The organism is Paenibacillus sp. OSY-SE (assembly GCF_000283315.1).
Lineage (GTDB): Bacteria > Bacillota > Bacilli > Paenibacillales > Paenibacillaceae > Paenibacillus_B > Paenibacillus_B profundus.
Genome location: NZ_ALKF01000192.1, coordinates 57672 through 115342 on the forward strand (window position 1 = coordinate 57672; position 57671 = coordinate 115342).

The 57671-nt window shown below is 51.1% G+C and carries 53 protein-coding genes (2 of these 53 cut by a window edge); 34 read left to right on the forward strand and 19 right to left on the reverse strand.

Annotated features, from left to right (window positions below; genetic code table 11):
* From A372_RS0120405 to A372_RS0120415, 3 genes are all read left to right on the forward strand, one after another.
* Window positions 1–178, forward strand: the end of a protein-coding gene (locus A372_RS0120405; RefSeq protein WP_019422753.1) for a DUF445 family protein. The gene continues 1001 nt to the left of window position 1, outside the view; the window shows 178 of its 1179 coding nt (coding positions 1002–1179); the start codon falls outside the window, past its left edge; its stop codon occupies window positions 176–178.
* Between the two features lie 79 nt (window positions 179–257).
* On the forward strand, window positions 258–593 hold the full coding sequence (locus A372_RS0120410; protein ID WP_019422754.1) for a YlbF family regulator: 336 nt from the start codon (window positions 258–260) through the stop codon (window positions 591–593).
* A 102-nt stretch (window positions 594–695) separates the two neighbouring features.
* A complete protein-coding gene (locus A372_RS0120415) occupies window positions 696–1001 on the forward strand; it encodes a hypothetical protein (RefSeq protein ID WP_019422755.1) in 306 nt (101 codons plus the stop codon).
* A gap of 82 nt (window positions 1002–1083) precedes the next feature.
* Here the strand turns inward: A372_RS0120415 and deoD are convergent, their stop codons facing one another.
* Both deoD and A372_RS0120425 read right to left on the reverse strand, forming a co-directional pair.
* Entirely contained in the window at window positions 1084–1788 is a 705-nt protein-coding gene (gene deoD, locus A372_RS0120420; RefSeq protein WP_019422756.1) for a purine-nucleoside phosphorylase, read from the reverse strand.
* A 273-nt stretch (window positions 1789–2061) separates the two neighbouring features.
* Window positions 2062–2802, reverse strand: coding sequence for a Crp/Fnr family transcriptional regulator (locus A372_RS0120425; protein ID WP_019422757.1), 741 nt, complete (start codon window positions 2800–2802; stop codon window positions 2062–2064).
* A 163-nt stretch (window positions 2803–2965) separates the two neighbouring features.
* Here A372_RS0120425 and deoB point away from each other — a divergent pair, with 163 nt between their 5' ends.
* From deoB to A372_RS0120460, 7 genes are all read left to right on the forward strand, one after another.
* Window positions 2966–4147 carry a phosphopentomutase gene (gene deoB, locus A372_RS0120430; protein ID WP_019422758.1) on the forward strand — a complete coding sequence of 394 codons (1182 nt, stop codon included), beginning with the start codon at window positions 2966–2968 and terminating at the stop codon, window positions 4145–4147.
* Between the two features lie 137 nt (window positions 4148–4284).
* Window positions 4285–5319: a BMP family lipoprotein gene (locus tag A372_RS0120435; RefSeq protein ID WP_019422759.1), complete on the forward strand. Its 1035-nt coding sequence runs from the start codon at window positions 4285–4287 to the stop codon at window positions 5317–5319.
* 64 nt (window positions 5320–5383) lie between these two features.
* Window positions 5384–6916, forward strand: a complete 1533-nt coding sequence (locus A372_RS0120440; protein ID WP_019422760.1) for an ABC transporter ATP-binding protein — start codon at window positions 5384–5386, stop codon at window positions 6914–6916.
* Window positions 6913–7989: an ABC transporter permease gene (locus A372_RS0120445; RefSeq protein ID WP_019422761.1), complete on the forward strand. Its 1077-nt coding sequence runs from the start codon at window positions 6913–6915 to the stop codon at window positions 7987–7989. The genes A372_RS0120440 and A372_RS0120445 overlap by 4 nt, the downstream gene beginning before the upstream one ends.
* A 3-nt stretch (window positions 7990–7992) precedes the next feature.
* Window positions 7993–8946, forward strand: a complete 954-nt coding sequence (locus A372_RS0120450) for an ABC transporter permease (protein ID WP_019422762.1) — start codon at window positions 7993–7995, stop codon at window positions 8944–8946.
* A gap of 317 nt (window positions 8947–9263) precedes the next feature.
* On the forward strand, window positions 9264–11945 hold the full coding sequence (locus A372_RS0120455; protein WP_019422763.1) for a YhgE/Pip family protein: 2682 nt from the start codon (window positions 9264–9266) through the stop codon (window positions 11943–11945).
* Between the two features lie 140 nt (window positions 11946–12085).
* Entirely contained in the window at window positions 12086–13420 is a 1335-nt protein-coding gene (locus tag A372_RS0120460) for a DRTGG domain-containing protein (protein WP_019422764.1), read from the forward strand.
* Between the two features lie 54 nt (window positions 13421–13474).
* Here A372_RS0120460 and A372_RS0120465 read toward each other — a convergent pair whose 3' ends face one another.
* The 3 genes from A372_RS0120465 to A372_RS0120475 form a co-directional block, all read right to left on the reverse strand.
* Window positions 13475–13780, reverse strand: coding sequence for a YtpI family protein (locus tag A372_RS0120465; protein ID WP_019422765.1), 306 nt, complete (start codon window positions 13778–13780; stop codon window positions 13475–13477).
* A gap of 113 nt (window positions 13781–13893) precedes the next feature.
* Window positions 13894–14397, reverse strand: a complete 504-nt coding sequence (locus A372_RS0120470; protein ID WP_019422766.1) for a hypothetical protein — start codon at window positions 14395–14397, stop codon at window positions 13894–13896.
* 35 nt (window positions 14398–14432) lie between these two features.
* Window positions 14433–14759 carry a YtrH family sporulation protein gene (locus A372_RS0120475; protein WP_019422767.1) on the reverse strand — a complete coding sequence of 109 codons (327 nt, stop codon included), beginning with the start codon at window positions 14757–14759 and terminating at the stop codon, window positions 14433–14435.
* 151 nt (window positions 14760–14910) lie between these two features.
* Here A372_RS0120475 and A372_RS0120480 point away from each other — a divergent pair, with 151 nt between their 5' ends.
* The 10 genes from A372_RS0120480 (at window position 14911) to A372_RS0120525 (ending at window position 25148) form a co-directional block, all read left to right on the forward strand.
* The gene (locus tag A372_RS0120480; protein WP_019422768.1) at window positions 14911–18549 is read left to right on the forward strand and encodes a DNA polymerase III subunit alpha; all 3639 of its coding nucleotides are present in this window, start codon (window positions 14911–14913) and stop codon (window positions 18547–18549) included.
* Between the two features lie 102 nt (window positions 18550–18651).
* Entirely contained in the window at window positions 18652–19152 is a 501-nt protein-coding gene (locus A372_RS0120485; RefSeq protein WP_019422769.1) for a phosphatidylglycerophosphatase A family protein, read from the forward strand.
* Window positions 19153–19293: 141 nt separating this feature from the next.
* The gene (locus A372_RS0120490) at window positions 19294–19482 is read left to right on the forward strand and encodes a hypothetical protein (RefSeq protein WP_019422770.1); all 189 of its coding nucleotides are present in this window, start codon (window positions 19294–19296) and stop codon (window positions 19480–19482) included.
* Between the two features lie 131 nt (window positions 19483–19613).
* Window positions 19614–20495 carry an acetyl-CoA carboxylase, carboxyltransferase subunit beta gene (gene accD, locus A372_RS0120495; protein WP_019422771.1) on the forward strand — a complete coding sequence of 294 codons (882 nt, stop codon included), beginning with the start codon at window positions 19614–19616 and terminating at the stop codon, window positions 20493–20495.
* Window positions 20485–21450, forward strand: coding sequence for an acetyl-CoA carboxylase carboxyl transferase subunit alpha (accA, locus tag A372_RS0120500; protein ID WP_019422772.1), 966 nt, complete (start codon window positions 20485–20487; stop codon window positions 21448–21450). Before accD ends, accA begins: the two co-directional genes overlap by 11 nt.
* 161 nt (window positions 21451–21611) lie before the next feature.
* Window positions 21612–23042 carry a pyruvate kinase gene (gene pyk, locus A372_RS0120505; protein WP_019422773.1) on the forward strand — a complete coding sequence of 477 codons (1431 nt, stop codon included), beginning with the start codon at window positions 21612–21614 and terminating at the stop codon, window positions 23040–23042.
* 245 nt (window positions 23043–23287) lie between these two features.
* Window positions 23288–23785, forward strand: a complete 498-nt coding sequence (locus A372_RS0120510) for an acyl-CoA thioesterase (protein WP_019422774.1) — start codon at window positions 23288–23290, stop codon at window positions 23783–23785.
* 93 nt (window positions 23786–23878) lie between these two features.
* Window positions 23879–24280 (forward strand): FxsA family protein, encoded by a 402-nt coding sequence (locus tag A372_RS0120515; protein WP_019422775.1) that lies wholly within the window; start codon window positions 23879–23881, stop codon window positions 24278–24280.
* 79 nt (window positions 24281–24359) lie between these two features.
* Window positions 24360–24839: a YcxB family protein gene (locus tag A372_RS0120520; protein ID WP_019422776.1), complete on the forward strand. Its 480-nt coding sequence runs from the start codon at window positions 24360–24362 to the stop codon at window positions 24837–24839.
* A 126-nt stretch (window positions 24840–24965) separates the two neighbouring features.
* Window positions 24966–25148: a hypothetical protein gene (locus A372_RS0120525; protein ID WP_019422777.1), complete on the forward strand. Its 183-nt coding sequence runs from the start codon at window positions 24966–24968 to the stop codon at window positions 25146–25148.
* 110 nt (window positions 25149–25258) lie between these two features.
* Here the strand turns inward: A372_RS0120525 and odhB are convergent, their stop codons facing one another.
* The 5 genes from odhB to A372_RS0120555 all read right to left on the reverse strand — a co-directional run bounded on the left by odhB (window position 25259) and on the right by A372_RS0120555 (window position 33606).
* Window positions 25259–26593, reverse strand: a complete 1335-nt coding sequence (gene odhB / locus A372_RS0120530) for a 2-oxoglutarate dehydrogenase complex dihydrolipoyllysine-residue succinyltransferase (protein ID WP_019422778.1) — start codon at window positions 26591–26593, stop codon at window positions 25259–25261.
* A gap of 84 nt (window positions 26594–26677) precedes the next feature.
* Window positions 26678–29536 (reverse strand): 2-oxoglutarate dehydrogenase E1 component, encoded by a 2859-nt coding sequence (locus A372_RS0120535; RefSeq protein WP_019422779.1) that lies wholly within the window; start codon window positions 29534–29536, stop codon window positions 26678–26680.
* Window positions 29537–30298: 762 nt separating this feature from the next.
* Window positions 30299–31447, reverse strand: a complete 1149-nt coding sequence (locus A372_RS0120545) for an ABC transporter permease (protein WP_019422781.1) — start codon at window positions 31445–31447, stop codon at window positions 30299–30301.
* Complete coding sequence (locus A372_RS0120550; RefSeq protein ID WP_019422782.1) at window positions 31440–32645, reverse strand: ABC transporter permease; 1206 nt, start codon at window positions 32643–32645, stop codon at window positions 31440–31442. The genes A372_RS0120545 and A372_RS0120550 overlap by 8 nt, the downstream gene beginning before the upstream one ends.
* 13 nt (window positions 32646–32658) lie before the next feature.
* On the reverse strand, window positions 32659–33606 hold the full coding sequence (locus A372_RS0120555; RefSeq protein WP_019422783.1) for an ABC transporter ATP-binding protein: 948 nt from the start codon (window positions 33604–33606) through the stop codon (window positions 32659–32661).
* Window positions 33607–33812: 206 nt separating this feature from the next.
* Here A372_RS0120555 and A372_RS0120560 point away from each other — a divergent pair, with 206 nt between their 5' ends.
* On the forward strand, window positions 33813–34970 hold the full coding sequence (locus tag A372_RS0120560) for a sensor histidine kinase (RefSeq protein WP_019422784.1): 1158 nt from the start codon (window positions 33813–33815) through the stop codon (window positions 34968–34970).
* A gap of 65 nt (window positions 34971–35035) precedes the next feature.
* Window positions 35036–35677: a response regulator transcription factor gene (locus tag A372_RS0120565; protein ID WP_019422785.1), complete on the forward strand. Its 642-nt coding sequence runs from the start codon at window positions 35036–35038 to the stop codon at window positions 35675–35677.
* A 61-nt stretch (window positions 35678–35738) separates the two neighbouring features.
* Here the strand turns inward: A372_RS0120565 and ytvI (A372_RS0120570) are convergent, their stop codons facing one another.
* Complete coding sequence (gene ytvI / locus A372_RS0120570) at window positions 35739–36854, reverse strand: sporulation integral membrane protein YtvI (protein ID WP_019422786.1); 1116 nt, start codon at window positions 36852–36854, stop codon at window positions 35739–35741.
* 330 nt (window positions 36855–37184) lie between these two features.
* Between ytvI (A372_RS0120570) and citZ the strand changes: the two genes are divergently transcribed.
* The 4 genes from citZ to A372_RS0120590 all read left to right on the forward strand — a co-directional run bounded on the left by citZ (window position 37185) and on the right by A372_RS0120590 (window position 41504).
* On the forward strand, window positions 37185–38297 hold the full coding sequence (gene citZ, locus A372_RS0120575) for a citrate synthase (RefSeq protein WP_019422787.1): 1113 nt from the start codon (window positions 37185–37187) through the stop codon (window positions 38295–38297).
* Between the two features lie 370 nt (window positions 38298–38667).
* Complete coding sequence (gene icd / locus A372_RS0120580) at window positions 38668–39966, forward strand: NADP-dependent isocitrate dehydrogenase (RefSeq protein WP_019422788.1); 1299 nt, start codon at window positions 38668–38670, stop codon at window positions 39964–39966.
* Between the two features lie 15 nt (window positions 39967–39981).
* Window positions 39982–40923 carry a malate dehydrogenase gene (gene mdh / locus A372_RS0120585; protein WP_019422789.1) on the forward strand — a complete coding sequence of 314 codons (942 nt, stop codon included), beginning with the start codon at window positions 39982–39984 and terminating at the stop codon, window positions 40921–40923.
* Between the two features lie 191 nt (window positions 40924–41114).
* The gene (locus tag A372_RS0120590) at window positions 41115–41504 is read left to right on the forward strand and encodes a hypothetical protein (protein WP_019422790.1); all 390 of its coding nucleotides are present in this window, start codon (window positions 41115–41117) and stop codon (window positions 41502–41504) included.
* Window positions 41505–41573: 69 nt separating this feature from the next.
* On the opposite strand, the gene A372_RS37520 is transcribed toward A372_RS0120590, so the two are convergent.
* From A372_RS37520 to A372_RS39625, 5 genes are all read right to left on the reverse strand, one after another.
* On the reverse strand, window positions 41574–41738 hold the full coding sequence (locus A372_RS37520) for a hypothetical protein (RefSeq protein ID WP_019422791.1): 165 nt from the start codon (window positions 41736–41738) through the stop codon (window positions 41574–41576).
* A gap of 45 nt (window positions 41739–41783) precedes the next feature.
* A complete protein-coding gene (locus A372_RS0120600; protein WP_019422792.1) occupies window positions 41784–43190 on the reverse strand; it encodes an ABC transporter substrate-binding protein in 1407 nt (468 codons plus the stop codon).
* 284 nt (window positions 43191–43474) lie between these two features.
* A complete protein-coding gene (locus A372_RS0120605; protein ID WP_019422793.1) occupies window positions 43475–44887 on the reverse strand; it encodes an ABC transporter substrate-binding protein in 1413 nt (470 codons plus the stop codon).
* Between the two features lie 211 nt (window positions 44888–45098).
* Complete coding sequence (locus A372_RS0120610; protein WP_019422794.1) at window positions 45099–46520, reverse strand: ABC transporter substrate-binding protein; 1422 nt, start codon at window positions 46518–46520, stop codon at window positions 45099–45101.
* A gap of 87 nt (window positions 46521–46607) precedes the next feature.
* On the reverse strand, window positions 46608–47132 hold the full coding sequence (locus A372_RS39625; RefSeq protein ID WP_019422795.1) for a disulfide bond formation protein B: 525 nt from the start codon (window positions 47130–47132) through the stop codon (window positions 46608–46610).
* Window positions 47133–47387: 255 nt separating this feature from the next.
* On the opposite strand from A372_RS39625, the gene A372_RS34420 reads away from it, so the two are divergent.
* Window positions 47388–47924, forward strand: a complete 537-nt coding sequence (locus A372_RS34420; protein WP_083858902.1) for a LysR substrate-binding domain-containing protein — start codon at window positions 47388–47390, stop codon at window positions 47922–47924.
* Window positions 47925–48134: 210 nt separating this feature from the next.
* On the forward strand, window positions 48135–48539 hold the full coding sequence (locus A372_RS34425; RefSeq protein WP_019422798.1) for a hypothetical protein: 405 nt from the start codon (window positions 48135–48137) through the stop codon (window positions 48537–48539).
* A 66-nt stretch (window positions 48540–48605) separates the two neighbouring features.
* Here the strand turns inward: A372_RS34425 and ytvI (A372_RS0120635) are convergent, their stop codons facing one another.
* Window positions 48606–49724, reverse strand: coding sequence for a sporulation integral membrane protein YtvI (ytvI, locus tag A372_RS0120635; protein ID WP_019422799.1), 1119 nt, complete (start codon window positions 49722–49724; stop codon window positions 48606–48608).
* A gap of 130 nt (window positions 49725–49854) precedes the next feature.
* Entirely contained in the window at window positions 49855–50475 is a 621-nt protein-coding gene (gene yfbR, locus A372_RS0120640; protein WP_019422800.1) for a 5'-deoxynucleotidase, read from the reverse strand.
* A gap of 254 nt (window positions 50476–50729) precedes the next feature.
* On the opposite strand from yfbR, the gene A372_RS0120645 reads away from it, so the two are divergent.
* The 6 genes from A372_RS0120645 (at window position 50730) to A372_RS0120675 (ending at window position 57463) form a co-directional block, all read left to right on the forward strand.
* Entirely contained in the window at window positions 50730–52283 is a 1554-nt protein-coding gene (locus A372_RS0120645) for a fumarate hydratase (protein WP_019422801.1), read from the forward strand.
* Window positions 52280–52417 (forward strand): hypothetical protein, encoded by a 138-nt coding sequence (locus A372_RS37525; RefSeq protein ID WP_019422802.1) that lies wholly within the window; start codon window positions 52280–52282, stop codon window positions 52415–52417. The genes A372_RS0120645 and A372_RS37525 overlap by 4 nt, the downstream gene beginning before the upstream one ends.
* Window positions 52418–52612: 195 nt before the next feature.
* Window positions 52613–54433, forward strand: a complete 1821-nt coding sequence (gene pnpS, locus A372_RS0120655) for a two-component system histidine kinase PnpS (RefSeq protein ID WP_019422803.1) — start codon at window positions 52613–52615, stop codon at window positions 54431–54433.
* Between the two features lie 169 nt (window positions 54434–54602).
* The gene (locus A372_RS0120660; protein WP_019422804.1) at window positions 54603–55328 is read left to right on the forward strand and encodes a response regulator transcription factor; all 726 of its coding nucleotides are present in this window, start codon (window positions 54603–54605) and stop codon (window positions 55326–55328) included.
* A 549-nt stretch (window positions 55329–55877) separates the two neighbouring features.
* Window positions 55878–56870 carry a helix-turn-helix transcriptional regulator gene (locus A372_RS0120670; protein WP_019422806.1) on the forward strand — a complete coding sequence of 331 codons (993 nt, stop codon included), beginning with the start codon at window positions 55878–55880 and terminating at the stop codon, window positions 56868–56870.
* Between the two features lie 59 nt (window positions 56871–56929).
* Window positions 56930–57463 carry a DinB family protein gene (locus A372_RS0120675; RefSeq protein ID WP_019422807.1) on the forward strand — a complete coding sequence of 178 codons (534 nt, stop codon included), beginning with the start codon at window positions 56930–56932 and terminating at the stop codon, window positions 57461–57463.
* Window positions 57464–57574: 111 nt separating this feature from the next.
* Here A372_RS0120675 and cydS read toward each other — a convergent pair whose 3' ends face one another.
* Window positions 57575–57671 carry the 3' portion of a cytochrome bd oxidase small subunit CydS gene (gene cydS / locus A372_RS39630; RefSeq protein ID WP_019422808.1) on the reverse strand. 5 nt of this gene lie beyond the right edge of the window, so only the last 97 of its 102 coding nucleotides appear in the window; its start codon lies beyond the right edge, outside the window; it ends in the stop codon at window positions 57575–57577.

Genomic DNA, 57671 nt, shown 5'->3' on the forward strand with positions numbered 1-57671 from the left:
GGCGGCACGATTAGAGGAAGTCGTGCGCTCTCAGGTGGAGCAATTTCCGGTAGAACGGTTGGAGACGATTATTTTGAGCGTCTCAGGCAAAGAATTCCGGGCGATTACGTGGCTGGGGGCGTTATTGGGCGGAATTATCGGCCTGTTCCAGTCGTTTGTTCTGCTAGCTGTCGGATAAACGTCATAAATGGGAATGAAACGGTGAAATGAACTGTGTTATGCTGACTAATGTATTTTTTCCGAAAGGATGAGATGAAATGAATGTATATGACAAAGCTCATGATTTAGCACGCGCTCTGCAATCCTGCGAGGAGGCTCAATCCGTCGAAGAAGCGATGAAAGCAATTGAAGGAGATACAGATAGCAAACGCATGCTTGACGATTTCCGTGCACGCCAGATGGATATGCAGCAGAAGATGATGACTGGGGAAATGCCGGCACAAGAAGAGATGGAGAAGATGGAGAAGATGTTTGAGGTCATCAGCATGAATCCGGACATCGCCCGTCTGTTCGATGCAGAACGCCGTCTTGCGGTTATCATTCAAGACGTAAACAAGATTGTCTCTGAATCGCTAGGTCATCTGTATCAATAAGGACATCAGTCATCATTCATGAATGTCATGCATACGCTCTAGTATAGGACAAGAGCACGGCTGATTGCCTATGTCGCCGTGTCGAAAGCAAGGAGCGTAGCCATGATGAATAAAATCATGAATTCGGCCTCCGTCGGGCGCCGCAGGTGGAAGCATGTCGTGTATATTGCATTGGTCTTGGCCATGCTGCTTGTCGTGCTGCCCACCATTTCATTGAAGGAAGGCCTGACGCCGGCAGTCTGGTTCGGCATCGTGTGGGCAGCGTTCGCCCTGCTGGTCATCGCCGCCCATTTGCATCGCTTGCTCCGGGTGGATGAAGAGACGGAGCGACGGCTGAAGCACATTAAGCGGGAGAAGGTGCGCCGGTGGAAAGTACGGTTGACGCAGCGCACAGAGCGGATGAAGTAACATAACGAAGAGCCCTTGACTGCATTCACGCAGGAAAGGGCTCTTTTGAAAGGCTGATATCAGTACGAGATCAAAAGGGACATCAGGATATTGCGGTCTCCAAAGCGACTTCAATCATATCATTAAAGGTGGTCTGGCGTTCTTGAGACGACGTCTGTTCTCCGGTCAAAATATGATCGCTTACGGTCAGCAATGCGAGCGCTTGAATCTGGTGCTTCGCTGCCAGCGTGTAGAGCGCCGCCGCCTCCATTTCTACCGCAAGCACACCGTACCGTCCCAGCTTCATCGTCATTTCTTCATTGCCGCCATAGAAGAAATCAGAAGACAGAATATTGCCGACGCACAGGTTCAACCCTTTCGCAACACCGATATCATAAGCGCTCCGCAGCAGGTCGAAGCTGGCAATTGGCGAGTAATCATACCCAGGGAACGTATGCTGATTAAGGGAAGAGTCCGTGCATACGGCTTGTGCCAGCAGGACGTCGCGCAGCTTGACATCTTGTTGAATTGCACCGCATGTGCCTACGCGAATGAGCGTTTTGCAGCCGTAATCTTGAATGAGCTCCGTAGCGTAAATGGAGAATGAAGGAATCCCCATTCCTGAGCCCTGCACGGACACAGGCTGCCCTTTATACGTGCCGGTATACCCCAGCATGCCTCTGACTTGATTATAACAGACGGCTTCCGTTAGAAACGTCTCTGCAATATACTTCGCCCGCAGCGGATCTCCCGGCATCAAGACGATGGGGGCGATGTCTCCGGCTTTCGCTTCCAAGTGAACACTCATGTTGAATCCCTCCATGTTATCGTTAATAGTGAACCAAGCGCCTTCCATTTTAAACACTCACATATTTGAAAGCGGTTACTACCTAGTCTTAACGATACCATGAATCTCAATCCTGTTTCCGTGAAGCAGTCGCCCCAGATTCTGTGAACAATTTCACCAAAATTATGATTGGTATTTAACTGAAACGCTTACATTTTGGATTTATAATGAAGACAAGCCTCGTGACAAAGATAGCTTTAGGTGCGTATTAAAAGGTCGCTTTTGAACAATCCGTTAGCGTAATTTGGACGCCGAACCGCATTCTGAACGCCATTTGCGGGATGACGTAACGTCCTGCATGTCGTCGCACATGGATTGAAGCCGTTCCAAATCGGTAATGTAAATATACTTTTGCTGCATGACTAAGATGCCTTCTTCATGGAAGTCGCGCATCACTTTGGAAATGGATTCGCGTGTTACCCCAATCATGGTGGACAGCAGGTGATGCGTTAATTTACATTCAATTTTGAAAGCGGATTCATGAGGCTTTCCTAAATTGTAGTACAGATCCAGAATCAAGTTGGCTGCTTTCAGCCTAACGTCCAAATAGGACAAGTAGCGCACTTTATGATTCATTACGCGCAAATGGTCGAGTAAGCGTTGGTATGCGCGGCGCAATATTGCGGGATGCTCGTCCATCACACGCAGAAAGTCCGGTCGGCTGATGACCCAGAAGTGAGAAGGCTCCATCGTCTCGATCGAAGCGACGCGATGCTGATGGTCTGCAATCGCTTCCATTTCTCCGACGACATCGCCGGGAAACTGAAAGTTGAAAATAATTTCTTTATCTTGATGAAGGCGGTACACCTTGACCAAGCCTTCGCGAAGAATATATAAGTCTGTGCCTTGATCTTCTTCATAAATTAAAATCTGACTCTTCTTATAGCTGCGAGCTTTAAGCAAGGGGGCGATGTCTTCGCATTCTGCAGCAGTCAAATCTTGAAACATGAAGACATCGCGCAAATCATCAATCATGGGTGCCTCCTATCCCGACAGGATTGCCGGATGCAAGGACCTGTCGCAGAACTGTATTTATCTTCTATCCACATATTACATGACGGGGGCAAGTTAATCCAATAGAACGTCTTGGCAAGAACGGCGACACCAAGAAAAGGACATGAGACAGGAGTGGTTACAAATGTTCGAACGAGTATGTGTTATCGTCATGGACAGCGTAGGAATCGGGGAGATGCCTGATGCGGAAGCCTTCGGAGACCAAGGTGCGCACACGCTCGGCCATATTGCGGAGCGGGTGCCTTCCATGCGTTTGCCGAACTTGCAGGCGCTTGGGCTCGGCAATATAGCCCCGCTTCCGCATATGGAAGAGAGTCCTTCCCCATCAGCATTCTACGGCAAGATGGCGGAGACGTCGGTCGGCAAGGATACGATGACGGGACATTGGGAGCTGATGGGCTTGCATGTCGCGATCCCGTTTCAAGTGTATCCTTCTGGCTTTCCTGAACCGCTTATCCGCATCTTTGAAGAGCGGACAGGACGGAAGGTGATCTGCAACCGTCCGGCTTCCGGTACCGCTGTATTGGACGAATACGGGGAAGAGCAGATGCGCACAGGGGCATGGATTGTATACACCTCCGCGGACAGCGTATTTCAAATCGCGGCACATGAGGAAATCATTCCACTCGAAGAGCTGTATGCCGCCTGTCATGTTGCCCGAGAGCTGACGCTCGAAGCTCCATACGCCGTAGGACGGATTATAGCGAGACCTTACGTCGGAAGTCCAGGGCAGTTCATCCGGACCCCGAACCGGCACGATTACGCCCTTGCCCCGCCAGGGAAGACGCTGCTCAATCATCTGTCGGAGCACGGCTATGATGTGCTCTCTGTGGGCAAGATTAACGACATTTTCTCGGGCAGCGGCATTACGCAGTCCTATCCGACCAAGAGCAACGCTCATGGCATCGAGACAACGCTGGCGCAGTTGGATGCCCATTTTCGCGGCTTGTTGTTTACGAATTTAGTTGATTTTGATTCGCTATATGGTCACCGGCGCGATCCTATAGGCTATGCCAGCTGTCTGGAGGCGTTCGATCAGTCGCTGCCCGAGTTGATGCAGCGCATCGGGGAACGGGACCTGCTCATCATTACGGCGGATCACGGAAACGATCCGATTCATGCGGGAACTGATCATACACGTGAATACGTGCCGATTTTGCTATATAATCCGCGGTTCGCGCAGAGCGGCGCTTCCATCGGCATCCGCTCCACCTTTGCCGACTTGGCTGCCACGTTGGCTGATAACTTCGGCGTCCCGAGTACGGGTCATGGGACCAGCTTTCTTTCGTTGCTTGCGGTCCAGTGACGCGCTCAATCCTATACATTGAACTACCGAATTGGATGGTTTTAAGAGTGCGTGTTCGAAAAGGGACTTTTTGAATGGCCTCAAAAAGGGGTTATGTATTCAGAAAGATATTAATGACACTCAAGGGGGAAAAGGTCATGAAAAAATCAATGCTGCTCGTATTATCCGCTATTCTGTTGTTCTCGTTTGCGCTGGCAGGCTGTGGAAGCAAGCCTAGCGAATCGTCATCCAGCGGTTCAGCACCTGAAGAGAGCGGAGGCAAAAAGCTGAAGGTCGGCATGGTTACCGACATGGGAAGCGTCAATGACAAATCGTTCAACCAAAGCGCATGGGAAGGTCTGCAGAAGCTGAAGGAGGACTTCGGCTACGAAGTGAAATTTTTAGAGCCGAAGAACGACGCGGAAGTCATTCCAAGCTTGAACCAATTCGTGAAGAATAAATACGACTTGACATGGGCTACGGCCGAAACACTCGATGCGGCAGTGAAGCAGATCGCTTCCGAGAATCCAGATGCGAAGCTCGGTATCATTGACGCAGGGGTGGAAGTTCCAAACGTAGCTTCGGTCTTGTTCAAAGAAAATGAAGGAGCCTTCTTAGTAGGGGTTATTGCTGGATTAATGACAAAATCCAATAAAATCGGTTTTGTTGGCGGCATGGAAATCCCGGTCATCAAGCGCTTCGAGGCTGGATTCCGGGAAGGGATCAAGGCGGTAAATCCGGATGCGTCGTTCAAGCCGCTCTACACCGGGCAATTCGTCCGCGTAGATATGGGGAAATCAGCAGCTTCCACGCTGTATAACGAGGGCGTCGATATTATCTTCCACGCATCCGGCTTAACGGGCAACGGCGTGTTCAATGAAGCGAAAGAGCGCGTAGCCCGCGGTGAACGTGTCTGGGTCATCGGCGTCGACAAGGATCAGTCGCTTGAATTCGGAGATGAAATTACGCTGACGTCGATGATTAAGAAAGTGGATGAAGCGGTATATCAAATCTCGAAGGATTTGGCTGACGGGAATTTCCCTGACGGCAAAATCACTTATATGGGCTTAAAGGAAAAAGGGGTCGACGTGGCGCCGACTTCTAGCAAGAACGTGCCGCAAGACATTCTCGATAAGGTAGAACAATATCGTGAACAGATTATTGAAGGTAAAATCCAAGTGCCAACGACGTAATTAACCATTTTCGTTTCCCCGCCAGCAGTATGTGGCGGGGAAACTCGTTACGGAGGGGAACGCCATGCATAACGGAGACATCGTACTGGAGCTCAAAGGGATCACGAAGCGTTTTCCCGGAATTGTTGCTAACGATCAAATTAGCCTGCAGCTCAGAAAAGGAGAGATCCATGCTCTCCTTGGAGAGAACGGCGCGGGGAAATCGACGCTGATGAATATTGTATTCGGCTTGTACCAGCCAGATGAAGGGATTATCGAACTAAACGGACAGCCCATCGTGATGGATGGCCCGAATAAAGCGATCGAGTGCGGTATAGGCATGGTGCATCAGCATTTCAAGCTAGTTCCTCCGTTTACCGTGACGGAGAATATCATTCTTGGCATGGAACCAAAGCGCGGCTTCGGCACGGACTTGAAGGGCGCCGCCAGCCGGATTGCTGAGCTGTCTAAGCAATACGGGCTGAATGTTAATCCGGAGGCCAAGATTGAATCGATTTCGATAGGCATGCAGCAACGAGTTGAAATAATGAAGACACTGTACCGAGGGGCGGAGATCATTATCTTCGACGAGCCGACTGCGGTACTTACTCCGCAGGAAATCACCGAGCTGCTTCAAATCATGAAGAGACTCGTGGATGAAGGGAAATCGATTCTGCTCATCACGCACAAATTGAAGGAAATTATGGATGTCGCTGACCGCTGCACCATTATCCGCCGCGGGAAAATGATAGAAACCGTGACGGTAGCCGATACGAACCAGGAAACGCTGGCGGAGAAGATGGTTGGGCACCGCGTGCAGTTCAAGACCGACAAGAGGCCCGCGAATCCGCAAGATTCGCTGCTCGACATTGCCAATCTGGTCGTGACAGCCGAGAACGGGCAGCGGGCGGTCGACGGGATCTCTCTATCCATCCGTGCGGGGGAAGTTGTAGGTATCGCCGGCGTAGATGGCAATGGTCAAACGGAGCTGATCGAAGCCATTACCGGCATGCGGCCGATTGAGTCGGGCACCATTCGGCTTGAAGGCCGGGATGTCAAGCACGGTTCGCCGCGAACGGCGTCCGAAGCGGGTATTTCGTATATTCCACAGGATCGCCACAAGCACGGACTCGTTCTCGATTTCGACGTTAGCGAGAATGCGGTGCTGAAGTCATATTATGAGGAACGCTTCAATCACAAAGGTCTGCTGGATCGGCAGGCGATAGAGGAGGTTGCGGAGCGGCATGTCGAGCAATTCGACATCCGTACGCCAGGCATTCATACACCGGTGCGCTCCATGTCCGGCGGCAACCAGCAGAAGCTGATTATCGCTCGGGAAATCGCCAAGGAGCCGAAGCTGCTCATCGCGGCTCAGCCCACGCGAGGCCTCGATGTTGGGGCTATCGAGTTCGTGCATAAGCAGTTGATTGCCGAGCGTGATAAGGGGAAGGCGGTCCTGCTCGTGTCGTTCGAGCTGGATGAAATCATTAACGTCTCCGATCGGATTCTAGTTATGTTCAATGGCAGGTTCGTAGGCGAGACGACCCCGGAGACGACATCGGATCAAGAGCTCGGTCTGTTGATGGCAGGCAAGCATCAAGGAGGGGATCGGGGATGAACAAGCTTAAAGCGCTGTTTGCGGGAGAATCTGTTAAAATCTCGTTATTATCGATCGTCTTGGGCCTGCTTATCGGCGCTATCGTCATGATCGCCGGAGGCTATAATCCGCTGCTCGCCTATCAGTCCATGCTGGAGAAAATTTTCGGCAATGCCTACGATATGGGTGAGGCGCTGCGCGCGATTGTGCCGCTTATCTTCACTGGGCTTGCCGTCGCAATCGCATTTCGCGCCGGGATGTTCAACATTGGGGTAGACGGTCAAATTGTGATGGGCTCACTCGGCGCGCTCATGGTCGGCAATATGATTTCTATGCCGCCGATCATTCATGCGATTGTAGCTATCATTGCCGGAACACTGCTTGGCGGATTATGGGGTGCCTTGGTTGGAGTGTTGAAGACGAAGCGGGGCATTAATGAAGTCATATCCTGCATCATGCTGAACTGGACGGCATTGTACCTTAGCCATATGGTCATCAAAGCGTTCATGGCCGAAGAGGGGACATCACGCTCGCAGAGCATTCAGGAATCGGCCAGTATTCAAATTAATTGGTTGAGCGGACTGCTGGACGGAGCGCGCATTCATTGGGGCTTCGCGCTGGCGGTTGTTGCGCTGATCGCTTACCACTTCTATATGAACCGGACGAAGTGGGGATACGAGATTCGTGCGGTGGGGAACAACAATCATGCAGCCAAATATGCAGGGATGAACGTGTCGCAAGTCGTCATTCGCACGTTCTTCCTGTCGGGCATGCTGGGAGGTATGGTCGGGACGTTCGAGGTGCTCGGCGTCTTCAAATATATGGCGATCGCTTCAGCGACATCGGGACTTGGCTTCGACGGCATTGCGGTTGCGTTGCTCGGCATGAACGGGGCCTTAGGCATATTGCTGGCCGCGGCGCTGTTCGGTTCATTGATGTACGGCGCCCAAGGAATGAGCTTCGGTGCGAATGTTCCGGGGGAAGTAATTAAGATGGTCATTAGCATTATTATTTTCTTCGCTGCGGCTCCGGGCATGATCCGCTGGCTGCTCAATAAGACGAAGCGTTCCAAACAGGCGAATCGGGAGGGATAGCAGATGGAGATACTAGGGTTTTTGATAAACGGCACTCTCGTATTTGCAACGGCTCTTATTTTCGCTGCGCTGGGCGGCCTTATCGCCGAACGATCGGGTGTCATTAATTTGGGATTGGAAGGCTTTATGGTATCCGGCGCCTTTTCTTCCGCAGTTACTGCTTACTATGCGGAGCAAGCTGGACTCGGAGCGGCAGCGCCATGGCTCGGTTGCTTGGCCGCGCTGGTATTTACCGTCATCTTCTCCGGTATCCATGTCATCGCATCGGTCCGGTTCAAGGCCAATCAAGTTATTAGTGGTATCGTCGTCAATATGCTGGCTGCAAGCTCTACCTTCTTCATGGTGAAGCTGCTGTTTGACGGCGCGGCGGACACGCCGGTTATTACGAATGTATTCCATCGCATCCACATTCCGTGGCTGAGCGATATTCCGTTTCTTGGCAAAGCGCTGTTCCAGACGTATCCAACGACGTACATTGCTTTCATTCTAGTCATTATCGTCTATTACGTCATGTTCAAGACGCCGCTCGGGCTTCGCATGCGGGCGGTAGGGGAACATCCAGGCGCGGCGGACACAGCTGGGGTCAACGTGAACCGGCTGCGTGCATGGAGCGTTATGGTGGGCGGCTCGATTGCGGCGCTCGGTGGTGCTACGATCGCGCTGACGGCGAACAGCAGCTTTGCGTTCAATACGATTTCAGGGCAAGGATATATAGCGCTAGCCGCTGTTATATTCGGCCGTTGGCATCCGGTAGGGGCCATGGGCGCAGCTCTTTTCTTCGGCTTTGCTCAAGCACTGAAGGATCAGGTGCAGCTGTATGAATTCGCAAGGGCCATACCGACGGAAGTGTTCTATATGCTCCCCTATGTGCTGACGCTCATTGCGCTCATCTTTACGGTAGGCAAAGGCAGTTCCCCTGCCGCGTTGGGCCAGCCGTATGAACCAGGGAAACGGTAATCCCGACAGGACGGTACTGAATGTAGGATGCAATTGAATAGGAATCAGTTGAACCCGCTCTTTCTAGAATAAAGAGCGGGTTTTTCATGTTTTAAAAATATAAGAATTGCACTTTATTAAATGTTATGGATAATGGAATAAGTGTGCGTTTTGAGAACAATATTTCGAATTTTAATGTTTTTTTGGAAAATGTAGCTACAGCATTCCTTGAAAATGCTATTTGAAATTTTCAGAACGAAGGAGTATAATAACTTTCATCTGCTAATTCAGAACTCATTTAACAAATTGGTCATTTGGTCATTTAAGGAGGTGACAGTATGAAAACTCTTCGTTTTTTTTGGTCGGAATTGATGGCAATAGTTCGGTCCAAGGACGCCTTGATTCCGGTTCTTGGACTCCTGGTTATCCCCCTTATGTACAGTGGTGTATATTTGGTAGCTAACTGGGATCCATACAGCAATGTCAAAAACATACCTGTCGCTGTCGTCAATGAGGACCGGCCGGTTATGTTCGAAGGAAAGGAAATTGCCATCGGTCGCGAGCTTATTGAAAAGCTGCACGACAATGATGCGGTCCAATTTCACTTTGTAACGCGCCAAGAAGGGGAGCGCGGATTAAGCGAGAATAAATTTTACCTCTTAATTCGTATCCCAGAGGAGATGTCGCACAACGCGACGACGATTCTGGACACCAATCCCGAACCGATGAATCTCATTTATACAGAGAACAGCAGCTTTAACTTCTTGTCTGGGCAAATTTCAGATAAAGTGGTTCAAAACATCAAGTCGGAATTGTCGCAAAAAGTGACAGAGACGTATGTGGAGCAGATGTTCAATGCGATTGGGACAGTTGCGGAAGGGCTCGGTACGGCAAGTGACGGGGCAGGAATGATTGAGGATGGTCTGGGCCAATTAGGCGAAGGATTACAGAAATTCCGCGACGAGCTTAATTCTCAAGTGAATTCCAAAACTTCGGAAGCCGATTCGATGGTTCAGAAAATGATGGATGAGAACCGAGAGAAGCTGGATGAATTAATACATCAAGAGATTGATGAAGCGATGGATAAGAACAAGCCGAAGTTCGTTGATAAAATCCATCAGGAAATCGATACGGAAGCAAACAGATATACCGATATCGTGCATGACACCGTGCATGTCAAAATTGATGAGCTTGTCAATGAATATTCACTGCCAACGAAAGAGAAGCTGCATGAACAAATTGATAAGCAGTCAGTTAAATACGGAGATGAAATTCGCAAGAAATTACATGATGAAATTGATAATGCCTATGAGAAAAATATAAACAAGGTAATGTCAACAATCAGCCGGGAGCTCGACAAATCCATTAAAGATATGGAGCCGGTAGCTCGCACGAAGATGCATACCATCATTGATCGCGAATACGGCAAAATCGAAAGTTCTATCCAGAGCTCTATTCATAAATACATTGATGAGAAGGTCGACAAGCTGTTCGATGACGCGATTCAAAAGGGAAAAACGCAGCTCGAGCAAATTCAGGCCGATCTCGATCAATTGGAAGAGAAGCTGAAGCCTATCGGCGAGCAGTTGCCTCCGGATATGCAGCAGCAATGGGAAGATATGAAGAAGAAGCTGGAAGATGTCCGTGCCAAGATAGAAACGAGTCTGACTCCGGATAATCTGGAACAGCTGAAAAAGAAAGTCAAACAAGATTTGACTAACATGGTTGACAATGAATTGAACAAGGTTGGCAAGAAGCTTGTCAGCAAGCTGCATCACACAGCCGATACGAAATTTGACGAGATCTATCCGAAGGTTCGCTCGATGGCTCAGCAGGTCGCGATGTCCAAAACAAATGAACTCGCGCCGGCGTTGCTTGCCAAGGCGCACACGTTCGCGGAAGATACGTATCAGGAGAAATCGAAGCTGTTGACCGACAAATTGCATAAGCTCGTTGACGATAAATGGACGGAATATGAGCCTAAAGTGGTCAACAATGTTCATCACAAAGTGAATGATGAGCTGGATCGTGTCATGCCAGAAGTTATCGCGAAGATTCATCAGGCTACCGACGACAAGGTGAACAGTCTCGAACCTATGGCACGCGATATGATGCACGAAATGGCGGAAATGAAGCTGGATGATGCCGCCAAAAAAGTGCAGACGCTTATTTTTGAGAAAATGAGCGACATGCTGAATCAGGTAGAGAAGGCGCAAGATGCGATCAACGATGGATTCGCACAGCTGTTGGACGGTCAACAGAAGTTACTATCCGGCGGTGCAGAGCTGCGCGACAAGCTGAGGGAAGGTGCGGAGAAGGCAACACAGGATACAACCGACAAAACGTATCAATTCATTACGTCCCCTGTGAACAGCAGCAAGCAGGAAAATCATGATGTAACTACGTACGGTGTAGGAATGGCGCCTTATTTCCTGTCACTGGGCTTCTTCGTTGGAGCTTTAATGTTCTCGATGATTTATCCATTGTATGAGACGAGTGGACGTCCGCCTTCCGGGTTTGCATGGATGATGAGCAAGTACGGATTTATGATGGTAGAGAGCTCTCTTCAGGTTCTCATTTCGGGTCTCGTTGTTTTGAACGTGATCGGATTGCCAGTCATGAACGTTACGATGTTCTTTGTCGTCTGCGTGATGTCGAGCTTGACTTTCTTTGCTATGGTACAATTTTTCATAACGTCATTTGGAAATGTGGGGCGTTTTATTATCGTTATACTGCTGGTGCTCCAATTGTCATCGACAGCAGGATCGTTCCCAATCGAAATGGCGCCTGAGTTTTTCCAAATGCTGCATCCTTGGTTCCCGATGACGTACACGATCCGCGCTTTCCGCGGTGTCATTGCGCTTGAAGATATGGGCTATGTATGGATGAATTTGAGCAAGCTGTCAATCTTCCTTGTGCTTTCGCTAATCGGAAGCTTTGTCTTCTTCAGAATCAGCCATCGCAAGCTGGTGAAGCGTGAGCGAGTGGAGGCGGAAACGGGTACAGTAGTAACTGGTTAATTTGTAGATACGCGCACAATCTCAAAGACAGGCTGACGCTGGAATGTTTCTAGCGTCGCTTGTCTTTTTTTGCAACCGACTTTAAATATATGGTAATATAAAGACAGAGTACAACAGTTCGGTTATTAGGGGTGTAACAGATGGATGGACACGATGCGACGTTAACGAAGCACGAGCAGCTGCTTCATCATATTGAAAGTCTGAAGCCAGGGACGAAGATTTCCGTACGTAAATTGGCGAAGGAAATGTCGGTGAGCGAAGGAACGGCCTATCGAGCGGTAAAAGAGGCGGAAAGCATCGGCATCGTGATTACGAAGGAACGCATTGGAACGGTGCGGGTCGAGAAGAAGCCGCGCAATATGTCTGAACAGCTGACATTCGGCGAAGTGGTGGACATACTAGGCGGGCACGTGCTTGGCGGAAGCAGGGGACTCAGCAAGACGCTCAATAAATATGTCATCGGTGCGATGAAGCTCGATGCGATGGCCCGTTACATCGATGCCGGCAGCTTGCTTATCGTGGGGAACCGGGAAGATGCGCATCGTCTTGCGCTGCAACACGGGTCGGGCGTGCTTATTACAGGAGGGTTCGGTACGAGCCGGGAAGTGAAGCTGCTTGCGGATGCACTGGATCTGCCCATTATTTCTTCGAAGTATGATACATTTACGGTCGGATCGATGATTAACCGGGCGCTGTTCGACCGGCTCATCAAGAAAAAGATAATGATTATCGAAGATGTCGTGGCGTTGAAGGCGCAGATGTATGTGCTGCGACCGGTGAGCACGGTGCAAGATTTCGAGCGGATGCGGGAGGAGACGGGGCATAGCCGATTTCCAATCGTCGACGAATGGTACCGGGTTATCGGCATGATTACGTACAAAGATATATTAGGCGCAGCTTCCGATCAGACGATTGATAAACTGTATACGCGCAATCCGATTACGGTTAATTTGCAGACGACGCTCGCATCGGCGGCCCATACGATGGTATGGGAGGGGGTGGATTTGCTTCCGATTGTGGACCGCAACCGGAAGCTCATCGCCGTCGTAACAAGACGTCAAGTGCTGCAGGCGATGCGGGATGCGCGGAAGGAACCGCAGCTTGGAGAAACGTTCGATGACTTGATCTGGAACGGGTTTGATGAAGAACGCGACGATCAAGGCCGGTTGTTCTTCCGTGGTGTCATTACGCCGCAGATGGTGAACGGCTTCGGCTCTGTATCTGAAGGCATCTTGACGACGATTATAACCCAGGCCGCATTGCGGGCTGTCAAAGATGAGAGAAGTTATGATCATGTGATGGAAAATATGACGACATATTTCGTTCGGCCGCTACAGATTGAGGATGTAGTGACGCTTCATCCCGAATTTATTGAAATGAGCCGGAAATTTTGCAAGCTCGAGCTGGAAATTCGACATGGCGAGCATCTCGTCGCCAAGGCGATGATGACCGCGCAATCCATCGATCATGATTAAGGCACGTACTAATAGGGGAGGGACAGCGAATGGCACGCTGTCCCTTCTGCGCATTTATTTTTGCGGTGACATCAGTCTCTGAAAATGGCCGTGATTGCGCAGCCCTGCAAACAGGTTGAACAGCCCGATAACGAGCAGGACGGCGCCGACGATGACGCGGACCGTAGAACCGGTATAAATGAGCATTTGAATCGATGCCATAAATATAAGCATTAGCCCCATGCATACATTCATGCGTGCCGCATATAAGCCGCGCAGCATAGGCTCCTTCTGGCGCCTTGAACGGAAGCTGTAAAAAACGGACAGCGCCGATGTGAGACAAATGAGCAGCAGCAGGGCCCATTGTATCCATTCCGTCATGAAAGCAACTCTCCTTCATTGATGATGATGTGGGTCATTTTTCCTTAATAGTATCATAATTTGGGAGGCTGTCCTATTGGCTCGTGTTCAAAAAGAGGCTTTTTGAACAACTTCTATTGGAATGACAAATTTGTTGGCAGATACGTTTTGACGTCGACCCAGACGTGAAGCACTCCTTCTGTCAACAGCATTGTGCGCATCTGTACCGTATAATCCTTCGCATTGATATCCGGGTAAATTTTACGGGCGAGCAGGCCTTCCACCAGCTTGCTGTACTCGTCGATTTGGAACACGTCCCTGCCTTTCAATCCCGCTAAATCTTTCAGCAAACGCCGGCGGATTTCGGTTTCATCCGCTTGCGGAATGTCAGCATCGCTGCCTGATTTGTAAATATGCAGATCGATGCTGCGAATGATCGTCTTATGGTTTTTGTAGCGCAGCAAATCTTCCGTCTTCGCCTGATATTGGACCAAGCGGTCCTTCAAGTTCATATTCATCATCATCAGCTGATTGAACTGATGCAAATATACGGCATGGTAGATCGCTGCACCTACCACGATGCCGACGATGACGAGCGCCGTGTCGCTTAACCACCGTGGCACTGTATTGAGGCGCATGCTGCACCGTCTCCTTTCAACTTAGGAATGTCCGTTTACGAGCGTCCGCGGCAAATCCATTGAATGAGTTCCGTACCGAGATGCGCACCAACAAAGGAAACAAAAATGTACAGAAGCTGCTTGAACACAGGAGACAAATTGCCGAGCCAGAAGTTGCTCTCAATGACACGTATTGGATCGATGGTGCCGCCGACCGCGGCAACGACCGCCCATATTTTTAAATGCTCAGCGATGTGCTTCATCGTATCGACCGGCGACTGCAGCGCAATCACGGCCCCGATGCCGGCCAGCATGGAACCACCGAGCACCACGCCGAAGGCGATGAAGAAGTCCAGCAATGCCTTGGACATAAATGAGCCCATCATGGCCGCTCCTTTCGAATAGCTGAATGTCGGGGCTGCCAGCTAAGGACAAGAACCCCCTTGTACATGTATAGGATCTGTTCGCGGAAATATGATACAATAAGAGACGAAAATATGTTCGCATGATGCATTGGGATGAGGAGTGAATGGGATGGACCAGTTCGTGCATTTGCACGTACATAGTGAATACAGCTTGCTCGACGGGGCGGCGCGTATCGAAGCGCTTGCCGCACGAGCGGCCGCATGCGGCATGAAGGCGATTGCCCTCACGGATCATGGGGTTATGTATGGCACCATCGCCTTCTACAAAGCATGTGTGGCACATGGCATAAAGCCTATTATCGGCATGGAAGCATACGTGACGACCGGTTCTCTACATGAGAAGGGCTCGCGCAAGGAGCAGCCGATTTATCATTTGATTCTCCTTGCGAAGAGTGAGCAGGGCTATCGCAATTTAATGAAGATTTGCTCAGTCGGGCATCTGGAAGGATTTCATTATAAGCCGCGGGTCGATATGGCCACGTTGCGCAAGTATTCTGAGGGGATCATCGGGCTCAGCGCCTGCCTTGGGGGAGAAGTGTCCCAGCATGTGCTGCACGGCCGGAGCGAGGAAGCTCGCCAAGCGGCGGAGCGGTACCGGGATATTTTCCAGGAAGGGTTCTATTTGGAGCTTCAGGATCACGGATTGACTGAGCAGAAGAAGGTCAACATTGGACTTATCGCCTTGAGTGAAGCGACGGGAATTCCGCTTGCCGCGACCAATGACGTTCACTATATGAAGCAGGAAGATGCAGCGGTGCAAGACGTGCTCATCTGTATCGGCACCGGCAAGACGATTGAAGATGAAGGCCGTATGCGCATGGGCACGGATCAGCTGTATTTTAAATCTCAGGAAGAGATGAATGCGCTGTTCAGACATGTGCCGGAGGCGATTGCCAATACTTCGCGCATCGCAGAGCAGTGTCATGTGGAGCTGGACTTTGAGAAATCGGTGCTGCCGGCTTTTGAGCCGATCCCGGATAGGATGAAGGCTGCGGAATATTTGCGCCAGCTGTGCGAGGAAGGCTTGCAGAGCCGTTATTCAGCCCAGGCGGAGTGGTCTCAGGAAGCGTTCCGCCACAGCGCTCAGGAGCGGCTGCATTATGAATTGAACACGATCGAGAAGATGGGGTTTTCCGATTATTTTTTAATCGTCTGGGACTTCATTCGCTTTGCCCACGAGCAAGGCATCATGACCGGTCCTGGCCGGGGTTCTTCCGCAGGCAGTCTCGTTGCCTACAGCCTTCGCATTACGAATGTCGATCCATTGAAATATAAGCTGTTGTTCGAGCGGTTTTTGAATCCGGAACGGATTACGATGCCGGATATCGATATCGATTTCAACGACGAGCGCCGGGATGAAGTCATTGCCTATGTGGCGGATAAGTACGGCCATGACCGCGTCGCGCAAATCATAACGTTCGGCACGATGGCCGCCCGCGCGGCGGTGCGCGACGTAGGCCGCGTGCTGAATGTGCCGTACAATGAGACAGATCGCGTAGCGAAGCTCATTCCGAACCAGATCGGCATAACGCTCGATAAAGCGCAGCGAACGAGCAGCGAGCTGCGGGAATGGTCGGAGCGGGAGCCACGCATTGGCGAGCTTCTGACGATGGCATCGAAGGTGGAGCGGACGCCGCGCCATGCTTCTACGCATGCGGCTGGTGTCGTCATCAGCGAGGAGCCCTTGACGCATTACGTTCCGCTGCAGGCGGGTACAGAGGATATTGCGCTCACGCAGTACTCGATGGAGCATCTGGAAGCAATCGGTATGCTCAAGATGGATTTCCTCGGACTGCGTACGTTATCTATCATTGAGCGCACGTTGGAATGGGTGGAGAGCCGCACCGGATCTGCGCTTGATTTGAATGCGCTCGACGATTCAGATGCAGCAACGTATGCGCTGCTCACACGCGGCGACACGACAGGGCTGTTTCAGTTGGAATCGGCCGGAGTGCGGCGCGTGCTGCGGGAGCTGAAGCCTTCCGTATTCGAGGACATTGTATCCGTCGTGGCGCTGTATCGCCCGGGTCCAATGGAATTTATTCCGAACTACATTCAGAGCAAGCACGGGCTGAAGCCTGTGGAGTACCCGCACCCTGACTTGGAGCCGATTCTTCAAGATACGTACGGCATTATCGTCTATCAGGAGCAAATTATGCACATCGCCTCGAAGATGGCCGGTTTCTCCTTGGGCGAAGCTGATCTGTTGCGTCGTGCTGTGTCGAAAAAGAAGCGCGAAGTGCTTGACAAAGAGCGACAGCATTTTGTCGAAGGAAGTCGACGTCAGGGATATACGGAGGAAGAGGCGAATCGGGTTTACGACATGATCGTGCGGTTTGCGGACTATGGCTTCCCGCGTGCGCATGCAGCAGCATACGGGGTGTTGGCGTTCCAAACTTCATATTTGAAGGCACATTATCCGATGGAATTCATGGCTTCCATGCTGACGGCCAATATGGGCAGCCACCGGAAAATTGCGGAATATATCGAGGATTGCCGGCGACTGCACATCGAGCTGCTTCCGCCTGACGTGAACGAGAGCCTGGTTCACTTTACACCGCTTGAAGGGGCGATTCGCTTCGGTCTCGGCGCGATTAAAAATGTTGGAACGACAGCGATCGAGAGCATTATTCAAGAACGTAAGGAGAAGCCCTACGCGGATTTACTCGATTTTTGTCAACGGGTGGACCTGCGCGTATGCAACCGCCGGGTTATCGAATCGCTGATACAGGCGGGGGCTTTTGACACCTTGCCCGGACATCGCGCCCAATTGCTTGCGATGCTGGACGAGACGCTGGAAACGGCAGCGAAGTGGCGCAAGGAACGGGAAGATTTGCAAATCCAGCTGTTCGGGTTCGTGGAGGTGAGCAATTGGACGATTGATTATCCGAACGTTCAAGCCTTTACGATGACTGAGCAGCTTGAGTTGGAACGGGAGCTGCTTGGACTGTATCTGTCCGGCCACCCGCTGGACGACTATACGGATTTGCTGCGCGAGGTGGAGACGGATCGGCTTGTCGATCTGCATGATGCTCCGGACGACAGTGAGTGCATCGTCGCCGGGATGGTCGTATCCATCCGCTCTATTATGACGAAGAAGGGCAAGCCGATGGCGTTCATCGAGCTGGAGGACCGCATCGACCGTGCGGAAGTGGTGCTGTTCCCCGAAGTGTGGCGGCGTGCGGAGCCGCTCATTCATAAGGGCGCGTTGCTGGCGGTGCGCGCCAAGGTGCAGCAGCAGGACGACGATTACAAGCTGTTGGCACACGAAGCGGTACCGCTGGAGCAGCGTGCCGTCGCGGCGCTCGTGAAGCGCCGCCGCGGGCCGCAGAGCGGGCACAGCGTGCCAAGCCCGCATGACGCGCAAGCTGCGAAGCCGCGCGCGGGGGCGGGGCTTGCTGGCACGTCGGAGCGTACAGGCGGCGCCTCTTCAGGCCGCGCCGCTGCTTCGCGCGTTGCTTCCGCGCCGTCGGCTCAGGAGCGCAGCACGCCGCCTGCGCGTTCAGGAGCGCGTTCAGGCGCTCAGCGCGTGTACATCAAGATAACGGCCGATCGCGAACGGCCGGAGCTCTTACAGGAGCTGAAGCAGCTTCTGAAGACGAGCCCCGGTCCGCTGCCTACCGTGCTGTTCTATGAGCGTGAGCAGCAGCTGATCGCGCTTAACGAGGCATATGCATTGAAGCCCTCCCCCGAGTTGTTCAAGCAGATTGAAGCCATATTCGGCGATGGCTCGGTTCGTGTAAAATAACATTAACGGCATGAACATTTCCCTTCCGACCCGCATACATTTAGATACGCCCTGTTCCGAAGAGACAAGTCACAGGAGACGGGGTGAAGGGAGGGGATTTCCTTGACATCCGATATTGCGATACAATGGCTGGAACGGCGTGGAGTTGAACTTGAAGCGATTGCGGATATTGTCCTTCAATTGCAGCGGCCCTATAATGCTTCCTTAACGCTTGCGGATTGCATCGACAGTGTCAAAGCGGTCATTCAAAAGCGTGAAGTGCAGTACACGCTAATGACGGGGATTGCGCTTGATTGGTTAGCGGAGCAGAAGCTCTTGCCGGAACCGCTGCAAGCGATAATGGAGGCGGATGAACCGTTATATGGGGTGGATGAAACGCTGGCTCTGGGCATTACGAGCGTATATGGTATGATTGGATTGACGAGCTTCGGCTATTTGGATAAGGCAAAGGTCGGCGTGATTCATCAGTTGAACGCGAACAAGCAGCAAATTCACGTCTTCTTGGATGATCTCGTGGCGGGATTGGCTGCTGCGGCATCGGCCCGAATCGCACACAAGAATCATGATGCAAATTTATATGGGCTGTCGGAAGATACAATTTAACGGCGTATTTGCTTATTTTGTCTAATTGTGCATTTGTTCATTGCATGATTGTCAAGGATTTGGTTGCGGTGAAAATGTCAATTATGTTATCATTATGGCATTATATGAGCCGTATTGGAACGTTAGGGGGGTCTCACGCGCATGTGGACCGTTATCTACATCGCACCGACTGCCAAATTAGCAGACAAGATTCAGACAAGATTGACGGAGGAAGGGTTTCTTATTCAGATCCGTCCCATCCATCTTTCTAAACAACAGTTTGAAATTTTAGTGCCTTCCGGGGAAGTTGAAGAAGTTCAGGAAGTGCTCAATTCGATTTTGCATGCATGATGCGGCTGATTGACGAACGTCACGTTTTTCAAACAGCCGATTTTTGTTGTTTACGGTTAGGACAATCTCCGGCTGTGGACCTAAGTATGTCTCGGTAGCATGGAGAAATCACGCCTAAAGAGGTGTAACGGGTGTTTAAAGACTTATTTCAAAAGAAAAAGTACGCCACGGTGCCATCCGCATCCGTGCATGATGACCGCCCCAAGCGCGAGATACCCGAAGGTTTGATGAACAAATGCCCGAAATGCGGCACGATTCAATATCATAAAGAGTTGGAGAAGAACCTGAAGGTATGTTCGCAGTGTGGGCATCATTTGCGTCTGAATGCGCTGGAGCGCATTGAAATGACCTTGGACGAAGGCCGTTTCTTCGAATACGACTCGGATATCGTCTCTGAGGATCCGCTCGGCTTCCCGGACTATCCGAAGAAGCTGAAGCAGCAGCAAGCCAAATCAGGATTGGACGAAGCGGTCATTACAGGTGAAGGCACGATCGGCGGATTTCCTGTCGTCGTCGCCGTTATGAGCTTTGATTTCTTTACCGGCAGCATGGGCTCGGTCGTCGGTGAAAAAATAACGAGGGCCATTGAAACAGCCATGCAGAAGCAATATCCGCTCATCATTTTCTCGACATCAGGCGGAGCGCGCATGCAGGAAAGCATCTTAAGCCTTATGCAAATGGCGAAGACGAGCGCTGCGTTGGCCAAGCTGCACGAGGCAGGCGGATTGTATATTTCGGTATTTACCGATCCGACGACAGGCGGCGTGTCCGCCAGCTTTGCTATGCTCGGCGATATCAACCTTGCTGAGCCTGGGGCCCTTGTCGGGTTTGCAGGACGCATCGTAATTGAGCAGACCATACGGCAGAAGCTGCCTGACGAGTTCCAAACGGCGGAGTTCAACATGAAGCACGGGCAGCTCGATTTGGTGGTGCCGCGCAAGGACATGCGTCAGACCTTGATCAAGCTTATTGATTTGCACACGGTGAAAGGAGATGTGACGCATGGCGGGTGAGCTTCCGTTCGAGCAGCCTTTGGTGGAGTTGAAACAGAAAATAGCCGAATTAAAACGGTTCGGAGAGGAAAAAAATATTGACTTTACTGAGGAAATCGCCCGGTTGGAGGAGCGTTACGCCAAGTTGGCTGAAGAGATTTATACCAACATCTCCCCATCACAAAAGATGCACTTGGCGAGACATCATCAACGTCCAACCACGCTTGATTTTATTCAGCATATTTTCACCGATTTCATTGAGCTGCACGGTGATCGGCTGTTCGGAGACGACATGGCCATCGTCGGCGGTCTCGCGCGGTTAAATGGGGTTCCGGTAACCGTTATCGGCCATCAGCGCGGCAAGGACACGAAGGAAAATATTGCTCGCTTCTTCGGCAGTCCGCACCCGGAAGGGTTCCGCAAAGCGCTGCGGCTCATGCAGCAAGCGGACAAGTTCAAGCGTCCGATTATTACGTTCATCGATACGAAAGGCGCTTACCCAGGGAATACAGCGGAAGAGCGCGGACAATCGGAAGCGATTGCCCGTAATTTACGCGATATGGCGCTGCTGGGCGTTCCTGTCATCTGCGTCGTGATTGGAGAAGGCGGCAGCGGGGGCGCGTTAGCGCTAGGCGTTGGGAACCGTGTGCTTATGCTCGAGAACGCCATTTATGCCGCCATCTCGCCGAATGGCGCGGCTTCCATCCTGTGGAAGGATGCTTCGAGAGCAGATCAGGCCGCAGAAGCGATGAAGATTACCGCTGCCGATCTGAAAGCGATGGATGTCATTGAAGAAATTATTCCTGAGCCTCAGGGAGGCGCGCACAAGGATGTTGAAGCGGCAGCCGCGAATGTGAAAGACGCGCTGTGGCGTCATCTCGCGGAGCTTATGCTGTTGTCAACAGACGAATTGCGTGAAGATCGCTACGGCAAATTCCGCAAAATCGGCAAGTTTGCAACGTACGAACGTGTATGATTATTTCTCATCATAAAAAAGGTGCTTATTGGTAAAACTTATAAATATGATAATCTTCATATACAAATTTTGCTGAGTATAGTAAATTAGATAGATGAGAGCCTTGTTTTAGAAATAAAAATTAGAGATATTAGAGAGCCCACAATTGGAGGAAGCCCATAATGCGTAAAACCAAAATTGTTTGTACTATCGGTCCTTCCAGCGAGTCCTTGGAGAATACGAAGAAGTTGATTCTGGCAGGCATGAACGTCGCTCGCCTTAACTTCTCGCATGGTGACTTTGATGAGCACGGCAACCGGATCAAGAACATTCGTCAAGCTTGCGAAGAAATGAACAAGACAGTTGCGATTCTTCTTGATACGAAAGGCCCGGAAATCCGTACAGGAAAATTGGCAGTGGAGCCAATCGACCTCGTACAAGATGAATATGTGACATTAACGACGGAAGAAATTCTTGGAGACAAAGATCGCATCTCGGTTACATATAATGAGTTGCCGCAGGATGTGGAAGTCGGTTCGACTATTCTTATCGATGATGGTCTCATTGGACTGACAGTCGTTGACGTTCAAGGCACGGAAATCAAGTGTAAGATTGTTAACGGTGGTACAATTAAGAGCCGTAAAGGCGTTAACGTGCCAGGCGTCAAAATCTCGCTTCCGGGCATTACTGAAAAAGATGCAAATGACATCATTTTCGGTATCGAACAAGGGGTTGATTTCATTGCTGCCTCTTTCGTGCGTAAAGCAAGCGACGTTATGGAAATCCGCAATTTGTTGGACAAGCATAACGCGAAACATATCCAAATCATTTCGAAGATTGAGAACCAAGAAGGCGTAGACAACTTGGATGAAATCTTGGAAGCTTCTGACGGCTTGATGGTTGCCCGCGGTGACCTTGGTGTCGAGATTCCTGCGGAAGAAGTGCCACTTGTACAGAAGAGAATGATTGAAAAATGCAATACCGTAGGCAAACCAGTTATTACAGCGACGCAAATGCTTGATTCCATGCAACGCAATCCTCGCCCTACACGAGCGGAAGCAAGTGACGTGGCGAACGCTATCTTCGACGGCACGGATGCAATCATGCTGTCCGGTGAAACGGCTGCAGGGAAATATCCGGTTGAATCCGTTCTGACGATGTCCCGCATCGCGGAAAAAGCGGAATCTGCATTGGAATATCGTGAAATTTTAATTAAACAAAGCTTGAAACAACAAATGACGGTTACGGATGCAATCAGCCAAGCTGTAGCAAATACGGCGCTTGACTTGAATGCAAAGGCGATCATCAGCTCCACGCAAACCGGATATACGGCGCGCATGGTATCGAAATATCGTCCAAAAGCGCCAATCATTGCTGCGACTCCATCCGAGAAAGTGATGCGCGGATTATCCCTGACATGGGGTGTCGTGCCTGTGAAAGTGGAACAAGCTTCCTCCACGGATGAAATGTTCGACGTTGCGGTTTGCGGCGGCGTAAATACAGGCATCGTTTCCGAAGGAGACCTGGTTGTCATTACGGCTGGTGTCCCAACAAGCTGCGCGGGTTCGACGAACCTCGTGAAAGTGAGCCAAATCGGCAAAAGCTGCTCTTAAGACCGAGCTGATTATATAATAGAATGCAAAGCGACAGAAGCAATGGCGATATGCCATTGCTTCTGTTATTGTGAAAGCAGGTTATATGACATTAAGCACCACATTGTCTCGAACGAACACTAACGAACGGCAAGGACAATAGCGTGCCGCTAGACGCGGCCGCTCACCACTCTGAAGGCGCCGATATGAAGTTTTGTTGCATTTGTGAGTTATGATACTTATAAGTTACAATAGGAGGTGCAGCGATGTCTCCAGCATCGTCTCCGTCTGCTGCTTGCTCTTGGTTCGGATTTCCGCTTCGCGTCCGTTATCAAGAGACAGACGGAATGAAAGTGGTCTTTCATGGAAATTATATCACTTGGTTTGAAGTGGGACGTACAGAATGGATACGAGCGTTAGGCTTGAGCTACCGAGAATTGGAGGCACGGGGGCTGCTGCTTCCTGTCGTTGATTTGCAGGTTACCTTTAAGCGTCCAGCATTGTATGATGACATGATTATGGTATATACCCGGCTGGAGCAGCGTTCAGCGTTGCGCATGACCTTCGCTTCGGTTGTATGTCGCGTAGGCGAAGCTGAAGCAGACATGGCCTTGGAGCAAGGCTGGCATGCCGCGCCAATCGGTGAGCGGCTGGTAGAAGGGGCAACAACACTCGCCTGGCTGAATTCGAATTGGCGTCCGGTACGAATTGAACGTGAAGCGAAGGACATCTGGACGCTGCTTGAATCTGTTACGCATGACTGACTATGAAGTCACATCATGCATTCCCTGACATACTTGGCAGTAAGCAAGTGTGCAGATGACAAGAAGCTTAATTATGGGAAGGAGGGACGCAGGATGAATCCAATCGTATGGATACTTATTGTACTTACGTTAATTCCCGCATTGGAAGTGTACGGTTTCGTCTTGGTCAGCAACTGGGTGGGCGGCTGGAACACATTTTTGCTTATTTTGCTGACGAGTGTAATCGGAGCGATTGTAGCCCGCTATGAAGCTGCCCAAGTGTGGGGTGAAGCCCAGAAGCAGTTGCAGTCCAGGCAAGTACCGGGACGCGCAGTCATTGATGGCTTATGCATTATGGCGGGGGGGATTATGCTCTTAACTCCGGGGTTCTTCACGGATGTCCTCGGTTTCACGCTCGTTTTCCCTCTAACCCGGCCATTATACAGGCACTATTTGTTGAAATGGATCGAGAAAAAAATGAAAGACGGCAATTTCATTTTTTTCCGCCGCTTCTAGGAGACGGTATTGCCATTGAAGCAAGGAGCAGCCTATGCACGGTCGTGAATAGGCTGTTTCAGTGTGGGAGGAGATACCTATGAACAGCACGATACATCTGAACTACCAACTGACCATTCGAGATTATATGGATTACCAGTTTCAATTTATTAAGAAGTCATTGCTCACGTTGGGGCTCATTTTGAACGTTGTACTTCTCGTCATATTGCTCGCCATAACCGGATTTCAGGCGGGGGTGAAGGAGTGGAAGTGGATGGTGCCCGTCATCATCGTGGTTAATGGTGCAGCTGGAGCACTATACTATATGTTGATGCGGGCGGTAACGGGCAAGTCGTTCGGCAAGGATGCTTCCGCACATCAGTATGATATTCAACTCTCGGATGAAGGCATCCGTCTCCAGACACCTGCAACGGAGGGCAATTACGCGTGGAGCGAGGTATATAAAGTGGCAGAAAGCCGGAAGCGTTTCTTCATTTTCTTTGCAGAGAACACTGCGTTAATCATACCGAAGGACGAGCATGATTCTGCACTTCGTGCGCTATTTAAGGCACATGCTTAATGTTGCGTCGAAGCTAAAAGGCGGATCACACCTATGGATTGGATATTATTTCATTTTTTCATAAAGAAACACCTAGGCCTCCAACGCATATAAACCTATGATAGGAATGATGCTGGGAGGACAGAAATGGACAGCAAGTTAGACAGATTGGAACAGAAGCTGATTCTAATGCAAAAAAACAATAAAAATCAGAGCGAAATTACCGAGCTGATGAAGATTCTCCATACGTTGCGAGCGGAAAAGCTGGGAAAGACGGGTACATTGACCGAGGATACCGTTCCCATCGAACGAGCGGACACGGATCAGTAGCAGATGACCGCCATGATGAAATTATCGAACAAATACCATTATGTTTTGGGTTTCTCGACAAGCTCAAAAAGCCGCCGAATTGCTCGGCGGCTTTCCTATTTTCCTCATCATTACCCTTCCAGCAGCAGCGTTTCCGGATCTTCAAGCAGTTCTTTCACCGTTCTTAAAAAGCTAACGGCTTCAGCTCCGTCGACGATACGATGGTCGTAGGAGAGGGCGATATACATCATCGGCCGGTTCACGGTCCGCTCTTCATCAATGGCGACTGGGCGCAGCTGTATTGTGTGCATGCCGAGAATACCGACTTGCGGTGAATTCAAAATCGGCGTGGACAGCAGCGATCCAAAGACACCGCCGTTCGTTATCGTGAACGTCCCGCCTTGCAGCTCGGACAGTGTCAGCGAGTTGGTGCGTGCTTTCTCCGCCAGTTCCCCGATCTGCTTCTCTATTTCAGCGAACCCGAGCCGATCTGCGTCCCGGACAACCGGTACGACCAAGCCTTCTTTGGCGGCAACGGCAATGCCGATGTCATAATATTTCTTCATGATGATGTCTTCACCATCAATTTCGGCATTCAGCAGCGGATACGCTTTGAGCGCGCCGACGATCGCTTTCGTGAAGAAAGACATGAAGCCAAGTCCTACGTCATGCTTCTCGCGGAACGTCGTTTTGCGCCGTTTGCGGATATCCATGATGGCCGACATGTCGACTTCGTTGAAGGTCGTCAGCATTGCGGCCGTCTGCTGTGCTTCCACGAGGCGCTTGGCAATGGTCTGGCGGCGCCGGGACATCCGAACTCGTTCGGCTGGCTTGGCTGCTGCATCTTGTACTCCGACGACTGGCACCGCTGGTGCTGCCGCCTTAGGTGCTGCTGATGCAGGAGAACGCTTGTCTCCCGCTTCCTTCATCACCGTCTCCCCAGCCGCTGTATGCGCCTGCACGTCTTCCTCGCGGATACGTCCGACTGGATCTTGCGGACGGATATTCCGCAAGTCGATTCCTTGCTCTCTTGCCATCTTGCGGGCCGACGGCGTCGCATGATAGTCGCCCCGCTCCTCATTCGTGTCTACTGCATCAGCAGTGACAGCCGCTGTGCCGCCGCTCGTTGCGGAAGCGCTGCTGGATACCGCATTCACATCGGCACCCGCCGTCTTGCTATCGACAGACTTTTCATCTACGGCTGGTGGATTTCCGCCGCTTGCGGCTGACGATTGGGCGCTGATAATTCCTATGATCTCGCCAACGGCTACATTCTCGCCTGCGTGCCGCGCGATACGTTCCACTATTCCGTCTTCCTCTGCGCTAATTTCAAGATTTACTTTGTCTGTTTCTAATTCTGCAAGAACATCGCCGAAATGAACCGTATCTCCTTCTTGAACGTGCCACTTGTGCAGTGTGCCTTCCGTAATGGATTCTCCCAATTCGGGTACTTTAATTTCCGCCACAACCGCTACCTCCCTGAGCATTCATGTATTCATCAGTATTATAGTACGTGTTCAAAAAGGCCATAGGGGTTTTTGAACAGCCTATTATAGGGTATCAATAAGTTTCAATGCATTCGCAATCAGATTGCGCTGTTCAATATTGTGAACGTCCGCATATCCGCTCGCCGTGCTTGAACGCTCGGCGCGGCCGATATAACGAACCGGTATATTTCCTGAAGTCAACTCGCGGAGCCGCGGCTCCATGTAAGTCCAAGCGCCCATATTTTTCGGTTCTTCCTGAACCCAGACGATTTCCTTCAAGGCAGGAAGCCGCTGCAGGACAGCAGTAATGTCTTCGTCCGGGAACGGATAGAGCTGCTCGATGCGGACGATGTGGAGCCAATCCCATTTACGTTCTGGCTCTGCTTCGATTCCAGCCTGCAGGTCGAGTGTAACTTTGCCGCTGCACAGAATCAAGCGCTCCGTCTTCTTCGGCTTGCCGCCAAGCAGAGGTTCTTCCAATATCGGGCGGAAGCTGCCTTCCGTCAGGGATGAGGCTGGAGCCGCGCTGCGCGCATTCCGCAGTAAGCTCTTCGGTGTCATCAGCACTAACGGGCGCGCTTCGGTCGTTCTGCCGCTCGCCGCCTGCCGCCGGAGCAGATGGAAATATTGGGCGGCGCTGCTCAAATTGGCAACCGTCCAATTCCGCTCTGCACAAGACTGCAAGTAGCGCTCCAGCCGGGCGCTTGAATGTTCAGGACCCTGACCTTCGTATCCATGCGGCAATAGCATAACGAGATTGGAATACTGATGCCACTTAGCCAAGCCCGCGGAAATGAATTGGTCAAAGATGACTTGTGCCGCATTGGCGAAATCTCCGAACTGCGCTTCCCAGAGGACGAGCGTCTCGGGAGCGAACACATTGTATCCATATTCGAAGCCGAGCACGGACGCTTCTGAGAGCGGACTGTTATACACGCCGAACGACGCCTTCGCTTGTGGCAAGCGGTGCAGCGGACAGAACGTGTTCCCAGTCTTATAATCGTGCAGCACGAGGTGGCGATGTGCGAACGTGCCGCGCTCTGAGTCCTGGCCGCTTAAACGGATAGGCTGGCCGTCTTCCAGAATAGTAGCGAAGGCGAGTGCCTCCGCCAAGGCCCAATCGACCGCTCCGTCGTCGTTAAGCGCATCAACCCGGCGCTGAAGAATCCGTTCCAGCTTCGGATACACGTGGAAGCCTTCTGGAACCTCCAACAGCTGCCGATTGATATCTTGCAGCCGCTCCAATGGTACGGCTGTCATCTTGGAAGGCGCCGCGTCGGAACGCGGGAACGACTCGGAATGGTAATGATATGGCCGATCCGTCAGCGCTTTCATTCGGTCATAAGCTTGCTGCAGCGTCTCGTCGACTTGCCGCTTCATCGCTTCGATGCGGCTGTCATCCAACAGACCTTTCCGCCGCAATGTCTCGGCATACCGCGTCGCTACGGTCGGATGCTTGGATACTTTCTCGTACACTAGCGACTGGGTCGCGGAAGGATCGTCCATCTCGTTGTGCCCGTGCCGGCGATAGCCGATCAGGTCGATTAGGAAATCCTTCTTGAACTGCTCTCGATATTCGGCTGCCATGCGGATCGCCGCGAGGCAGGCTTCCGGATCGTCTGCATTTACATGCACGATCGGAATCTCAAAGCCTTTGGCCAGGTCGCTCGCGTAGAGTGTGGAACGGGAATCGTGACTGTCCGTTGTGAACCCAATGCGGTTGTTGACGATGATATGCACCGTTCCACCGTTCTGGTACCCTCTAAGCTTGTTGAAGTTAAGCGTCTCCGATACGATGCCTTCACCTGGGAAGGCGGCATCCCCATGAATTAGCACGGCCGCTGCCCGGCCCGCATTTTGTTCCGGATAGCCTGGCTGGCTGCGGTCATCCTGTGCAGCGCGTGTGAAGCCTTCGACGACCGGATTCACGAATTCCAGATGGCTCGGATTGTTCGCGAGCGTAATCGTGGTACGGATGCGATCGCCGTCTTCCAGCGCGCGGTCAGCGCCAAGGTGATATTTGACGTCCCCCGTCCATCCGTAGTTAATTCCCATCGACCCTTCCGAAGGGAAGAGATCTTTGTTCGGCGAATGGTGGAACTCTGAGAAAATGCTGCCATATGGCTTGCCCAGTACGTGGGCCAAAACATTCAAACGTCCACGATGGGCCATGCCCATTAAAATATGTGCTGCGCCTCCACGCGCAAATACTTGAACGATTTCGTCCAGCATCGGAACGAGGACGTCCGTGCCTTCGATTGAGAATCGTTTCTGGCCTACGAAGGTGCGGTGGAGAAAGGTTTCGAACTGCTCTACTTCAATGAGTCGCTTCAATAAAGCGCTTCGCGCTTCGTCGGTCATCGGCGGTGGAACGAGGCCGGAACTGACCTTTTGTCTGAGCCACAACCGTTCGCCCAGATCGTGAACATGGCTGAATTCAAAAGCGATGGATTGGGTGTACAGCTCGCGCAAGCGCTGCACTGCGTCCCATGCACTTTCTATTTCATCCGGCGCTTCCTCCCATACGAGGGAAGCCGGTAAGGAACGCAATTCGTCCGCAGTTAACCCGAACGTCTCCGGTTCGAAGCGGCGGGTGTCAGCCTGCGCATTCACTCCGAGCGGATCAAGATCCGCAGCCAGGTGTCCATAGGCGCGAATACTCTCCGCGATTCGTACAGCGGATACCGCTTGCTGGAGCCGTTGTACATCCGTAATCAAGCTAGGTTCCACCGTCGTTGCCGTTCCGGCAGTAGTGCCGCTCGTACCGGGCGGAGCACCGTAACGAGCGAATAGGTCGCGATAATGGGCGTCTACGGAAGCGGGATCCACCGCATAGCGCTCATACTGCTCTTGAATGTAACCCAGATTGGGGCCGTAATACGATTTCCAAACCCCTCCCGAGTGCGTAACATCAGCCGACATGCAATATGACCTCCTAACGGATTCATGCGAGAAATGGGTTGTTTCTCCATTTATAACCCAAAATCTTCATGTCTAATTGTGAACTCCTTCGACAAATATTGCAACTGATATTACAAATTTTTGTTCAAAAGGGCATGAATGCGATTTAAGTAGTTGGAACAAAGGTTTGTTAATGGATGATGGAACATTTTATGTAAATAAATGGGTTTTGAATCATTGCTGTGAAAACCCAATAATGGAATTATTGAGAATGTGGCGGAGTTGAATAAGGATGCCGTTCACATCTCGTTCATACATCATTCATACATGTCATATGTGAATTAAGGATGAGCCGTAAAAGATGGCCTCCTTTTACTATATAAGTTGATCTATATTGTTGTCCAAGGTGAAGGAGAGCCTATTTACAGTAAAATATGCCGATCGGGCGGCTTAAAGGCATGTGGACTGAATTTTGTGCAGTGGATCGGGCTGCTTTTCAGCATCGCTGCGGAAACCGTGTCAAAACACGGTGTGAATTCCAATGAAACCTACCGTAAAGAGGCATGCGCTGCTGTTTCGCTGTACAAAGTCCAATGCAGGATGAGGCAAGGGGGAGACAGCCCGTCCTTCAGTCTATCTTTTTTAGTTCAAATTGAAGATGGCTGGATGACAATGGTACAGACGCGGCTATGAGGCTCCATGCAGATGCGGATCCAGCGGACGCACATGAAAAAACCTCCTTCCTGCCGCATGCAGCGGATCGAAAGGAGGAGGATTCCATAATTATATCGCTTCTCGCGTGGCCGGCCGGAGCACGGTGGAGCCGATGCCAAGCAGGACGACGCCGAACAGGAGCAGCACTATGACATGCAGCGCGATAGCTGACCAGGAACCGCCAGCAGCCAACTGTTCCATCGCATCCAGCACCCAACGCTGCGGTACGAAGTACGAAATCTTTTGCATGCTGTCGTTCATGAATTCAACCGGCCAGTAGCAGCCGCTTATCATGCAGGTCGGTACTACAAGGAAAAAATTCACTCGGGAAAAGTGCTCTGAATTTCCGATGATAGAGCCTAGCATGCAAGCCATCCCCATACCAGCGATCAGGAACAGCTCCAGAAGCACCCATTGCTGAAGCAGTGTCATTGACATGTCGATGCCAATCAGATAACGGGTGATAAGCAGAACGACGGCAATTTGCATCGTGCCGAAGGCGATGCCGCCCAAGAATTGACCTAGAGCGATATGGTAGGCGCGCACCGGCGCGGCATAGGTTCGCATCATCGTGTAGTTTTGCTTGTCTTCCAGCATGATGGAGACGGCGTTCATCAAGGACATGAGCATGAACATCAAGAGCATTCCCATGCTCATGCGCAGCGTCGGCGACACATACAACTGAAAGTCGGTCGTTTCCGCGCGGACGTTCCCTTTTGATTTCTCAGTCAGGACATCAGCCGTTCGTGTCTCTAAGTCATTCCCCTGTAACCCGGACGCCTTCAGGGTATCCACGACACGCATCGCATCCTGCACATGCTGTTCCAACCGCATCTTGAGCGCGATATTCGCTTCATTCATGCCGAGTTGGATCTGTTCAATAACCGGATGCTCTCCCTGAAGCAGCATGTCGCCGTAGCGTTCTGGAAGGATGAATCCGGCGCTGGCTTTCTGATCGAACACGTTCTCGCGCAGTTCATTCGTGTTCGCAGCCTCCTTCAGCTCAAAGTCGTCTTTAAGCGAGTTGAGCAAATATTGAGCGAGCGGCGAATGGTCGCGGGAGACGACTTCAATCCGCTGCGGCCCTTGCTCGCCGATATGAAGGAGCAGCATGAATGCGGATACGATGATGGCCGGCAGCAGAAACGTGACAATTAGCGAGCGTTTTTGCGAGAGCATCCGCTTCAGAAACCATTGTGCAATCCACAGACTAGGCATAGTTGACCACCTTTCTGAATGACCAGACGGCAAGGAGGAACAGTACGCCCGCAATCCCCGCAAGCGGAAGCACATAGTGAAGCGTATCGCTCCATCCCCCGTTCATCATGATGCGGAGCATGCTCTGCATCGCCCAATGGGATAGGGTGAACGGGCCGACGGTTGCCTGAACTTCGCTAATCGGAAAGAATCCGCCGCTTATTGCCGTCATTGTAATGACCAAAAATTGAAACAATCCTTTGATGGATTTTTCTTCTCGGACATAGGCGATGATGACCGACCCGAGCGCCATGGAGCTCACGATGAGAAGCAAGCATACGATGACGAGCGCTCCGATGTCGCGGCCCCAGTCTACGCCGAACAGCCAGTGGCTGAGCGCAATCATGAATATGGCCTGGCAGACCGCGATGAGCGATTGCCCGATCAATTTGCCTGACATGTAGCTGTACGGGCGGACAGGAGCGGCCATAATCCGGTGGAAGGTATAGTTCTGCCGGTCGGCCAGGATAGAAATGGCAAGAGACATGCCCGTATACAGCATATACATGACGAGGATGGATACGGAATAATACTGCATCGCTGTCGGATTGGGCTGATCCTGCATCGGATTCACTTCGACGATTGCAGCCTCGTTCTGCTGTTCTCCCGCACTGCCTTGCATTAACGTTCCAGCTGCCGGCGGGATTCCGTTCTTGGCAGCGCTGCTGCCTGTATGTTCGGCCGTCAGAGCGAGCGCCTGCTGTGTGTTGACAATGTCCAGATAGGCGCCGAATACGGATTTGGCAGCAAGATTATTGGCGTAATCATTGCCCATGATCATTTCCCACGATGCTTGACGTCCGTTCAGCACATCGTCAGAGAACGTGGAAGGGATGACGAGCCCGAAGCCGAGCTTGCCATCACGAATGAGGCGGATAACCTCCTCGCGGTCGGCGTATGCTATAGGCTCAATCCATTGGCGAACGTCATCTGCTGTGAGAAATTGTGCGAACGCTTGTGCCAGCACTCCCTGGTCTTGCTGCACGATACCGGCCTTGAACGGCTCCGGATCACGGGATTCTACCTTGAATTTGCCGGATCCCGATAAGGAAGAGCCGAGCAGAAAGATAAGCAGCAGCGGAACGATGAACGTCACAACCAAAATGGAGATCATCTGCAACTGTCTGCGCAATTCATTGACTGCAATATTCCACATCATGTTCTCGTTCCTCCTAATCCCGCAATTGGCGTCCAGTCAACGACATGAACAGCGTCTCCAGATTCGGTTCTTCCCGTTCGAATGATTGTACCAAAATACGGTGTTTGGATAGGATGAATAAAATATCTTGCAGGCTTCCATCCGCAGAGGGAAGCAAGATTTGCAGGGCGTTCTCCTGCAATGACGCCTGCTTGATGCGCGGATGCTCCAGCAGTTCGCCAATGGCGGCATCGACTTCACTGTCGGGCGACAGACTGATTGTAACCGTTAGTTTGTCGTCCTGACCGATGTCTTCCTTCAGCTGATGCTGCGTGCCGCAGGCGATAAGCCGGCCCTGGTTCATAATGCCGACCTTGGTAGAGATCGCTTCGACTTCTTCCATGTAGTGGCTAGTGTAAATGATGGTGGACCCTGCCTCATTCAGCTGTTTTACCGATTCTAAAATGTGATTGCGCGAATGCGGGTCGATGCCTACAGTCGGTTCATCCATAATGATGAGCCGCGGGCGATGAGCAATCGCGCACGCAATGTTCAGGCGCCGTTTCATTCCGCCGGAGAACGATGCCGGTTTGTCTTTCCGCCGATCGGACAGGCCGACCAGCTCTAGCGCTTCATCGACGCCGGCTTCCAGCGCCTTGCCGCGAAGACCGTAGAGCTTGGCGAAGAAGACGATGTTGTCGCGTGCGGACATCTGCTCATAAATCGCCAGATCCTGCGGCACGAGTCCGATGCGCCGCTTGACCTCAAGCGGATTGTGCTTGACGGAGATGCCATCGACGGAGATGTCCCCGCCACTTATCGGCAGCAGTCCAGTCAGCATATGAATGGTCGTGCTCTTTCCTGCTCCATTCGGTCCGAGCAGCCCGAAGATTTCGCCTTCCTCTATCGCTAAATTCAAGTGGTCCACGACGGCTTTGCCGTTATATTTTTTGACCACATTCCGAATCTGTACCATGTTCATTCGGAACACCCTCCCTTACGCTTCAATCGATATCCCCATTATAAAGCGGCTTACGGCACGCTACAGGTAGAATACGTCACCTCTTGCACATGACTTTCGTCATGTTTTACAATTTCGTGCGGAAAAAAGTTGCGCGCTAATAACGGTGCGGCAGTATGCTATAATGTGTCTCGTGAAATGAGATTGATTAAAGCGGGTGTTGACCTATGCTGCATCAAGTAAAGATTGGATTGCGCTACGGATTGCTAGTCATCCCCGTTCTGGCTTCAGTATATGTGGAGTCTTACTCCTCTTATGGGATATATACGTTGTGCGCGCTTCTGTTACTGGCTTGGGGAGAACTGCGCAATTTCGCGCAGAAGGAATATCTCGTTTGGACCTTTTTCGTCGTTGAAATCGGATACCTTACCTGGTTCGGCCACCACTATGCGGGACTGCTGTTCCTTGCTTTCGGTTCCACAGTTGCGTCCCATCCGGTTCAATGGTCCGATCGGAAGCATGCAGTTGCTCTGGCGCTTGCGATGTGCGGGTTGAACGGCTCTCTGGCCGGGCGGCCGTGGGAATGGGTGCTGATGGGCAATATTGTCGTGATCACGATCGGCGTGCTCATGCTTGGCATCTATGCTAGCGAGAGGGCGCATCGAGGAATGGAACGCCTCAACGATGACTTGCGGCAGCAAGCGTACGAACTGAATGAGGCGCGGATGGAGATGATGCAATACGCGCGCAGGGTGGAGCATGCCGCCCAAGCGGAAGAGCGCAATCGTATCGCGCACGATCTGCACGACGAGCTGGGCCATAAGCTAATCCGCTTGAAGCTGATGATGGATGCGGCCGAGCAGGTGAAAGCCGTGGATTCGGATCGGGCCTTCGGGCTATACGATTCGGTGCGGGAACAGCTGACTGCCAGCATGGAGCTGCTGAGGATGACGGTCCGGCGGATGAAGCCCTCTGAGGGGGACGTCAGGACGTATTCGCTGGAACGGCTTGTCCGGGAGGCGGAGAGCGGAGGAGTGCTGCGGGTTCGCCATCAGGTCAACGGTATTCCGTATGCGTTGTACCCGAGTATCGAAGTCGTCATCTATCAAAATGCGCAGGAAGCGATTACGAATGCGCTCCGGCACGGAGGGGCGACGGAAGTCGATATTTATGTTTCTTATCATCCGGAGGAAGTCGTGCTTCAGGTGGGCAACAACGGCTCCAAGCCGGAGCTGCCGTTGGAACGGGGCATCGGACTGAGAGGGATGGAGGAGCGGACGAACATGATCGGCGGGCGTGTGGAATGGACAGCCGAGCCGCACTTCACGGTACGCACCGTCATTCCGGCGGCGGCGAAGAACGTCAGCTGCTCTTCGTCCCGCTGATGTGCGGCTGCGCCGTGCGCATACATAGAGAGCAGATTGAAGCTGTGAAGAAAGGATGCTGCGCAATGATTTCAGTATTGATTGCAGATGACGATGCTTTTATTCGGGAAAGCTTGAAGCTTATCGTCGGCATGCACCCCGATATCGACGTTGTCGGGACATGCGGGAACGGCAAGGAAGCGGAGCGTGCCGTTGCGGAGCTCGGCGCAGATGTCGTCCTGATGGATATGCGCATGCCGGAATGCGACGGGGTAGAGGGGACGAGGCGCATCAAGGAGCGTCATCCCGACGTGAAGGTGCTCATCCTGACGACGTTCGACGATGACGAATATATCGTGGAAGCGATGCGTTGCGGGGCTAGCGGTTATTTGCTGAAAAACAATGCCCCCGAACGCATCGTCGAGGGCATACGGACCGTGCACGCTGGATCGGTGCTGATGGATCCCGATGTGGCGCGCAAGCTGGCTCAGCTTCTCCAGGCGCCGTCCCGTGCGAAGAAGCCTGAATCGATGTGGTCGGCCTATGCGTTGACTGCGACGGAGCAGACGATTACTGAGCGGGTGGCCGACGGGATGTCGAACAAGGAGATTGCGGCTGCGCTTCATCTGAGCGAGGGCACCGTGAAAAACTATATTTCCGATATTTTGTCGAAGCTCAGTCTTCGGGATCGCACGCAGCTCGCCATTTTCTACTGGAAGCAGCAATAACAATGCTAACGTCGTTGCAGTCACTTGCAGCGGCGTTTTTCGGATTCAAGCAGCCACCCGCTCAACGCCTGCCGGTCAATATGTAATTGCGCAAATCCCGAAACACGTACGCACGGTTCATTGCGGATACCAGCACCAGTGTAACTGGACCGATGATAAGCCCGAGCACCCCGAACAATTTCAAGCCTACAAACATGGCCACAAGCGTAATCAGAGGATCCAGGCCGACACTGGATGCGAGCACCTTCGGCTCCATGATTTGCCTTGCGACTAGCACGATGGAATACAGCACGGCCAGACCGATTCCAAGCGATGAGCTTCCTGCCGCAAAGCTGTAGATAATCCACGGCACCATAACGGCGCCCACTCCCAAATACGGAAGCAAATCGACCAGCCCGATGAGCAGCCCGATCGTGACCGCATACTCGACATGCAGCACGATTAGCCCGATAATGACGACCAGGGCCGTAATGGAGATAAGGAGGAACTGCGCACGTAAATAGCCGAACAGCGCGTGCTTCAAATCCTGCCATACGTTGCGGGTCGGCTTGCGGACTTGTTCCGGCACCGTCCGGGTGAACGTGTGTGTCCACCGCAGCCAATCTTTGCTAATAAAAAACGCCGCGAGCATAACGATGATGGAGATGGTCGCTACGTTCGGCAAGCTGGAGAGCAAGCGGACGATGCCATCGAGGAACAGTGTGATGAGATTCGTGATCGCTGTCGTAATCGTCTGCGCGGTGTTGGATAGATTGCTGTTAATGGAACCTTGTATATTCGGATTGTCTTTATAGAGTGAACTGATGGAATGAATGAACTGCTGCACGTCCTCATTTTCAACCAACTGAACGAATAAATCCCGCCACACATTGAGGAAATATTCGAGTGTCATGGACAGATTATATATCTCTTTCACAATTCGGGTAATGACTGCGGCCGCCACCGTCAGCATTGCCAAGATGAATATCGTTAATGATATGGTGACGCTGAGCCACCTGGGAAACTTGAACTGCAGGGACATCCACTGCACGACGGGATTGAGCACAAGCGCAATCGCCCACGCGATCAGAAACGGATAGAGCAAAGGGAGCAGCATCCAGCTTGCGAACAACACGACTGCCGTGACAAGCAGCACCCAACCGCCACGCCAAATTCGTTTTATTATTAATTGATTCACGAGCCACCTCCTTATGCGTAAGCAACTGCAACCGATTGCGGATTACCCTGTTATGAGCTTGCGTTCATTTGGACGAACCCCTTTTATATATAGCTATGCACAATGTCACAAAACCTGTTCTTTTTCCTACCACAAAAAAACCTTTATGACAGTGATAAAGCATTTCTATCCAAATATTGCACTGAAACCGTTCACAATTCCGACAATATCCTTTATGATCGAGGAAGAATACACTGCCGATTTACAGTGCAGTAAATATGCACCAGGTGAAGACAGAGAAAAGAGAAAGTTGGGATGTTATAGGTTAGATATGCAAAGGAGAGAGGACAGATGACAGCGACGAAAGGTTTGGAAGGCATTGTTGCAACGACTTCTTCCATTAGTTCGATTATCGATGGCGTGTTGACCTATCGTGGTTACAATATCGACGATTTAGCTGAATACGCAACGTTTGAAGAAGTTGTGTATTTATTGTGGTTTGGAAATTTGCCGAATCAAGACAAATTATCGGAGTTGCGTGAGCGGCTTGATGAATATGCCGCAATACCTTCTGCCGTGATTGATCAAATGAAGTTGTATCCATCGAACGCCAATACGATGGCTGTTCTCCGTTCTGCGATTTCCGCATTGGCTTTGTATGACGTAACGGCAAATGACATGAGCCGTGAAGCGAATGTGGATAAAGCTATCAAGTTGCAAGCTCAACTCCCTACCATTATTGCTGCCTTCGCGCGTATTCGTGAAGGGAAGGAGCCTATTTCACCGAAGGCGGGACACTCCATCGCCTATAATTTTTTGTACATGCTGAACGGCGAGGAACCTGAAAATAGCGCCGTTGTAGCCATGGACAAAGCACTCGTGCTTCATGCCGATCATGAGCTGAACGCTTCGACATTCGCCGCACGGGTGACGGTGGCTACGCTGTCCGACATGTATTCGGGCGTCGTATCGGCTGTCGGCGCACTCAAGGGGCCATTGCACGGAGGCGCCAATGAGGCGGTTATGCAAATGCTCGAAGAGATCGGCTCATTGAACCGGGTCGAAGACTACATTCAGCATAAGCTCGACGACAAAGAGAAAATTATGGGATTTGGACACCGCGTATACAAGAACGGCGACCCGCGCGCGAAGCACCTGCAGAAGATGTCGCGTGAACTCGGCAATATGAACGGGAACCTCGAATTGTACGAAATGTCCACCCGTATTGAAGAACTGGTAACTGGACAGAAAGGCTTGAAGCCGAACGTGGACTTCTACTCTGCGTCGGTATATACCATGTTGGGTATTCCGCGCGATCTGTTTACGCCAATCTTCGCCATTAGCCGCGTGTCCGGCTGGACGGCGCACATATTGGAACAGTATGAGAACAACCGCATTATTCGTCCGCGTGCCGAATATACGGGGCCTTTAAGCCAATTGTTCATCCCGATTCAGGAGCGTTAAGACGGTTTATGCTTGGATGAGATGAACATATCGCGATAACTTAGGTTGTCTTTATAAAAGGCGGGTTGCTACAATAAGGATTGTAGCTCCCGTCAGCTGTTGTATATTGCCATCAGGCTCGTGGGAATTAACTTTAAGAGGATGTTCAAAAAGTGCCCTTTTGATCACGTAGTGTGACCGTAAGCAGATTCGACATCGAATCTTGCATTCACCCTCGAAGAGCTTATGCTTCCGGAGTATGTTTCCTGCGGACACATTTCAGGCGCTCATGTAGTCTTGCCTACACTGCGCTCCTCCTTCTTCAGGTTATGCAACCTTCTCGGTGCTGAAAAGTTCACTTTTTGAACACGCAATTTAAGGAGGAACGTTCATGCTTCAATTGGAGAAATTCGAATTACCGACCGAAGGCGAGAAAATTACGATTCAGGGAGACAAGCTTCAAGTTCCCAACCATCCGATTATCCCGTTCATTGAAGGGGACGGAACAGGAAGAGACATTTGGCGCGCTTCCAAACGTGTTCTGGATGCGGCGGTAGAGAAAGCGTATAAGGGTGAGCGCAAGCTCGCTTGGTATGAAGTCTTTGCCGGCGAGAAGGCGTTTAATGCATACGGCGAATGGTTGCCGAACGATACGCTAGAGGCGATTCGCGAATATATTGTTGCGATTAAAGGTCCATTGACAACGCCAATAGGCGGCGGCATCCGCTCGCTTAACGTTGCTCTTCGTCAAGAGCTTGATTTATACGTTTGCTTGCGTCCGGTCCGTTATTTCGACGGCGTGCCTTCGCCGGTGAAGCGTCCGGAGCTCGTCGATATGGTCATTTTCCGCGAGAACACGGAAGATATCTATGCGGGTATCGAATACGCGTCCGGTTCGGAAGAAGTGAAGAAAGTCATTGAATTCCTGCAGCAGGAAATGGGCGTGAAGAAGATCCGTTTCCCGGAAACATCCGGTATTGGTATTAAGCCGGTATCCTCCGACGGGTCCAAGCGTCTGGCACGTGCAGCCATCGAATACGCTATCGAACATAAACGCAAGAGCGTGACGCTCGTGCATAAAGGCAACATTATGAAATATACCGAGGGCGCGTTCAAAAATTGGGGCTACGAAGTTGCGGAGCAGGAGTTCGCTGAACAAACATTCACGTGGGGGCAATATGACCGCATTAAGGAAAGTGATGGCGTAGAAGCGGCTAATAAAGCGCAGGCCGAAGCGGAAGCGGCCGGCAAAATCATCGTTAAAGATGCTATTGCCGATATCGCGCTGCAGCAAGTATTAACCCGTCCGAAGGACTTCGACGTCATCGCGACGCTGAACTTGAACGGCGACTACTTGTCCGATGCGCTGGCTGCCCAAGTAGGTGGCATCGGTATCGCACCGGGTGCCAACATCAACTACGTAACCGGTCATGCGATTTTCGAAGCGACTCACGGAACAGCACCGAAATATGCCGACTTGGATGTCGTTAACCCGGGTTCGGTTATTTTGTCCGGTGTTATGCTGCTTGAACATCTTGGCTGGAATGAAGCAGCCGACCTGATTTACAAAGGAATGGAAACCGCCATCAACAACAAGACTGTAACTTATGATTTCGCGCGGCTCATGGAAGATGCGACTGAAGTGAAATGCTCTCAATTTGCTGACCAAATTATAAATCATATGAACTAGGGGGTCGAATCACAAATGGCCATTCGACGCAATAAGATTACAGTCGTGGGTGCGGGCTTCACAGGCGCCACAACCGCTTTAATGTTGGCTCAGAAAGAACTTGGTGATGTCGTATTAGTTGACATACCCCAGTTGGAGAATCCGACGAAGGGGAAAGCGCTCGACATGCTCGAGGCAAGTCCGGTTCAAGGCTTTGACAGCCAAATTACCGGGACGTCTAACTATGAAGATACGCAAGATTCCGATATTGTCATTATTACCGCAGGAGTTGCGCGCAAGCCGGGCATGAGCCGGGATGACTTGGTGAACACCAATGCCGGTATTGTGAAGTCGGTATGCGAGAATGTAAAGAAATATTGCCCGAATGCCTATGTGATTATTTTGAGCAACCCAGTTGATGCCATGACGTATGCGGCTTTCCAAACGCTCGGTTTCCCTAAAAACCGCGTCATTGGCCAATCCGGGGTGCTGGATACGGCTCGTTACTGCACGTTTATTGCGCAAGAGCTGAACGTATCCGTCGAAGACGTGCGCGGCGTCGTATTGGGCGGCCATGGCGACGATATGGTGCCGCTCGTTCGCTATAGCAATGTCGGCGGCGTTCCGATTGAGAAGCTGATTCCGCAAGAGCGCATCGAAGCGATTGTGCAGCGCACGCGTGTCGGCGGCGGCGAGATCGTCAATCTGCTCGGCAATGGCAGTGCCTATTACGCGCCTGCGGCATCGCTCGTGCAGATGGCGGAAGCCATCTTGAAGGATAAGAAGCGCATTCTGCCAGTCATTGCATACCTTGAAGGCGAATACGGCTATGATCGGCTGTTCATGGGCGTGTTGGCCGTGCTCGGCGGAGACGGAATCGAACAGGTTATTGAAGTGGATTTGACGGCAGACGAAAAGGCTGCATTGGATAAATCGGCTGAGTCGGTTCGCAATGTCATTCAAGTTGTATCTGGATAATTTTTATTCAATGTGTGATATATATCATTGTAAAGTTCAAAGAGATGCCATTTTTCATGGCATCTCTTCTTTGTTTTTGGAGGGGGGATTTAGTATAATAGAGAACGGTAAGATACATAACATGACTATGGAGGGAATGTATACTTATGTACAGTGCCTTTAACCTTTTACACATTTTAGGAGCCGTCTTTATGGGCTTCTATGCGATTGTCCCTTTTGTGGTTGGCAAGATGAAGACCGTATCGGGCCCCGGACAGGAAGGTCTTCTTGTCGGAATTGTGACGGCGAACCGCATCGCGCAATATTTCTTGATCGTTCAGTTCATTACCGGCGGCTATTTAATGAGTAAGGCACCCTATAGTGTGCTGTGGATGGTGCTGACGACAGTCGTCTTCTTGGCGATTGCGGCATTCAGCGGCATAATGGGCAAGCAATTGAAAGCAGTGCTCCAAGCGGTAAAGTCCGGACAGGCGGATCAAGCAGCAGCCGGCAAGATCAGCACCTTCAGCTTCTTGATTTTCGTGCTGTTCATTGTGATGATTTTGCTGATGGTATTCAGCTACCAGTTTATTACGAGATAACGATGAATTATAGAAGAGCCTTGCTCAGGTGAATGTGCCTGAGCAAGGCTCTTTACGTTCTAGTGCCGTTCAGCTTTCTAATTTCCTGGCAAGGCTGGCACTAAGGAGCAACACGCTGATTGCAGCAGATACGATGGCGAGGACATACATTCCTGCGGTCGTAGCGGTGCAGCAAAGTCCAAGCATAGCCATCACCGCAAGCAGCAGCAGGACGGACTTCCACTTTCTTGTCACTTTGCCTTCTCTCCTTCTGTCATTCACCATCTGCCCATCGGCAGCTTATTTCTTCCCGGCCTGCTGCTTCGCTTTCGCCGCCTCCCGCGCCTGCTGGAGGGCCGCATTGCCTTCGGTCTCGATGGCGGCAACGGCTTCTTCGGCAGACTTTCCGTTTTCGACCATCGCCTTCAATTCCTTAATGAGCAGGTTGGAGAAGGCCATACGGAAGCCGTTCGGGACGTTCACGTTCGAGCCGCCCCATAAGGACCCGCCCGAAGCCTTCGGCCGCAGCATATAGAAGGGCTCCATGCTTTTGCCGTCCACCTCTTTCATGGAGTCCACCCTTGTCGGCAGTTGGCCCCGGAAGGAACGGGAAGTGGCCTTCGCCATTTCCGGACCGTTCACGAACTTCACGAATTCCCATGCCGCTCGTTTGTTCTGAGAATCGGCCGCGATCGCATAGATGGAGTCCAAAACCGTAAAGGAAGATTCCTCCGGCGCAGCCGTATCGACGGGAGCCGTAACGAATTCCCAATTGATTTCTTTGATGTCGCTATCATACTTCGGACGGTTCCGAAGATCGCTCATGAGCCAGGCCGATCCGAACATCATCGCGACTTTGCCTTTGAAGAACTGCTCGCTCTGCAAAAAATACATCGTACCTTCTTTTTCCGGCTCCAGAGAAGCCGTATAGACCGCTTTGCCGCGAATCGCGTTGGCTGTCAGCTCCATCGCATTCTTCCAACCATCCGTATTGAACGTGACCTTCTCCCCCTTCGCGTCCAACAATCGCAACGACGAGCTGCTTGCCACATTAAAAAGCATGCCGTCGGCTTGGCCGAGTTCATCAGACAAACCATAAATCTGATCGTCCCCGGAACCGAGGCCCGAGAATCGGCTCGACAATTCGAGCAGTTCTTTCCAGCTCATCTTATTGCGCGGCGGTTCAATATGATGTTCTCGGAACAGATCGGCGTTATAATAGACGACCGAGGCATTAAAGTACGGAGCCAAGCCGTATAGCGAGCCGCCGCCGCGTTCCCGAAGCATCTCGACGAGCCCGGGCATATATCCGTCCAGATCGAATTTCTCCTGCTCGATCACCGTGTCCAGATTGTACAGCTTCCCTTCCAGCGCCAGCTTCTCGAAGCTGTCCGAACCGGTCATAATGACATCCGGCTTGTGTTTCTCGATAAATTTGAGATATTCCTCCTCATAGCTCGTCCCGTTTTCCTGCATATCCTGATAGATTGTGTCCGTGCTGATGACCTCGAACTCAATATTGGGATACTTCACATTAAAGTTGTTCCCATATTCGCTGTAAAAGCTGCCCTCGTCATAATAGAGCACTTTAATTTTCCCCTTGCCCTCTTGACCCAGCTCTTCAAGCGCGGGCTTCTCGCCAAAGCAGCCCCCCAGCAAAGAAATTACAGTAAGCAGCAGTATGGCAACCTTCCATTTCTTTCTCAATCCGTTCTCCTCCTTTTCGTTACAAAAAGCAAGTATATCGGCGGTTTCCGCACCATTCAACCTGATAAAGGGAATCTTAATCAAATCGATAGGGGATGTTAAGAACTATTAAGGAAGCCGCGATCGTTCTGCTCCCCCTTTGGAATAACTCTCTTCCTGACACAAAGCAAGAAACGGCCGCCAACTTGCGTCAGCGGCCGCACACCCTGTCTTCAATGGGAAGCCTTCGTCAAGCTTTGCCTGCTGCCTCCCATTGTAATCAGGCTTTCCGTGCTTCCTAAGCCCTACTTCTTCGCGGCATTCCCCTTCGCCTTCTGCGCCGCTCGCGCCTGCTTGAGGAGCGCGTTGCCCTCTCCCTCGATGGCGGCCGCAGCCGCTTCGGCAGACTTCCCGTTCTCGACCATTTCGTACAATTGTTTTCTCACCAGACTCGGGAAGCCAAAAATGAACTCATCCGGGCGGTTCACGTTCGAGCCTCCCCAGATGGAACCGCCCCCGGCCTTCGGCCGCAGCAGATAGAAGCTCTCCGTGCTTTTGCCGGCCACTTCTTTGGTGAAGCTGGATCTTGTCTGCAGGCCGGCATGCGGGGAGCGGGAAACGGCCTTCGCCATTTCCGGGCTGTTCATGAACTTCATGAATTCCCACGCCGCCCGCTTGTTCGCGGAATCGGCCGCGATCGCATAGATGCCGTTCAAATCCACGAATGGCGATTCGTTCGGCGAAGCCGGATCGACGGGAACGGTGACCATGTTCCACTCAATTTCCTTCACATTTTCCTGTCTCGTCCCTTGCAAAATTTGGTTCAGGAACATGCCTGATCCGAGCACCATCGCGACTTCGCCCCTGAAGAACGGCTCGTTCTGCTGATAGTACGTCAAGCCGTCTTCCCCTAATGGATACGTAAATACCGCTTTGCTGCGAACCGCATCGGCCACCAGCTCCAGCGCTTTCTTCCAGCCCTCCGTGTTAAACGCAAGCTTCTCTCCCTTCGCGTCAAGCGCGCGCAGCGACGAGGTCGCCGCCATCCCGAAAAGGAGATCGTCCGCCCGGCCGAACTCCTCCGTCAAGCCATAAATGGGCTTATCCTCGGAACCCAAGCCGGCGAAGCGTTTCGATAACTCCAACACCTCTTTCCAGCTCATCTGATTGCGCGGCGGATCAATATGATATTCCCGGAACAGATCGGCGTTATAGTAAAGGTTCTGCGTATAAAAGGACGGAGCCAGGCCGTATAGCGAGCCTTCGCCATAACCCCGCAGCATATCGATGAGCCCGGGCATGTAGCCGTCAACATCGAATTTCTCCTGTGCGATGATCGGGTCCAGATTGTACAGCTTGCCTTCCTGCGCCAGCTTCTCGAATAGGTCGGTTTTTTCGGCAAACAGGACATCCGGTTTGTTGTTCTCAATTAGTTTGAGATACTCTTCCTCATAGCTCGTCCCATTCTTCTCGATATCCCGGTACATTTTAATGAGGCTGATGACTTCGAACTCAATGTTGGGATATTTCTCATTAAAGTTCGCATCAAAGCCATTGCCATAATCCCTATAAAAGCTTTCCTCGTTATGGTACATGACTTTAATTTTCACCTTGCCCTCCGGATCCAGCTCTTCGAGCACCGGCTTCTCGGCAAAGCAGCCTCCCAGCAAAGAGATTACCGTTAGCAGCAAAATGGCTGCCTTCCATTTCTGTCTCAACTCGTTCTCCTCCCTTTCATTCCAGAGCAAGTATAGCGGCCGCTCCTGGACTCTTCAACCAGATAAAGGAAAAGTTAAGGGAATAGATAAGTGAATGTTAAGAATATTAAGAAATCTCCATTCGTTCCAGCGCTCTCTTGAGCGTCTCTGTCTGCCGAAAAAAAAGACCGCCGACTTGTGTCAGCGGCCTCAGATCCAGCCTTCCTCGTGTCTACTTCTTCGCGGCGTTCTCTAGCGCCTTCTCTCTCTCCCGCTCTTGCTTGAGGATAACGTTGCCTTCGGCCTCGATCTTGGCAACGGCCGCTTCGGCCGGTTTATTGTTCTCGATCATTTCCCTCAATTCCTGCTTAATCAGGTTCGCGAAGTTCCAGTAGAAGCCCGGCGGTATCTTCACGTTCGGTCCGCCCCATACACTCCCGCTCGATGCCTTCGGTCTCAGCATAAAGAAAGGCTCCAGGCTTTTGCCGTCCAGCTCTTTCATGTACTCCACCCTTGTCGGCAGCTCGTCCCGCAAGTCCCGCAAGGAACGGGAAGCGGCCTTCGCCCTCTCTGGACCGTTCACGTACTTCACGAATTCCCAGGCGGCCCGCTTGTTCGGGGAATCGGCCAGGATAGCGAATTCGTCGTGAAGAGACACATACTGTGATTGATCCGGATTCCCCGGATCGACAGGCGCGGTCACGATGCCCCAGTCGATTGGCGTTGCTTCTTTATCATATTTCGGATGCTCCCTAATCTCGTGCATGAACCAGGGCGATCCGAGCACCATTGCGACCTTGCCTTTGAAGAAATTCTCGCTCTGTACAGCCTCAACCTCACCATAGAGGTATTGCGGTTCCAACAGCGTCGAAAAAACCGCTTTGCCGCGTATCGCATTGGCTGTCAGCTCCATCGCTTCCTTCCAGCCGTCCGTATTAAACGCGATTTTTTCCCCTTTCGCATCAAACAGCCGCAACGACAAGCTGCCGGCCACATCAAAAAAAATGCTGTCGGCTCGTCCGTACTGATTAACCAAACCGTAGATCGGATCGTCTTCGGAACCGGATTCCGCAAACCGGCTCGCCAGTTCGATCAGATCCTTCCAGCTCATCTTATTGCGCGGCGGTTCAATATGATGCTCCCGGAACAGATCGGCGTTATAGAAGACGACCGAGGTCGAAAAGTACGGTGCCAGGCCGTATAGCGAGCCGCCCCCGCGTTCCCGCAGCAAATCGACGAACCCGGGCAAATAGCCGTCAAGATCGAACTTCTCCTGTTCGATAATCGCCTCCAAATTATACAGCTTGTCTTCCTCCGCCAGCTTATCGAACAGGTCGTGTCTGCTCACAATCAGAACATCCGGCTTGTTCTTCTCGATATGTTTGAGATATTCTTCCTCATAGGTCGTGCCGTTAGCCTGCATTTCCCGGTCAATTGGAGCGGTGCTCACAACCTCCAACTCAATATTGGGGTACTTCAAATTAAATTGGTTTCCAAATTCCTTAAAAAAACTGTCCTCGTCATAATAGAGCACTTTCATTTTCCCCTTGCCCTCTGGCCCCAGCTCTTCGAACACCGGTTTCTCGGCGAAGCAGCCCCCCAGCAAAGAAATCACAGCAAGCAGCAGGATAACAGCTTTCCATTTCTGTCTCAATTCTTTCTCCTCCATTTCGTTCCAGACCAAGTATACCGGCCGTTCCCGGACTCTTCAACCAGATAAAGGGAAAGTTAAGAGAGAGTATCAGTAAAACTTAAGAATTACGAAGGAAATGATAAGAAGACCGCTGGCTTGTGCCAGCGGCCGTTTGGTTGTGGTACCGACATTTATGGAAACTAGCTGGTTCCCCCCCGATACAACAGACTTTCCATTCACCGTTACCGTCGAATCATTCATCACAATCGGTGTAACGATAACGTAACTGGTTCTCGCACTAACCGAACCAGAATACGTGGTTACTTCTGAGGAATAGACGCTACAGGGTAGAAGTTTCCCTATAGAGGCAATCTTTTGACCAAAATAATGATACAAGACAACACCAAATCCAACGATTGACAATGGGTATGCTGTCTGTGCATACTTTCTGTCTTCTTTAAAGGTAGCATAACCAAGGATCACTGTTAGTGGGTACATACAGATACGCTGAAGCCAGCATAACTTAAAAGGTTCAAAATGCATTATTTCGCTAAAGAACAGGCTTCCACATGTAGCTATAACCGACACAACCCAGGCGAATAGAAAAGTATATTTTTTTAAGAGAATAATCATATAGAGTTTATTTCACCTCACTTTCAATTGCATTCTCGGTAGCATCCTTTATTTGGTTACATGACATGCTTCCCGTCTGAATTGCAATTCCATTAACAACAAGAGTTGGGGTCTGACGGATTCCCAAATTGCGTGAGAAGTCCAGATCCTTAATTACCGTTTCTCTGAATTCTCCGTTTTGTAGGGACTTTTCCATATCCTTGTAATCGACATTGACGTTTACTTGTTTTGCTAATATGACCAAATAATCAACGGTTGCCCAATTTTCGGATTATCCAATCGGCGGAAGAGGAGGCGAAGGTCCGTTTGCTCCGAGACGGAGAGGTCGATTATTGCATCGCTTCCCCGCCTTTTAAACAGGAGGGAATAAGCGGCGTAACATTGCTCGTCAAGTCGATTATGTTGGCTGTTCCACCTAGACACCGATTGGCGAATCGGAGAAGTATTAAGCTGAAGGAGGCGGCTCAGGAATCCTTCAGCTGCATGAAGCGGGGAAACAGCATTAGGCAGATAGCCGACGAGTTCTGTCGGCAGGCGGGGTTTGCGCCGACGATTGTGTGCGAAGGAGAAGAACCGGCGGCTCTTGGCGGGTTGGTCCGTGCAGGCCTTGGTGTCGCTTTGCTCCCGTCGCCTGTTCGGGAGGAGGAATCTGCTATCGTCATGCTGTCTATTGAAGAGCCGGTATGTCTGCGCTCCATTCAGCTTGCATGGGCAGATCAGCCTTACCTGTCTCCAGCAGCCTGTATGTTTCGCGGCTACGTTACCGGTTATTACGCCGAATGCTTGCGATAGTGTAAGCTTACGGCTCGATACTGTAAGAGAGTTGAATGGTTGCGAGAGCGCCGACCTTGTACAATAAAGACATAAGCCAGTTAAGCTAGACGCTCCAGCCAGCAGATCAGCCGTTCCGGTACATGATTGTATCGAGCCGCTTCAAGGGATGCGGAGCCATACCAGTCGCTGACTTGTCGCAAGTACAATATGTAAAGGAATGGTGCTCTCATGTCTCATGTTACGATCAACATCCATAACCGCAACGTGTTGTTAGTGACTGAGCCTCGGGTTGTCCGCATTGTAAATAATGAAGAGCTTATGGATTTGCTGCAATCGTTCGGCAGTCTGATGGAAGCGGGGAAAGTGATAGCGGATCGCGTGTTGGAGGAACACTGGCTTAGAGAACGCAGAGAACTCCATATTAGCAGAGACTCGTTAGCCGCCGAAATTGTCGGACATGCGATGGCCATTCCACTATTGGAGCAGTTGAGGAAGAAGGTGCCCTTTGTTCCAGATCGGATTATCGATACGCTACGTGAAAAAGCGGAGCATCACGTGGACGTCATCGATTGCGGTGAGGGACAAGTTGACAGCAACCGCTGGGTATGGGACATCCTCGGCTTCCTATTTTAAATAACCCATAAATAAGATGAGCTGATCTTATGCAATTTAATTGCACGAGATCAGCTCATTGGTTACTCACTCACTTTGAAATTTACCTGTCATGACATAACGCCATACGTCACGAAATACGTTCGCCTTTTGAAGCGCGGTCAGCACGACGAGCGCGATGATGCCGACAAAAATACCGATGACGCCGAACAGCTTCAACCCCGCAAACAGAAAGATAAGCAGCATGAGCGGATTCAATCCGATGCTGGATCCGTATACTTTCGGTTCGAACGCATGCCGTGTGACGAGAATGACCGGCCACAATATTAAGAGCCCCGTACCCAAGAAAATATCCCCTTCAAAATAAGCGAATACCGCCCAAGGAACGATGATGGCCGGAATGCCGATCAGTGGAATAAGATCGACGATGCCGCCGATGATGGCAATGGTGAACGCATATGGAACGCCCAGGATGAGCAGTCCGATAAAGAACACGATCGCGGTAATCGTTGACAGAATAAGATGTCCCTTTATGTAGCCAAAGATAGCGTTCTGCAAATCGCGCGCGACGACGCCAAATGAGGTGTGTACTTGCTCAGGGATGATTGCAGCGCCCCGTGCTGCAATCTGATTCCATTGCTTGCTGATAAGGAATGTTGCGACCATGATGATAACGGTAATAACAGCGAACTTCGGCAGAAACAAGATGGTGGATTTCAAAAACATAAATAAATAGGCGACGATTGTCGTCCCTGCACCAGCAATCGTACTCGTATATTTGGATAACGAGGATTGGATATCGACCGAGCTAAGCGTGTTATTTAACTCCAGTAATAAATTTTGAAAATCCGCGGATTGATAATAATCGATTAATAGATCTTTCCATTCTACAATTTGTTCTTGCACAATCCCCATAATATGCCAGGATTCTGCGATGATTTTTGTAGCGAACACAAATACCGCGAACGCAATGATGGCCGCAAACAGCAGCAATGAAGCAGTGACGGCGAGCCAACGCGGAAACTTCCAGCGACGTTCCAGAAAGCGTACGACTGGATTCATCATGTAAGCGAGTAACCATGCGACAAGGAACGGATAGATGATAGGAAATCCGTAATAGAATAGCGCAATGGCGGCTGCAAGTACGATGGCGACCCATGCAGCGCGAAAAATTCGGTGGACCAGTGTGACGTTGAAGATGGGCATAGCACTCTCCTTTTCGTGATGACTCTTTAACCTAGGCAATTGTCTTCGTTTATGATGCTGCCTTTATTTTATCAGACTTGATTCGAGAAACCCAAATGATACAGCTGCAGAAGGACAAGCGTGTGCAGCATTAGTCCATAAGAGACATTTCATCGAGCGTCATATCGAAGCTCGGCGCCAGCTTCTCCAGCACATAATCGATCTCGGGCAGACCTAATTGCTTCAACTTTTCCTCCGTCTGATGTTTTGCTACCTCAAATTCGCGATTGCCGGCAGCCAGTTCGCTGCCGCATTTGAAATACGCATCCAATAAGTCGGCCGCTTTGACATATAAGCGAACTTCCTTCTCCAGTTCAGACTTCGGATCGATGAGCGGGGCATAGACGGATTGCAGCTCCTCAGGAATCATGCGGATAAGCCGTTCGGCTGCCAACTGCTCGATCTCGCGGAAGTTCGACAAAATGCGGGCATTATGATGTTTCACTGGCGTTGGAATATCCCCAGTGAACACTTCTGTTGCATCATGAAACAACGCATACGTAACCGCTTTGCCCGTATCGATTTCTTTGTGGAGCACTTCATTGGCTATCGTGCAGAGCAAATGTGTCGTCATCGCGACATGAAAGGAATGCTCGGCGACGTTTTCTTTATTCGTATTGCGCATCAGGCTCCACCGTTCGATATGCTTCAACCGGTACATATAAGCAAAAAAGTGATGGGGCAGCGCGGATTGGTTGTCTGATCGATGCATTTGAGTTCCATCCTTTCATTAAGTGCATGAACAACCTAATATAAATAGTGTTTCCAAAGTGGGCCGAAGGTCGCTCTGATTGGAAAATGCTTCGAAGAAATTGTGCTCTTATGTTATTATATTACTATTGAGATGTGATTGTCGTCATAGATAAATGATACGTGCATTGCCTCGTTCCCGCCGCAACCAGACTTCGCATCATGATCAATCGTTTTCCGGGACATGACATGCGATGAGAGGAGCTACGTCTAATTATGAAATCGTTTTTACAGAGTGTGTATGAGCTGATTGTAGAGACTTCGACGAACCTGCCAGGGGATGTTCGCCGGGCCATTGCACGGGCGCAGGAGCGCGAAGATGCCGCAACCCGTTCGGGTCTGTCGCTAAGCACGATTGCGCGCAACATTAAGATGGCGGAAAACAACGTGTCGCCTATCTGCCAAGATACGGGCATGCCGACCTTTATCGTGCATACGCCAGTCGGTGCGAACCAACTCGTGATGAAGGAGCAAATCCGCGAGGCGATTAGCCGCGCGACGAAGGAGGGCAAGCTGCGCACGAATTCGGTAGATTCGCTTACAGGGTCGAACAGCGGGGATAACCTGGGACCGGGAACGCCGGTCATCCATTTCGAGCAATGGGACAAAGATATGATTGAGGTGCGGCTCGTCTTAAAGGGCGGCGGCTGCGAAAATAAAAATATCCAATATAACCTTCCGGCGGAGCTGGAGGGGCTGGGCAAAGCCGGACGCGACTTGGACGGCATCCGCAAATGCATCATGCATGCGGTATATCAAGCGCAAGGCCAAGGCTGCAGCGCCGGGTTTATCGGCGTCGGCATCGGCGGCGACCGCACGACTGGGTACGAATTGGCGAAGCAGCAGCTGTTCCGCAAGGTTGAGGATACGAACCCGATTTCAGAATTGCATAATCTGGAATATTATGTGATGGATAAAGCGAATCAGCTCGGCATTGGAACGATGGGCTTCGGCGGTGAAGTAACGCTGCTGGGCTGCAAGATTGGCGTCATGAACAGGCTGCCGGCCAGCTTTTTCGTATCAGTAGCATATAACTGCTGGGCATTCCGCCGTCAAGGCGTCCTCATCGACAGCACGACCGGCGAGATTCAAGAATGGGTGTATGAGCGCGGCACGGAAGTAGAAATGCAAGAGTCGGCTGCTACAGCTGCGAACGGACAAGCCAAGGCAGCTGACACAGGCAATGAAAGCCGGCAAATCGTGCTGACGACGCCAATCACGGAAGAGGCGATTCGTTCGCTCCGTGTCGGTGACGTCGTAATTATTAACGGCGAGATGCATACCGGCCGCGACGCGCTGCACAAGCACTTAATGGATCATGAGGCTCCGGTGGACTTGAACGGCGCGGTCATTTATCACTGCGGTCCAGTCATGCTGAAGGATGAAGAAGGCTGGCATGTAAAAGCGGCTGGACCGACGACTAGCATCCGGGAGGAGCCTTATCAAGGCGATATCATCAAGAAGTTCGGCATCCGTGCAGTCATCGGCAAGGGCGGCATGGGCGCAAAGACGTTGGCGGCGCTCGGTGAACACGGCGCGGTATATTTGAATGCGATTGGCGGTGCAGCTCAATATTACGCGGAATGCATCAAGAAGGTAAATAGTGTGGACTTCATCGAATTTGGTATTCCGGAAGCAATGTGGCATTTGCAGGTCGAAGGCTTCGCAGCGATCGTAACGATGGATGCGCACGGCAACAGCCTGCATGCGGACGTCGATCGCGACTCGTTCGAGAAGCTGGCTCAATTGAAGGAGCCTGTATTCATATGAGTGGCAAGCCTTCGCTTGGATTACAAATAAATGATTGGTTCGAACGTTATATGTTTATTCTTGTCCCCGGCAGTCTGATGCTGGGGGTTCTTTTTAATGAAATGCTGATTTCCTCTATCTGGCTCATTCCCTGACTGTTCGGGCTCGTTACGTTCGTGATGGGACTCGGCTGCGGGAGGCGAGACATTGCGGGAGAATTTCGCCAACCCATCATTGTTTTAACGGTTTTTACAAAAGCTTAATATACTACCATCTAGCCAAACCGAAGCGCGATAAGTACGATGAATACGTAGATAAGAAACTTAGACAGATGGAGTGGAGAGATGAGCATGTCACGCTTTCGCACGCGTTTGACCCTTATTTTTGTGCTGCTAATCGGCATTTCTGTATTGACGGCGGGCATTTATATGGCGTCTTCCTTTAAAGAAAGCCATATCCGGCAGTTGGAGCAAAATATGTCCCGGGAAATCAAGCTCATTGAACAGACGCTTGTATGGCAGCGCGGAAACGATGCAACCGACATGGTTGAATATTACAGCAGTTGGGCCCGTAAGCTGCACGAAAGCGCTGCTGCCCGTGTCACCTTTATACTGGCGGACGGAACGGTCGTGGGAGATTCGGATCATAACGCAGCCAACATGGATAACCATCTTGCCCGCGAGGAGATTGCCGCTGCTCACCAAGAAGGCTTGGGCTCAAATAAACGCTACAGTGACACACTGAAGCAGAACATGCTATATGTGGCGAGTCCGGTGCACACTCCCAATTTCGAAGGCTATATTCGGCTGGCGATGAGCCTTGAGGATGTAGAGGTGAGCGTACGTGAACTGTGGGCTTATTTGGCGCTCGGACTGGCTGCATTATTTGTGGTCGCCGTGCTCGTCAGCTACCGTATCGCTTATAATTTGACGCGTCCGATTGAGAATATGACGCGTGTCGCCCTTCGTTTCGCCCATATGGATTATAAAGCTCGAGCCCAAGCTGTCGGCAAAGACGAGATAGGCCAGCTTGGATCGGCCATCAATGCGATGGCAGACAGCCTCCAAATTCAGATGACGCAAATTCGTGAAAAGGAAAGCCGGCTGCAAACGGTGATGGAGCATATGATCAACGGCATCGTCATGATTGATGCGGAAGGTCAAGTCGCCCTGTTGAACCGGAAAGCGGAGCATATTCTCGGCGTGAAGAGCATTGAATGGCTTGGTCGATCGTTCCAGGACGTGCACGCTCCGCACGAACTGCTGCATATGACAGCCGAAGTATTGGAACGAAAGCTTTTGCGGCATGATGAAATTACGATTTACTATCCGGAGGAGCGGCTGCTCGATGTCAGTGTCGTGCCTATCTATTTCACTGATAGCGAATGGGCAGGTATTCTTCTTGTCATGCAGGACGTATCCGAAATTCGTCGCTTGGAGCGAATGCGAAGCGAGTTCGTCGCCAACGTATCGCATGAATTGAAGACACCGATAGCAGCAGTGAAAGGCTTTGCGGAAACGCTGATGAACGGGGCAATGAACGATCCGGAAATTGCAAAAACCTTCTTACAAATCATTCATGATGAGAGCGAACGGTTAAACCGTCTTATCGGAGATATTCTTGAATTATCCAAAATTGAATCGAAGCGGGTGCCGCTGCAGTTCTCGCCGGTGCACGTCGACAGCTTCTTGGAGCAGACAGTGGAAATGCTGCAGAAGGAAGCGGAGAAGAAACGGATTGATATTCACCTGCAAGCAGAGCAAGACTTATACGTAGAAGCTGATGAAGATCGCTTCCGCCAGATCGTGCTCAATCTGCTGTCCAATGCGATTAACTATACCCCGGAAGGCGGGCACGTCAAGGTAACCGCAGCGTCTGTCCAGCATAACGAGCAGGGGGAGGCGGAACGCATCCAAATCACGATTGCGGATACGGGAATCGGAATACCTAAAAAAGATGTGCCACGCATCTTCGAACGGTTCTATCGGGTGGACAAAGCGCGCTCCCGCAGTTCAGGCGGGACGGGATTGGGGTTGTCCATTGTGAAGCACTTAGTTGAGTCCCATCATGGGGCCATTTCCGTGGTAAGTGAATTGGGCGTAGGCACGACGTTTACCATTGAACTTCCGGTACTACAGGATATGCTGCCGCCATCCAATGCAATGAGTTAGTCAGGTGAGGCGTGTATACGGCATGAAAGAGAATACAGGTGTTTTCATGTTGTTTGCAGCTGGTTTCAAAAAAACTGGTCGACATCGTTAAAAATATGTTAGGATAATGTTGAGATACGATGAAGAAAGACGAGAACGATGAAGTGAATCGACTTTCGGAGGAATAGTTATGTCTGAGCTTAAAGTATTAGTTGTTGAAGATGAACCAACACTTGCACGGCTGCTGTCGTACAACTTAACATTAGAAGGCTATGAGACGACTGTGGTTGACCATGGTACCCAAGGACTGCAAATGGCCCTTCACCGCAAATTCGATCTTATTATACTGGACATCATGCTTCCTGGCATGAATGGCTTTGAAGTATTGTCCAAGGCAAGACAGGCAGGGGTTCGGACACCGGTCATTATTTTGACCGCGCGCAATGCAGAGGAAGAAGTAGTGCAAGGACTCAAGTATGGAGCGGATGACTACATTACGAAGCCGTTCGGAGTGGCCGAGCTGCTTGCACGTGTTGGAGCTGTGCTCCGCCGCACATCTAACGATGCTCCGGCCAATGCGATGGATGAAGAGGGCGATGATAAAGTAATCGTGCTTGGCGATTTACGCATCTATCCGGAGAAATACGAGGTGACGCTGCACCGTGATCTAATTCCATTGCGTCCGAAAGAATTTGAAGTGTTGCTCTATCTCGTCCAGCGTCCAGGGACGGTTATCACACGGGATGATTTGATGAATGCTGTGTGGGGATTTGACTATATTGGCGGGCAGCGAACGGTGGATGTGCATGTCAGTTCTCTGCGTAAGAAGCTGGAGATGAATCAGCAATCTGTGCAGATTGATTCGATACGCGGAGTTGGCTACAAGCTGGTTGTCCAGAAGAAGCAGACGGTGTAAGTGCCACATCCATAGATTCGGATTATAATAACAGGCTCCTTCTCGCGAAGGAGCTTTTTTACTTCTATTAGATAATGGGGAGAATACGTCTCTGGTCTTGGAGCTGCCCCTTGTCCCTTCCCTGGAGCAAATCTGCCTGTAATATCTCTTGCCTCACTCTCCCCTTCATTCAGAATGGCTGCCTCTTTTTTAAAACGAGAATATTGTTAACGGACCTTTGTGCAATGGCCCTTATGTCCATTCTCCCGCATAGTCAGGAATGGTAACGACGGAAGAAATGATACATGCCGTTTCGTATAGAAACCCTGCCATGAAGCGGCCGACAACAGCAGTGAGCCAGAATCGTCCTTGGTGTGCCGTCTTCTGATGGAAGGGGAGAACGAAGCAAAGGGGCGAGTGAAGCGAATCACCGTCAGCCAGAATGCGACGCAGCACGAGTGAAAGGGCGTATTAGTGCCGCAGTGCGCGAACCATAGTGGATGTACAAGCTGGAGCCATAAGGTGATTCAGGTTATCATAAGGTTATATCAGATGTAAAAAGGTGATGCGATGAATCGGACGGATCGGTTGCTCGCTATGCTTCTCGAACTTCGCAGCAGGAAGCTGTGCCGAGCAGAGGATTTAGCGGAACAGTTTGAAATTAGTGTAAGAACGGTATATCGGGACATGCTGGCGCTGTCGGAAGCAGGGGTTCCGATTTGCGCGGTGCCGGGACAAGGCTACTCTTTAATGGAAGGCTACTTTCTGCCGCCAGTGTCGTTGCTGCCCGAGGAAGCAATTCTATTGCTTTGCGGCGGGGAACTGGTGGAATCGATTTTCTATTCTCCATGGAAGGAGCATGCTCGCACGGCTCATCGCAAAATCGAGGCGTTGCTGAGCAGCAGTCAGCGAGCTCAGGTGGATGAGCTGCGTCAACAGGTACGGATTTTGCCTGCCCCTTACGCAGAGTCTTCGGCATTGCACGGTCAAGATATAGAGGCGGATACGCGCCTCTTCGGAATGATTCGTGAAGGCGTCCAGGAGAATCGCGTGCTGCAAATCGATTACCATGGGAAGCGCAGCGGCCGCGACGGCGACTTGTCGTCGACCCGCAGAAAGATTCATCCGTATGGACTTATATATGTTGGAGGCGGATGGGTGCTCGTTGCGTATTGCGAGCTTCGGCAGGATATGCGTCATTTTCGTCTCGGCCGCATCGGAGCTTTGCTGCCGACGGAAGAGAAGTTTCTGCGAGATCCGAGCTTTTCTCTGACAGCATATAAGAAGGAGAATGATCGAACCGTTCAAGTTCGGGTTTGTTTCACGCTTGATATTGCGCCACAGGTGTTGGCTTCTCGATATTTCTATATCGATTCGTATGTAGAGCAGGCAGAGCGGCTTCTCGTGACCTTGCTTGTCCGTCGCGAGGATGAGGTGCTAAGCTGGATTCTTGGCTGGGGGCATCGTGCGAAGGTGCTGGAACCAGCGTCTTTGGTCCAGCGAATCGAGGAGGAAATTGCCGCGCTCCAAAAAGTATACATGACTTCCGCGCTCCTGACATAAGGTTGTCAGGAGCTATCTTTTATGATGTATGTATAACCAACAGAAAGAGGGATATAGTCATGGCAGAAAATCGGCAATCGCTTGAAGGATTAGAAAACATCGGAGCGCTCGTAGAACAGTATCGGAATGGACTTGATCCATATACGATCGAGCAGCTGCGTTATAAGGCAAACGATGATCAGTGGTCGCTCGGACAAATGTACAATCACCTGATTCAATCGGCTATGTTCATGCAGATCGGCGCGATTGCCAAGTGCGCCGAAGCAGAATCAACGGATACGGCAGAAGGAAAGAGCGAAGACGGGCAGCGAATTTTTCAAATGGGCTCTTTTCCGCCAATCAAAATCAAAGTTCCGGATTCACCGCAATATACGCCGTCTCAGCCGGAGAGCAAGGAACAGCTGGCAGAAGGCTTGGAAAAGGTGTGGGAGCAGGCACAATCGTGGGCGGCGAAGCTGCATGAGATTCCCGGGAATCGGAAAGTCAAGCATCCAAAGCTCGGTTATTTAAACGCGCTGGAATGGTTTCAGCTGATTGAAATGCACCTCCGCCATCATTTGCGGCAGCAAGCAACGCTTGAACAGGAGCTATAGAATCCTCATAAAAATACAGCCCTCAGCGAATTCTCTTCGCGAGGGCTGTTGCCGTTATAAAGTCAGTCTTCGTTGCAAAAGGCGCACGCACGGGCCAATGCGCTAGCCTGTTTACTCCTCATCCGTCTTAACGCGGGCGCCCCACCAGAATACGAATCCGATGGACAAGGCCACGATGATCAGCGGGGCGTAGAAAATAAGAAAGTTC

Coding starts and splice junctions, on each gene's coding strand:
- A372_RS0120410 (WP_019422754.1), top strand. CDS start 258: ATGAATGTATATGACAAAGCTCATGATTTAGCACGCGCTCTGCAATCC.
- A372_RS0120415 (WP_019422755.1), top strand. CDS start 696: ATGATGAATAAAATCATGAATTCGGCCTCCGTCGGGCGCCGCAGGTGG.
- deoD (WP_019422756.1), bottom strand. CDS start 1,788: ATGAGTGTTCACTTGGAAGCGAAAGCCGGAGACATCGCCCCCATCGTC.
- A372_RS0120425 (WP_019422757.1), bottom strand. CDS start 2,802: ATGATTGATGATTTGCGCGATGTCTTCATGTTTCAAGATTTGACTGCT.
- deoB (WP_019422758.1), top strand. CDS start 2,966: ATGTTCGAACGAGTATGTGTTATCGTCATGGACAGCGTAGGAATCGGG.
- A372_RS0120435 (WP_019422759.1), top strand. CDS start 4,285: ATGAAAAAATCAATGCTGCTCGTATTATCCGCTATTCTGTTGTTCTCG.
- A372_RS0120440 (WP_019422760.1), top strand. CDS start 5,384: ATGCATAACGGAGACATCGTACTGGAGCTCAAAGGGATCACGAAGCGT.
- A372_RS0120445 (WP_019422761.1), top strand. CDS start 6,913: ATGAACAAGCTTAAAGCGCTGTTTGCGGGAGAATCTGTTAAAATCTCG.
- A372_RS0120450 (WP_019422762.1), top strand. CDS start 7,993: ATGGAGATACTAGGGTTTTTGATAAACGGCACTCTCGTATTTGCAACG.
- A372_RS0120455 (WP_019422763.1), top strand. CDS start 9,264: ATGAAAACTCTTCGTTTTTTTTGGTCGGAATTGATGGCAATAGTTCGG.
- A372_RS0120460 (WP_019422764.1), top strand. CDS start 12,086: ATGGATGGACACGATGCGACGTTAACGAAGCACGAGCAGCTGCTTCAT.
- A372_RS0120465 (WP_019422765.1), bottom strand. CDS start 13,780: ATGACGGAATGGATACAATGGGCCCTGCTGCTGCTCATTTGTCTCACA.
- A372_RS0120470 (WP_019422766.1), bottom strand. CDS start 14,397: ATGCGCCTCAATACAGTGCCACGGTGGTTAAGCGACACGGCGCTCGTC.
- A372_RS0120475 (WP_019422767.1), bottom strand. CDS start 14,759: ATGGGCTCATTTATGTCCAAGGCATTGCTGGACTTCTTCATCGCCTTC.
- A372_RS0120480 (WP_019422768.1), top strand. CDS start 14,911: ATGGACCAGTTCGTGCATTTGCACGTACATAGTGAATACAGCTTGCTC.
- A372_RS0120490 (WP_019422770.1), top strand. CDS start 19,294: ATGTGGACCGTTATCTACATCGCACCGACTGCCAAATTAGCAGACAAG.
- accA (WP_019422772.1), top strand. CDS start 20,485: ATGGCGGGTGAGCTTCCGTTCGAGCAGCCTTTGGTGGAGTTGAAACAG.
- pyk (WP_019422773.1), top strand. CDS start 21,612: ATGCGTAAAACCAAAATTGTTTGTACTATCGGTCCTTCCAGCGAGTCC.
- A372_RS0120510 (WP_019422774.1), top strand. CDS start 23,288: ATGTCTCCAGCATCGTCTCCGTCTGCTGCTTGCTCTTGGTTCGGATTT.
- A372_RS0120515 (WP_019422775.1), top strand. CDS start 23,879: ATGAATCCAATCGTATGGATACTTATTGTACTTACGTTAATTCCCGCA.
- A372_RS0120520 (WP_019422776.1), top strand. CDS start 24,360: ATGAACAGCACGATACATCTGAACTACCAACTGACCATTCGAGATTAT.
- A372_RS0120525 (WP_019422777.1), top strand. CDS start 24,966: ATGGACAGCAAGTTAGACAGATTGGAACAGAAGCTGATTCTAATGCAA.
- A372_RS0120535 (WP_019422779.1), bottom strand. CDS start 29,536: ATGTCGGCTGATGTTACGCACTCGGGAGGGGTTTGGAAATCGTATTAC.
- A372_RS0120545 (WP_019422781.1), bottom strand. CDS start 31,447: ATGCCTAGTCTGTGGATTGCACAATGGTTTCTGAAGCGGATGCTCTCG.
- A372_RS0120550 (WP_019422782.1), bottom strand. CDS start 32,645: ATGATGTGGAATATTGCAGTCAATGAATTGCGCAGACAGTTGCAGATG.
- A372_RS0120555 (WP_019422783.1), bottom strand. CDS start 33,606: ATGAACATGGTACAGATTCGGAATGTGGTCAAAAAATATAACGGCAAA.
- A372_RS0120560 (WP_019422784.1), top strand. CDS start 33,813: ATGCTGCATCAAGTAAAGATTGGATTGCGCTACGGATTGCTAGTCATC.
- A372_RS0120565 (WP_019422785.1), top strand. CDS start 35,036: ATGATTTCAGTATTGATTGCAGATGACGATGCTTTTATTCGGGAAAGC.
- citZ (WP_019422787.1), top strand. CDS start 37,185: ATGACAGCGACGAAAGGTTTGGAAGGCATTGTTGCAACGACTTCTTCC.
- icd (WP_019422788.1), top strand. CDS start 38,668: ATGCTTCAATTGGAGAAATTCGAATTACCGACCGAAGGCGAGAAAATT.
- mdh (WP_019422789.1), top strand. CDS start 39,982: ATGGCCATTCGACGCAATAAGATTACAGTCGTGGGTGCGGGCTTCACA.
- A372_RS0120590 (WP_019422790.1), top strand. CDS start 41,115: ATGGGCTTCTATGCGATTGTCCCTTTTGTGGTTGGCAAGATGAAGACC.
- A372_RS39625 (WP_019422795.1), bottom strand. CDS start 47,132: ATGATTATTCTCTTAAAAAAATATACTTTTCTATTCGCCTGGGTTGTG.
- A372_RS34425 (WP_019422798.1), top strand. CDS start 48,135: ATGTCTCATGTTACGATCAACATCCATAACCGCAACGTGTTGTTAGTG.
- ytvI (WP_019422799.1), bottom strand. CDS start 49,724: ATGCCCATCTTCAACGTCACACTGGTCCACCGAATTTTTCGCGCTGCA.
- yfbR (WP_019422800.1), bottom strand. CDS start 50,475: ATGCATCGATCAGACAACCAATCCGCGCTGCCCCATCACTTTTTTGCT.
- A372_RS0120645 (WP_019422801.1), top strand. CDS start 50,730: ATGAAATCGTTTTTACAGAGTGTGTATGAGCTGATTGTAGAGACTTCG.
- A372_RS37525 (WP_019422802.1), top strand. CDS start 52,280: ATGAGTGGCAAGCCTTCGCTTGGATTACAAATAAATGATTGGTTCGAA.
- pnpS (WP_019422803.1), top strand. CDS start 52,613: ATGTCACGCTTTCGCACGCGTTTGACCCTTATTTTTGTGCTGCTAATC.
- A372_RS0120660 (WP_019422804.1), top strand. CDS start 54,603: ATGTCTGAGCTTAAAGTATTAGTTGTTGAAGATGAACCAACACTTGCA.
- A372_RS0120670 (WP_019422806.1), top strand. CDS start 55,878: ATGAATCGGACGGATCGGTTGCTCGCTATGCTTCTCGAACTTCGCAGC.
- A372_RS0120675 (WP_019422807.1), top strand. CDS start 56,930: ATGGCAGAAAATCGGCAATCGCTTGAAGGATTAGAAAACATCGGAGCG.